The following is a 57,671-nucleotide window of genomic DNA, read 5'->3' on the forward strand; positions in this document are numbered from 1 at the left end:
AGACATTTTCCGGCGTCAGGATAGGCACGTCGCCTTTAGGAATGTCAGTAGCATCAACCGGTTTCAGGGCAATACCGTTACTTTTTGCAGCGTAGCTGGAAAAGGTGCTCACGGAGAGAGCCCCCACCAGAGCGGAGGCGGCGGTCTGTAAAACTTCTCTTCTTTTCATGCATCAATTCCCGTAGTCAATAAGGCCATTGGCCATGGCGGTGTCCCTGAGGCACGTCGCAAGTGAGCTTTTCCAGCTCCGTTTAAACCAATGACAGCCAGCTTTGCTTAATCTGGTTACCGTCGAATTTCAGCGCGGTTTGTTTGGTTTTTCCGCTCATGGCATAGAACAGTGCGTCATCACTGGCGAGCTGCTCCATTCGCGCCAGGAACGTGGCTTTATCGTTCATCGGCACCAGGAAACCATCTTCACCGTGGTTGATGATCTCCTGCGGTCCGGTCGGGCAGTCATAGGCAACCACCGGCAGTGACCAGGATTTGGCTTCCAGCAGCACCAGTGGCAAGCCTTCATAGCGCGAGGTCATCAGCGCCATATCGCTGTCGCGATAGTAGTCGTTGATATTGCTGACCTTGCCAACGAACTTCACACTGTCAGTAATGCCCAGCACGGCCGCCTGGTCGTGCAGCTGCTGACGCAGTTCGCCGTCACCGGCAATCACCAGCGTCCAGTCCGGATGGTTGCGGGCGAAGTCGCGCCAGATATCCAGCAGCAGATCAAAGCCCTTCTGGTTATCCAGACGTCCGACCGCCAGCGCCTGACGATGACGGGTCTGGCGCAGATAGTTTTTGTAAACCACCGGATTTGGGATTGGCTTGCTGGGAATGCGCCAGCGGCTGAACACCTGATGATCTTTTTCGGTCAGAACAATCACGCGGTCGTAGTAGCGCAGCAGCAGAAACTTGAGGAACTTAATCGGTTTGCTGAAGGAGTTAATAGCGATATGTTCGCAGGCGTAGGCTTTGCCCCGCTTCTTCTTCATAGCCAGCAGATTCCAGAAGGCGAACATCACGCTCAGGCGACCCATGCTGATCAGGAAGACGGTATCGAAACCCTCTTCGTTAATCCGGGCTACCGCGCTTTTAATCGGGTTGCTCTGCCCTTCGAAGCTGACGATCTGTTTGACATGCTCAAACGGATAAAAGGTTTTACCGCTGCCTTCCAGCGAGTAGATGGTGACTTCATGTGTTTCGCCAAGACACTCTGACATGAAGTTACAGATGTTCTCGGTGCCTGCATACGAATAAGCATCTTTGATCACCAGGACAATTTTTTTCATGAAACGCTATCCACCTTAAATTTTAAAGACAATCCTGCCGACAGGCTTAACGATGCTTAAGGGTAAATAGCACACCATTCACCATATACCAGGCGTAATAGTAATAGATTTTTAACGGATTGTTTTTATAGATAATTCTTAATAATTCAAGGTGCCACTGGGCAGCTTTGTTCTTATTACGCGAAAGGGAATCGCCTAATTCGTAATAGTTGACCAGAATCGTCTGAATTACGCGTGCCTGCTTATAGCGGGTGAATAATTCATACAAAAACAGGAAATCTTCGTGCCCTTTGCGCTGGAAGAAAAGACCCTGCGGCGGACGGCGGAAACAGACAGAGGAGAAACAGACGCGATACTGTTTCTTCACAAAGTTTTCCTGCTGCAGGTAAGGTTTGCCGTAGGTAATGTCGTGCTCAGCTTTGCGGGTTTTGTAGTGATATTCGGTAATCACAAAATCATCACCGGCCGCAATGGCGGCAACCTGCTGGGTCAGTTTATCCGCATGCCACTCATCGTCGCTGTCGAGAAACGCAATAATCTCTTCAGTCGCTGCACGCAGTCCCACATTGCGGGTCTCCGCTGCACCCATGTTGACCGCGTTATCCAGAATGGTAATGCGCGGATCCTGACAGTGCTCACGCACAAACGCCAGCGAGTCATCAGTGGATTTGTCGTTGACCAGATAGAGGTGCCAGTCGGTATAGTGCTGATTGATAACCGATTGCACAGCGCGTAACACCGTCTGACGGGCATTATACATAGGCATGACAATGCCAACGGTTCCAACAGAAGTATTCATCTTCAACCCTGAATTAATCAAAAAGAGAGGTGCTCCTGACAATCAGGAGCAGAGCGAGGCGCAGTGCGCGTCAGGAGATCGCTTTCTCACCGCCGAAACGTGCTCTGACCTTGTCTTTAACCCGGTTCATGAAATAAGCACGGTTGTCTTTGTTGGTGAGGAAGAAGTAGCGAGCAAAGCTCAGGCTCGCCATCAGCGACTTCCCATCCATCTTGTAGCGCAGCGGCAGCTTAAAGGCTTTGTAAGTGTGGATATCACGCGGGGTAAGATGCGGCTTCATGCTATCGAGCCAGAACATCGAGTAGTTCACCGATTCGCCTTTGTGTTTCGAGCCAAATTTCGTGACCAGATGGTAGTTGGCCAGCGGTGAGGCGATCATCACAAAATCGTAGCCCATGCGATCGGCACGAATGCAGAAATCATAATCCTGATGACGGATGTAGCGGGTATCAAACTGAATCTTCGCCGCATCTTCGCGCTTCAGCACGATGGTGCTGGTCTGGATAAAGCCGTAACAGCCGAACAGATACTCGGCGACGGTTTCATTTTTGCCCGGTGGCTGCATTGGCATCACTTTCAGGAACGTGCCGTCCTGATAAATGTTCACCTGGCTGAAAATGACGAAGTTCTGTTTGCCCTGGGCTTCCAGCTGAGCAATTTTTTCACTCACCTGCTGCAGTTTGTCCGCGGCCCACTCATCGTCGGCGTCAAGGAAGCTGACATAATCACCGGTCGCCAGCTCAATGCCTTTATTACGCGCACCGGCGCCGTTGAGTTTGACCTCCGAGAGCACCAGATTGATGTCGAGATCCTGGTAGCGTTCGCTGCGGACCACATCCGCCAGCGCCGCGGCATCCGCCGATTTGTCATCCACGATGATGACTTCAAAATTGCGATACGTTTGTGCTTTAACGCAATCCAGCGTCGTGACAATCGATTCTGACGCGTTATAAGCCGGAATTACGATGGAGAAACGAATGTCCTTCATTGCCAGCACCTCATTAAAATTGTTCAAAAATAAACAGTTCATTCGACAACGGTCGATGAAAAACCTGTGTTCTTACCGACAAACGGCCCCGCGCGAAGCTTTTCACGAGGGGCCGGACGCGGGTTAATTAGTGGACCAGCAAAAACTCTCTTGCCACTTCATAGCCGGTAACCGCCTGCTTGGTAGAAATGGTGTTGTAGTAGAGGTAATAGAGCAGGAAGAAAACCAGCATGGCGTACAGCGCTGGCTTCCACGATCGCCTGGCCTGATAAATCAGTGAGGTCAGGATGATCGGCTCGACCTGTTGCAAATAGTTGGACAGGCGCGAACCTGACGGGAAGTTGTACAGGAAGATCCTGATCGCACCGCCGATAGCAAAGCTCAGAATCAGCAGATAGTTAAGGCGATACTGGGCGTAATTTTCGCGCTTCAGCTCATCGGTCAGCATGAAGTAGAAGAATACAAACACCAGCATGATGTTCTTCAGGTTCGATACGGCCAGGATGCTGCCACCCATTGCGTAGGATGGGTCATTGTTATAGCCCGATGCCCTCTCGCCCAGCGATCCCAGATGTCCGGCAATCAATGCAATAAAGCTGGAACCGCCCACTACCGATAGCGGCAAGCTGGCAACGATGATAATTACCGGCCACCAGCGCCAGTCACGAATAAACAGGAACGGCACCAGGGTTACTACCATGACACCCGTGTTATGGCTCGTGAACGACAGAATGAAGAAGGCAAAAGCCCACCAGTAGCGCTTGAGATAGATCGACCAGAGGACGCCCAGGAACAGCGCAGAACTCAGGCCAAAGCGAATCTGGTTAATGTCTTTGTTGATAAAGATGTGCGCTGAATAGAGCACCAGCGCCAGCACCGGATAGGGTGACATCTTCCGGAAAAAGTAAGTATTGATAGAAACAGCAATGGCGCAGAAGACAAACAGGAAGATGCTGGCATTGTGCGAAAACAGGCTGGTAATCCAGGCCAGCGCAAAAATCAGCGGTTCGTAACGGAAAAACGCAACGGTATTAAAGAAGCCGTTGATCTCGATACGCCTGATAAAGTCTTCGAAGAAGCTCCGGTACTGAAAGTCATCCATGCCGGTGCCGAGGCCGCGAATTCCCCCGAAAATAATCAGTGTCACGGCAGCAAAACAGAGCAGCCAGGTCAGAATATAGTTTGTGCGTTCGTCTTTTTTCAGCGCTATTTCAAACAGCGAAAGCAACAGTAAAAAGCCTGATACATACCAATATGGAGCCATGGTGTGATTCCCTTAATTCCACAAGTTCTCATGCCAGCAATTATCACGCTTCGCCTCTCCGACTGGCTTTTCAGTAAGTCTGAAAGGACGATGACACATTGCGTGCAGGCAATGCCATGCTGGTGATGAATTCTGTTGAGTGACGCTCGCCATGCGATTTATAGAGGTATCGCTTTTGTGGGTTTGGACAGAATAACCTGTGTAAATTGATGCGTGTCGTCATTCAAAAGGACGATAAAAAGGGGCGGTCAGACCGCCCCCTGGTTATTACTCAATGATCAGCTTTTGTTGGGCTTGCTGTAGTCATAGGCGTAGTAGTCATAACCATGGCCATACGCATTCGCGGCTTTACGCACCACGGCGTTGAGGATCACACCTTTAATCTCAATACCGTTCTGGGCAAAGCGTTTGAAGCTGACGTCCACTTCTTTGGTGGTGTTAGCTTCGAAACGCGCCACCATCAGTGAGGTGCCGGCCAGCTTACCGATGATTGATGCATCGGTGACGGCCAGGATTGGCGGCGTATCGATTAACACCAGGTCGTAGTTCTTGCTCGCCCATTCCAGCAGCTCACCCATGCGACGATGCATCAGCAGCTCAGACGGGTTCGGTGGAACCTGACCACGTGGCAGGAAGTCGAAACCATACACGCCCTGCTGAATCAGCGCCGGGCTGAACTCAGTTTTACCGGACAGCACGTTTGACAGGCCTGATTTGTTATCCGCGCCCAGCAGTTCGTGGGTGTAACCACGACGCATGTCACCATCGATAAACAGAACACGCTGACCCGCTTTCGCGACCAGGGTCGCCAGGTTGGCACAGATAAAGGTTTTACCAATACCCGGGCTGGCACCGGTGATCATCAGGATGTTGTTTTTCGCTTCCATCATGGCGAAGTGCAGGCTGGTACGCAGGCTACGAATCGCTTCGATGGAGAGGTCAGTCGGGTTACCCAGTGCCAGCAGCGTTTCGTGCGGATCGGTTTTCACCTTGCTGCCACGACGCGCCAGAGCTTCGGTATCCTTCTTACGCTGCCAGTCAGACAGTGGAACGCTGGCATAGACATTCATGCCCAGCTCTTCCAGCTGATCCGGGTTCTCGATGCCGTGATGCAGCATGGCTTTCAGCAGAACCAGACCCACTGACACGAACAGACCTAAAATCAGGCTCGCAGCGATAATCAGCAGCTTCTTCGGAGCAACCGGCGAGTTAGCGGTCTGCGCGTTATCGATGATGCGGACATCACCCACGGTGCTGGCTTTGCTGATGCTCAGCTCCTGCTGACGGTTCAGCAGCTGCATGTAGATCTCCTGACCTGACTGAACGTCACGGGTCAGACGCAGGATTTCCTGCTGAGTCTGTGGCATACCAGAAATTTTCTTGTTCAGCTGAGCCTGCTCGCCTTCCAGCGTTTTGCGTTTTTCAAGCAGCGCGCGGTACGTCGGGTGATCTTTGGTAAACAGCTGCGAAACTTCAGCTTCACGGAAGGTCAGTTCGTTCAACTGGCTCTGCACGCTGACAGAAGAGTCCAGGGCGGATTTCGCTTCCAGTGACAGGTCAACTGATTCGTTCTGACGACGGAACGTGTTCAGCTTGTTTTCCGCTTCATCCAGCTTGGCGCGAACGGCAGGCAGCTGAGTGCGTAAGAACTCCAGGCTTTTCTCGGCCTGCTCTGACTTGCGCTCAACGTTCTGTAACAGATAGTTGTTCACAATCTGGTTCAGGACTTTGCTGATCTGCTCGGGATCTTCACCCAGATATTCCAGACCCAGAACGCCGGTATCTTTACCTTTGTCTGCAACGGTCAGGTTAGCCAGTACGGAACGGATCGCCTGCAGGTCATTCAGCTTGGTCACGGTGAAGCTGGTGCCTTCATCAGCGTGAATCTCGCTCACCAGCATGCTGATGTCGCCGTGCGACTCCAGCTGGCCGACTTTACCTTTGAACAGCTCATCGCCATCTTTTGAGACGGTGTAGCTATCCGGACCGGTCACTTCCAGTTCAACGTTACGTTTTTCGACAGTGCGTGGGATTTCCAGGCGCGAAATCGCGATGTTGGCAGGTTTGGTGCCCATCAGGCGCGACAGACCTTTGCCGATAACCGGGAAATAGTTCTGCTCAACCACGGTATCCAGATCCAGATCGTCAACGGTTTTACCGATGACCATACGGGATTCCAGAATCTCGATTTCTGTATCAGAGGCTGGCGTCGGAGGCAGAATGCTGTCAATTTCGTTCAGAACGGTACTGGCATTCTTCTGCTCAACCTGAACTAACGCATCTGCGCTATAAATCGGTGTTGCAAACAGTGTGTAGAGTGTTCCCGCCAGCATGAAAAATGCGGTAACGGCAACAATGATCCAGCGATGATCAATTAGCTGTCCCACAAGATGCGCCAGATCCCATCCATTCGACTCCTCTCCCGGCGCGGTTCTGACCTTATTTTTTATATTCATGGATAATCCCAACTATCGGCTTAATACGTTGACCCACTTCTGGGTAGCGTTTTCCAGTAATCCGTAAATCTCTTCAAAGGCCTCGCGGCTTTTTCTGTACGGATCCGCAATTTCTTTCTGATTGAGCCAGTGTCCCAGCAGCATGGTTTTACCACGCGCGGCCGGATCGATGCGGTTCACCTGTTCAATCTGTCGCTTTTCCATGACCAGAATCAGGTCAACATTGCGGCACATCTCTGCCGTCAGCTGTTGTGCCTGATGTCCTTCCAGCGACAGGCCCTGTGCAGCTGCAACTTCAGACGCCGTCTTATCGGCCGCGTGGCCGACCAGTGCCCCCAGGCCTGCAGAGCGAACGTCTAACTCGGGCAGCGCACGTTTAAACAGGCGCTCTCCGGTAGGAGAGCGACAGATGTTACCTACGCAAACGACTAACACTGACTTAATCATGGTCGGACCTTAATTACCCCAGGTACGGATACGTGACGCGGCCTGTGTTGCATCGTTGATACCTGCGATGGTTGGTATCAATCCTGAAATCACACGGTTCCAGCGCGTCAGCGGCGTAGAGGTGACATACACGATGTCATAAGGCTGGAGCTGGAAATCGGTTCCCATCACCATGGATGCCGCATCTTTGGTGTTCAACTGATAGATGTTGGCAATCTTGCTGCGATCGGTGCCGTGCAGTGGACGGATAACGAAGACACCCGTCGCGTCAGAGGTGGTTTGATCCATGCCTGCCGCATTGCCCAGTGCTTCCGCCAGCGTCATGCCGCTACGGTCCATCTTCAGCGTGGTCTGCTGCTTCACTTCACCCATCACGAAGATTTTCAGATCGTCGTTACGCGGAACGTACAGAATGTCGCCCGGATAGAGGAGGTGGTTCTGGCTCAGGTCGCCATTCTGCATCAGTGCCTGCAGAGAGACGCGCTGCTCACGACCGTTGTGCGTCAGCACGACGTTACGCCAGTCAGCATCAGCGGCCAGGCCGCCAGCGGCGTTGATCGCATCCAGCACCGTCAACGGTACGTTAGTAATCGCCTGCTGACCTGAATTCGTGACAGAACCTGTCACATAGGTTTTCTGCGATTTGAACGAGGCAATGCTGACATCAACCTGAGGGCTTTCAATGTACTGAGCCAGACGACGCGACACTTCGTCACGCACTTCGCCGACGGTACGGCCTGCTACACGGACACGACCGATGTAGGGATAGAAGATGGTGCCATCAGAATGCACCCAGTTACCGGTGTCGCTTGCGCTACGGTACTGACCCGCTGGGGTCGTCAGTTCCGGGTGATCCCAGACCGTTACGGTCAGGACGTCGCCCACACCGATACGGTATTCGTAGTTCTGAATTTCGTTCTGCAGAGAAGGGTTGGTCTGAGCCACCAGTGGCTTAGGACGCATCCGTTCAACCAGTGACGGGGTCAGCGGGAAGACGTTGACATATTTATCGATGTCAAAGTTGCTATCCTGCTGTTCAACAACATCTTTTCCTGATGTAGAAAGGTGAGAACCTGGTTCGATCGTACATCCGCTAAGGAATGTGGCGGATACCAGCAAGGGTATCAATTTCATTTTGATTGTAATCATTAAGATCTTCGCTATCAGTTATTTATTGATAGAGGCGAAACCGCCGCTGTGTAAGCGTCCAACAAAAAGTAAATCCTGGCTGACATCAGCCTTAAGCTCTGAACCTGTCGTTCATTATCCTTGCTCCACTTGTTATAAATCGTGGCCATCTATCAGGGTCTACCTGGAACGCCTGGCATCATAGCGGACTATGGATGCACTGCGATATCCCTGATGATGGCCACTATCAACGACACGCCTGACAACGGCAAAACACCTCTGAGCGCGCGTTAGCACGCTCATTTCGACTCACGATTAATAGGCACCGTCGCGTTTTAACACTACGCCTACTGTTTTAAACAGAATGGCGATGTCATTCCACAGTGACCAGTTTTTCACGTACCACGAGTCGAAATAGACGCGGGTTTCATAGTCAACGTCATTACGACCGCTGACCTGCCACAATCCCGTCATGCCTGGCTTAGCCATCAGGTAATAATCAACATCACCAGCATAACGACAGAGTTCATCTTCAATGACCGGACGAGGTCCAACCAGACTCATATCACCGCGCACCACGTTCCAGAGCTGAGGCAGCTCATCGAGGCTTGTTTTACGGATGAAGTGGCCCACTTTAGTAATACGTGGATCATTTTTGAGTTTGAAATCTTTATCCCATTCCGCACGGGCAATCGGATCGGTGCGCAATACTTCTTCCAGCACTTCTTTGGAATTAATGACCATGGAGCGGAATTTCAGGCATTTGAATTTACGGCCATTCATGCCGACACGCTCGTGACCATAAATCGGCGGTCCACCATCACGGCCAACCAGGAAGCCCAGCACCAGCAGCGCTGGCATCAGCATCAGGATAATCGAGAGCGCACCCACGATATCGAATGCCCGCTTCAGGAAACGCGAAGTGCGTTTCGCCAGGTTGTTCTGAACACGCAGAATCATCACTTCGTGGCTGAAGATATAAGCCATATCGGTACCGTAAAGCGGTACACCACGCAGGGTCGGGATGACTGAAACTGAACGGCAGTTGTGCATAGCCAGCGATTTAAGCCAGACATCACGGTACTGACTCTGCTCATACTCCACGGCCACGATAAACTGGGTTTCGCTGTTGGTCAGGCTCCAGAGCTCCTGCTCGTCGCGCAGCACCGGTACACCGTTCATGATTTCCTGCGGACAGCTTCCATCAACGTCGTAGAAGGCGATAACGTCAAAGCCCATCACCTCTTCGCTTTGCAGCGCCTGCCAGGCTTCGTGCGCATTTTTGCTGCTGCCGATAATAATGGTCTGTTTCTTCCACAGCCCTTTTTTATTCAGCAGACGTTTAGAGAGCGCGCGACAGGTCGGAATTAAAATCAGCGCCAGTACCCAGGTCAGTAACCAGACGAAACGCGACATCTGCCACTGTGACAGTGCGGTAATCGACAGGTCGATGACAGAAAATATAAGAATGGTACGAAAAACTTCTTTTAATTCGAACCAGAAAGGTTTGCGGTAAGTATAGTGACGAAGCCTTACCCAGAACCAGCCAATACAAATTATCGACAGACAGATGTGCGTGGCAATTTGCAGATTCATTTCTTTTTCAGAAATATCTGCCAGTGGCGAACCTGAGTGAAGATTAATTAGCATCATTGCCAGAAATAATGCTGCGTTGAAACAAATTAAGTCTGAACATGCCAGCATTAATTTGGTAATAAGACTTTTAAACGTAAATTCTGTATCGCGCATATTTAACTCTTTTATTTTATTTCCTTAAACCCGCAACGGCTATCGCCTGTTAAATCATTAAGCGACGAAACCTCTCCAGAATGAGCCGTTTCTAAGGGGAGCTCCTGCGGCGTTTACGCCAATGATCTTAACCATGAAACCAGTAATATCGTTATAAATACCAACAGATTACTCTGACTTAATCACCGCCAGCACTGCTCACTTTATCAACAAAAACGCGATTCGGACACGCTACCGCCCTTGGCTGTCGCTGCCAATATCGCTGTCATCATTCATATTGCTCCCCAAAATGCAATGATGTTACCGCATTGCATCATACAGACGTTCATCGACGAATTACGCATTCGTCACATTGCGATTAATGTCGAATAGGTACGCGAATTACGACTCTGGGGCAGAGTTTGCTAACTTGTTGCTATACTAGTTATTACTGGCTTGTTTACAAGCAGGTCCCGCTATCCCTGGACTATTTTAGGAAAAAGACTACCAGCAATTAGTATTGATGCCTGACAGGCAGTGCAATGCTTTCTTCAAAATTAGGATTAATGCCATACTCCCGATGAGATAAATCGCATAAGCCCCACAGGTGAATATCTCAATCAGGGTAGAAAATGACTCAGAATAGTCTCCCCTGCACCCTCTGAAGTTAATCAAAGCGTCACACTGTTATGTTCACATTTTGCACGATATATCGCCCTGTTCGATTCACAGCTCCCCTGCCCTGCCATTTGTACGTGGCTTCGCACTCCACTATCATCAGAGAAAACTCAATTCAGGATATTCAGGTGAACAAGACATGCTGGAGGTAATTGCAGATCCCTCGCTGTGGGCCGGATTAGTAACGCTAATCGTTCTGGAACTGGTTTTAGGCATCGACAATCTCATCTTTATTGCCATTCTGGTTGAGAAGCTTCCAGGGCCACTTCGCGACCGCGCGCGCGTGATCGGACTGCTGCTGGCGTTATTGTGCCGGTTATTGCTGCTGGCCTCGCTTTCCTGGCTGGTTACGCTGAAAGAACCGTGGGTAACACTGGGGGGACACCCCTTCAGTGCGCGCGATTTACTGTTGCTGTCAGGCGGGATTTTCCTGCTATTTAAAGCCACCACAGAGTTGAATGCGCGCCTTGAAGGCCATGATGAGGAGTCCGGTCAACAAAAAGGCGGCGCTAAATTCTGGCCGGTGGTGGCGCAAATTGTGGTTCTGGATGCCATCTTCTCGCTGGATGCGGTGATTACCGCTGTCGGCATGGTGAATGATTTACCGGTCATGATGATTGCGGTCACCATTGCTATTCTGTTGATGCTGCTCGCCAGCAAGCCGTTAACCCGCTTTGTAAACAAACACCCCACCATTGTGATCCTCTGCTTAAGCTTCCTGCTGATGATTGGTTTCAGTCTGGTGGCGGAAGGCTTTGGGTTTGTGATCCCCAAAGGCTATCTCTACGCGGCCATCGGCTTCTCGGTAGTCATAGAGGCACTGAACCAGCTGGCGCACTTTAATCGTCGTCGCGTACTTTCAGCGGGACGACCTCTGCGCCAGCGCACGGCTGAAGCGGTGTTACGGATGCTGCGTGGCACGGCAGAACCGGCGGAGCTGGATGCGAAAACCTCGTCACTGATTGCGGACAGCGATGCCAGCATGCTGTTTAACCGCCAGGAGCGCGTCATGATTGCCCGCGTGCTGGGCATGGGGCAGCGTCACGTTAACAGCATCATGACCTCGCGCCACGACGTCGAGCATATCGACCTCAGTGATGACCCGGCAGAGATCATGTCACGCCTCGACCGCAACCAGCACACACGCATCCTGATAACCGATAACTCCAGCGAACCGCTGGGCGTGGTGCACGTTATCGATCTGCTGCACCAGTCGCTGCACCATAATTCGCTCGATTTACGTGCCCTGATTCGTCAGCCGCTGGTCTTTCCTGAGCGGCTGACGCTGCTGCAGGCACTGGAACAGTTCCGTCAGGCTCACACTCACTTTGCTTTTGTGGTGGATGAGTTTGGTTCAGTGGAAGGCGTGGTGACGCTAAGTGATGTAATGGAAACCATCGCCGGCAATCTGCCGAATGAGGCGGGTGAAATTGATGCCCGTTACGATATTCAGATTCAGGATGAAGGGCACTGGATTGCCAACGGCCATATGCCACTGGAGGATCTGGCGCTCTATGTGAAATTGCCGCTGGATGAACAGCGTGACTACCATACGCTGGCTGGATTACTGATGGATAAGCTGCAACACATCCCGCATGAAGGCGAAGTGTTGCAACTGGGTGATTATCTGCTGCGAACCCTGCAGGTCGAGAACCATCGGGTACAGAAGGTGGAAATCCTGCTGCAGCCCGAAGGTGATTACGAGGTTTAAGCGATTAGCCCCTGAGGAACGCGCCCGCTACGGGCGCATAATTTTCTTCAGGTTCTCTTTGTTCTCGCCCTCTTTCTGGCGATCGATCCACTGATTCAGCCGTGACTTCGCCTCACTCTGCAGACGGTTACGCAGAACGTCATCCACCGGCAGGGAGTATTGCAGGCTATCCCAGTCGCCATACATGCGCAGCGGGACAGGCTGATCGGAGAGCGCCTTAACCAGCGCATCATCACCCTTCCAGCCGCCGATCTTCAGACCCAGCGTCACATCCAGCTGCTGCTGCACCATGTCGACTTTGCCCGCACCCTGCAGGCCCAGATTCTGGCCGTTGCCATTAATATCGCTGAAGCTGAGCACGCCTTTATTCAGCGCGACCTGGCCGCTGATCGACTCAATGCCTTCATCGACGGCTTCCTGGCTGCTGACCTTGTCACTGACCCGCGCCACTGCACGCTGCACCATCTGCTGCAGATTGAGCTGTGCCAGCTTCAGGTTGCTGGCGCTGAGGGTCGCCCTGCCCTGCCAGCTCCGCTTCGCCGCCTCAACCGTCAGCGTATTACCCGACAGTTCGCCGTCGAGACTCAGATTGCCCTGCAGACTTTCCGGCAGTTCAAACGCTTTCAGCAAAGGCTGAATCGCAATTAACCGGAGTTGCGGTTTCAGGCTGACCCGCGTCTCTGGCTGACGAATATCAATGCTGCCGGGAACGGAGAAGCTGCCATTGCCCAGCTTGCCGCTGAGGGTATTCAGCGTCATGAGTCCCTGCTGGTTGCTGGCGTTAACGGCAAGGCCGGTCAGAGAAAGTCCGCGCCACACCGCATTGTCCGCCTGAAGTTTCAGGGCCAGATCCATGTCGTTGAGCGGAGAGTCGGCGTTGGTGCGTTCGCGCGGCGCAGCAATCACCGGCGAACGGGCCACGGTGGCGTGCTGCGCGCCAGGCGCTTCAGAAACAGGCGCACTGGTGAGTAAATTATCGAGGTTCAGATTACTGGCTTTCAGATCCAGCGCCAGCTGCTGTGGCGGCGCAACATGGCCACTGCCCTGTCCGGTCAGCGTGCTGTCATTGGCGGTGAGCTGCAGATTACTGAAGGAGAACTGCTGGCGGTCGCCATTCCATTCGCCCTGCAGGCTCAGCGAGCCTTTAATCCCCTGAGACGGAATATCGGCGCCGGATAACGTGTAATCCAGCTGCTGCAACTGGCCGCTGAGGCGATGCGGATATTGCGCGGCATCGAGCTGACCTTTGAGATTCAGTGTGGCGTTGCGCTGGTTGCGCATCAGAGTGGTGCTCAGCGAAAGTGTCGCCAGCTTGTTCGCGTCCTGTTCCATATTAATGTTGAGGTCGCGGAAATTATATTCGTCGCCGCCTGGCTGTTGCCAGATCAGCAGACTGTCGGCGACGCGCAGTTTTGCGATGTCAAATGACCAGCCGGTAGAGGGCGTGGCTGGCTCCGCATCACGCGGACCCTGAGGGGCATTTCTGGCGCGCTGTGCGCTGCTGTCGGGCGTCACCCGCACTATCGCGTTTTTCAGCAACACCTGGCTGACGCTAAGCTGATGGGACAACAGTGGCCAGAGATCGACATCAAGCCGCATATTTTCCGCTGAAACCAGCGGCTGACTGGCACCCGGTGCAGTGAGACTCATCCGGCCAGCCAGAATGCTGAGCTGCGGCCAGACGTGCCAGCGCAGATCGCTGCTGACCTCAAGGCGATAACCACTGCGTTGTTCGACCTGTTGCACCATATAGGCACGAAAGTCGTTGGGATTGACCAGCAGCACCAGCGCGCTCATTCCCGATACGACCACCACTAAAAGGATGGCCAGCGTGGTTATCACTCTTTTCATTACATCCTCAGATCAGTCTTTATCAATACGGCTGGCATCAGCACCCTGCTGACCGCGATATTTCGCATCTTCACGCCGGTTGTAGGGACGCGCAGCCGGGCCGGAAAGGGGTTCAAAACTCAGCGCACCGATTAACATACCAGGACGCAGCGCCAGCGGCAGTTTACCTGAATTGTAGAACTCCAGCACGATTCGGCCCTGCCAGCCTGGATCAATGCGGTGCGCCGTCACGTGAACCATCAGTCCCAGGCGTGCCAGCGATGAACGTCCATCCAGCCAGCCCACCAGATCGTCAGGCAGCGTCACAGACTCCAGCGTGACCGCCAGCGCCAGTTCACCCGGATGGAGGAAAAAGGCTTCGCCATCAGGCAGCACAATCTCATCGCTCATGACCCGATCCAGTGCCGCGCTCACTTCCTGTTTCGGGCCACTCAGATCGATAAAGGCCGCGGTGTGGCCGCTGAAGGTGCGGAACTGATTACCCAGGCGCACATCAACGGTGGCCCCATTAATGCGCTCGACCGGCGGGCGTGGCTCGATGGCCAGTTTGCCATTGTCCAGCCAGGCTTCAATATCGCGATCGCATAATCTCATTGCGGGAACTCCATGACATAAGTGTAGCGAACCGGCGACAACGTGACTGCCGCCGGTCTGCATCACGTCCGGACGGACGTGCGTTATTCAAAAAACTGGTTGATTTTCGCCTTAAGGATATCGATGGCGATACGGTTTTTTCCGCCGCGCGGCACAATGATATCGGCGTACTGTTTTGATGGCTCGATAAACTGCAGGAACATCGGACGCACGGTCTTCTGATACTGACTCATTACCGAATCCATTGAGCGGCCACGCTCATTGACGTCACGTTTCATACGACGCATCAGACAGATGTCGAGCGGCGTGTCCACGAAGATAGAGAAGTTGAGTTCCTGGCGCAGACGGGCATCGGTTAACAGCAGAATGCCTTCAAGGATGATGACCTTTTTGGCCTTCAGGTGTTGCGTTTGCTGGGTGCGGGTGTGTTCAACATAGCTATAAACCGGCAGCTCAATATCCTGCCCGGCTTTCACCGCCTGCAGATGCTGTAACAGCAAATCATGATCCATCGCACTCGGATGGTCATAATTGGTTTTAACCCTCTCTTCCATGGTGAGGTGACTTTGATCTTTGTAATAAGCATCTTCCGGGATCACCCCGATGTGCTCGTCACCTACCTGATCACGGATTTCACGATAGAGCGTGCTGGCAATTAAACTTTTACCGGATGCGGAAGCGCCGGCAATGCCTACAATCACGCACTGATGAGACTTGTCAGTCATACTATTTTAGGACCTGATAACTGGAGCCTGCCACTGGTCACACATTACGCGGGCAGCGGACGGGCCGAAATGGAGAGGGTGTGTTCGCGCTAAGTATAGGGATTTCGGCCTTTTGATGCCAGAAAAATGGCGCTGCACTCTTTTCAGACTTTCTCCTTTGGACGCCACCCATTTCACCGATAAACTAACGGCACACCATACTATAAAAAAAATGGCCTGCGCGGCGCGCTGTTCAGACAACGCGTGTCGCTATTGTGACGACCGAATGATGCATCAGGAGTGGTATGCACTGGAAGACTTTGACCTATTTTGGCGACAGCATGCTGTTGATTCCGACAGCGGTGATTATTGCGCTGATTTTGCCGTGGAAAAGTGACAATCGCCGTACGGTCTTTTACTGGATTCTGGCCTTTGGCCTGGCTGGCCTGACCGTCAGCCTCTCTAAAATTCTGTTTCTGGGCTTTGGCATCGGCAGTGCCCGCTTTAATTTCACCGGTTTCAGCGGCCATAGCGCCATGTCCGCCACGCTATGGCCGGTTATGTTATGGCTGATTTCCGGCCGCTGGTCTGCGAAGTGGCGCATTGCGGCAATTGGGGTGGGTTACCTTATTCCGCTGATGGTCGGTTTCTCGCGCCTGGTGATCCACGCTCATTCAAAAAGTGAGGTCGCCACCGGTCTGCTGCTGGGCTTCACGCTGAGCACCGCGTTTCTTATCTCCCAGCGCCGCACCTCGCTCAAAGGCTTCAGCTGGCCGCAGGTCGGTGCTGCGCTGTTAGTGCCGTTTGTATTGATGAGTCACGGCCGTGTCGCCACCACGCAGCAGTTCCTGGAGCGTTTCTCTGCCAGCCTCGCCGGGATGGAGAAGCCCTATACCCGCGCCGATCTTTTCCGCCAGTAATCAACACGCTGGCAATCAATCTCACCCTGCCCGTCAATTCACTGAATAACGGGCATTATTGATTTCACCCCTTTTTTCTTTGCCGAATGTGCTAGCATGCAGTCAGAGAATGACTGGTGCCTGATTCGCCATTGCGGAGCGTTGCACCCTGCCGGAAGTCCGCATGACGATTGAGATCCTGTCCCCGCACAATAGCACGCCAAACCGCTGGCTCTCGGCGCTGCTCCTTGGCTGCCTGGTGTTTGTCCTGACGCTGTTCTGTCTTGAACTGATCGTCGTCAGCGGAAAAATCTCCCCGCTCTGGTTCCCGACCACGTTAATGACCGTGGTGGTTTTTCGCTGCCCGTCACGACAGCTGCCGCTGCTGCTGACCGCCTGCGTGCTGGGCACCGCCGGGGCGAACGCCATCATTATCGGGCCTGCCATCTCCAACCTTAAATTCGCCCTGCTCAATCTTATCCAGGCCGGTGTGGGTGGCATGCTGCTGCGTGCTCTGCTGGATCGACGTGCGCCACTGAATTCGCTTAACGACTGGGCCAGGATGGTGCTGTCGGTGGGCATCGTGACGCCGGTGCTCGGCGGTCTGCTGGCGCTCTGGACCCTGGAGGTCAGCGGCCACGCCTCGTTTCCCTTCTTCTATACCTGGGTGATCTCCGAGATCATCGGCATGCTGGTGTTAGGCCCGATGTTACTGCTGATGCCCTGGCCGCTGCGCCGTGTACAGTTCAGTAATCTGCGTCTGGCCGAAGCCATGCTGACGCTGCTGCTCACCCTGGGAGCCAGTTATCTGGCGCTGCGCTTTTTGCCGTGGCCCTTTACCTTTATTGTGGTGATCCTTTTCTGGTGTGCGGTCCGCCTGCCCAAGCTACAGGCCTTTGTGCTGTTCTTCCTCAACGCCAGTTTTATCTCGATGCTGCTTGCCTTCGACCTCGTCAATGTGATGAACAACAATGCCGCGCTGGGCCCGGTTTCGAGCTGGCTGCCGTTTCTGCTGGTGTTGATCCCCAGTCACATTATGTCGCTGGTGATGGACGCATTCCGGCGTGAAAAACTTCACATTACCGACAGCGAAACCCGTTTCCGTCACGCCATGGAGTATTCTGCGATTGGCATGGCGCTGGTCGCGCCGCAGGGCGGCTGGCTGCAGGTCAATCACTCTCTCTGCCAGATACTCGGTTATCCGGCCGATGAGCTGAAGCGGCTGACCTTTCAGCAGATCACTCATCCCGACGATCTCACTCTCGATCTGCATCAGGTGAACCGGTTGCTGGAGGGTGAAATTGATACCTACACCCTGGAAAAGCGCTATTTCCGCAAAGATGGCGAAATCGTCTGGACGCGACTGACCGTCTCGCTGGTGCGCGACAGCAGCTATGTTCCGCTCTATTTTATTGCGCAGATTATCGATATCTCGGAACTGAAGCAGAGCGAGCAGGTGAACCGCCGGTTGATGGAACGTATTACGCTAGCCAACGAAGCGGGCGGCATCGGCGTGTGGGAGTGGAACCTGCTGACCGGCGAGATGTTATGGGACAAGCGCATGTATGCCCTGTTTGGCCTCGCTCCTCATGAATCGCCGAGCTATGACCTCTGGATCCATCTGCTGCATACCGCCGATCGGGAATACGCTGCACTGACAGTGCAGCAGGCGATTGAGCTACGCAGCGCGTTTCACATGGAGTATCGCGTGGTCAATGCCGAGGGGCAGCGCTGGGTGCGTACCCAGGCCAACCGGCTGCTGAGCAAAGAGGGTCGTATTGAGCGCATGCTGGGTATCTGCCAGGACATCACGCCACTCCGCAATCTGAATGAAGCGCTATTTCAGGAGAAGGAGCGCATGGCAATCACTCTGGATTCGATCGGCGAAGCGGTGATCACCACCGATAAAGAGATGCGTGTGGCCTTTATGAATCCGGTAGCGGAGAAGATGAGTGGTCTGTCACAGGAGCAGGCCGCCGGTCAGCCGCTGAGTGAGTTGCTACATATCACTCAGGGACGTAACGGTCCCGAGGTAGAGAATCTGCTGTTATGCCAGCTGCCGCCGGAAAAAATCACCCCTAGCCTGGCGGAAGATCTGGTGCTGCATACCCCGGATGGCGGCCATATCGATATCCACTACAGCATCACCCCGCTGCGTTCGGAAGCCGGTCTGGAACAGGGTGCGGTGATGGTTATTCAGGATGTGAGTGAGTCACGCAAACTGATGAAGCGCCTGAGCTACAGCGCGCTGCATGACACTCTGACCCGTCTGCCTAACCGCGCCAGCTTTGAGCTTCAGCTTAAGCGTCTGCTGTTTGATGCCGCTGAACATCAGCATCAGCATGTGCTGGTGTTTATCGACCTCGACAAGTTTAAAGCGGTCAACGACAGCGCCGGCCATGCCGCTGGCGACGCGTTACTGCGTGAACTCTCCGATCTGATGCAGCATCATCTGCGCAGCAGCGACTTCCTGGCCCGACTGGGCGGCGATGAGTTTGCGCTGCTGATGCCCGATTGCGATGTCGATCAGGCGCATGACGTGGTGCAGCGCATCGTTGCCGCGGTGAACGACTACCGCTTCCAGTGGCTGGGTCGCCTCTATCATGTGGGTGCCAGCGCCGGAGTAACGCAGATTTCGCCAGAAAACTGTCAGAGCAGCGATGTGCTTTCGCAGGCGGATATCGCCTGTTACAACGCCAAACGCAGCGGGCGCGGAAGGTTGATGATTTACGAACAGCATCGCTTACCGCTGCCGGGCAATCATCAGGATATGGATGCCGCGATGATTGATGCGCTGCAGATCGAACTGCCCGCCTGGGCCGTTGCGCCGCCAAAAACGCCGCAGTCAGCGTTTATCTGGCTGCTCGATGTGCAACTGTTAACCGCTGATGGATTGCTGGTGGATGAGACTCTGCTGCGCAATAACCTGCCCGATGAAACGCTGCGACGCCGGCTGGATAACAATATTCTTGAGGCTTTTTTCCGCCACGACGTGGAGAAGCTGAATCACAAAGGCATTCCTGTGATTCTGCCGCTTAACGCCCAGCTGCTGAGTGATGCCGCCTTTGTGCAGCAACTATGTCAGCGCTTTGCCGCAGCCGGTCTCTCCGAAAGCCACTGTGGTTTCGCGTTCCCTGCCGCCAGCGTGCTGAGCAAAGGCGATCAGTTCTATGCCGCGCTGCTGCAATTGCGTCAGTGTGGCTGCCGCATCGTCCTGCAGAATTTTGGCCGTAATCTGGAGGCCTTTAATCTGCTGAGCGACGAGGTGGTCGATTATCTGGTGCTGGCACCGGAGCTGGTCGCCAACGTTCATAATAATCTGATGGATGAGATGCTGCTGACCATCATTCAGGGCCAGGCATCCCAGCGCAATATCTCGGTGCTGGCCGGTCCGGTTTCGGTGCCGGCTCTGCTCAGCAGCCTGGCAACCCTGGATGTCGATGGCGTCTGGGGCAGTGCCGTGGCCGAGCGGCAGCCTTTACGCTCACTGGCCGAAGATCGCATCTTCGCTATCCGTTAATTCCCGCGCTGCCTGCTTGCTACCCTGCTGAAGCTGCGCTAAAGTCGCCCCCTTTTTTCCGGCATGGGGGCGAAAATGTTCATAGGATTCGATTACGGCACGGCTAACTGTTCTATTGCAGTCAGCGAAAATGGCACGCCACGTCTGTTAACGCTGGAAAATGATCAGCGCCTGCTGCCCTCGATGATCTGTGCGCCGACCCGCGAGTCGATCAGCGAATGGCTCTATCGTCATCATCAGGTGGCGACACCGGACAGCGAAACCACCGCGCTGCTGCAGCGCGCGCTGCGTTACAACCGCGAGGAAGATATCGACGTCCAGCCCAACAGCGTGCAGTTTGGCCTCACCGCGCTCCAGCACTATATGGTCGATCCCGAAGATGTCTGGTTCGTTAAATCCCCCAAATCGTTCCTCGGTGCCACTGGCCTGAAGCCACAGCAGATCGCCCTGTTTGAAGATCTGGTCTGCGCCATGATGCTGCACATCCGCAAGCAGGGTGAAAGCCAGCTTGATCACACTATCGATCAGGCCGTGATCGGCCGTCCGGTTAACTTCCAGGGTTTAGGCAGTGATGAGTCTAACCAGCAGGCTGAAGGCATTCTGCTGCGCGCCGCCCATCGCGCCGGTTTCCGTGACGTGGAGTTTCAGTTTGAACCGGTCGCCGCCGGACTCGATTTCGAAGCGACGCTGAAGCAGGAGACGACGGTTCTGGTGGTGGATATCGGCGGGGGGACGACCGACTGCTCGATGCTGCTGATGGGGCCAAAATGGCGTGATAAGGCGGACCGTCGTGAGAGCCTGCTGGGACACAGCGGTTGCCGTGTGGGCGGTAACGATCTTGATATCATGCTGACGTTTAAAACCCTGATGCCGTTACTTGGGCTGGGCGGTAACACCCTCAAAGGCACTGCGTTGCCTGCCCTGCCGTGGTGGAACGCGATCGCCATAAATGATGTTCCGGCACAAAGCGACTTCTACAGCCCGGCCTGTGGCAAGTGGCTACGGGATTTAGTGCGCGATGCTGAGCAGGGTGATGTCGTGGCTCGCCTGCTGAAAGTGTGGCAGCAGAAGCTGAGTTATCGCCTGGTGCGCGCCGCGGAAGAGAGCAAGATTGCGCTGTCAGCCAGCCCGGCGCATACCGCCTCGCTCGACTTTATTGCTGCTGCTTTAGAGACAGAGATTGGGGTGGATCAGTTGCAGGATGCCATCAGTCAGCCGCTGGAGAAAATTCTGGAGCAGGTGCAGCTCGCGCTGGCCACCAGCCAGATCAAGCCTGATGTGATTTACCTGACCGGCGGCAGTGCGCGTTCACCCTTGCTGCGTGCGGCACTGCAGCAGACGTTGCCGGATACGCCAATTGCCGGCGGCGATGATTTCGCCTCCGTCACCGCAGGACTGGCCCGCTGGGCGGAAGTGATGTTCCGCTAAGCGGGTACTGCAATAATAAAAAACGGCACCTGACGGTGCCGTTTTTTATTGAGAATCAGAATGCAATATTGGCGCTGATACCGCCGATAAACGCATCCTTCACTTCGCTCACCGCGCCCGGTGCAACCACATACTGCAGGTTAGGTCGCAGTGACATCCAGTTCGTCACTTTGGCGTTGTAGTAGACCTCATAGTTGTACTCTGAACCTTCCTGAATCGGCAGATAAGTCGGGCTGTCAAAGCGGCTCTCGCCATTGGCCTGATTCTGCTGACGCAGTGAACGGGTGTAGTCACTGTTCACATGAATACGCGATGCGCCCACGCCAATCTCATCCTGCGGACGGGCATCAAACGGTCCTGTCCAGGTAAAGGCGATAGACTGGTAGTTGTCGGTCTTCGAGGTCTTGTGATCGTTCATCACCGCCTGCACCCGCACGCCCAGACCACGATTCACATCGCCATCCTGCGCAGTCAGCTGTTGCTGTAACAGCAGATAGCCGCCATAGGAGTGCGCCTGATCCTGATAGCCGCCGTTGCGCCAGCTGCCGTAAACATCACCATCCACCGACGAGTAGTAATAACCGATGCGGTAATTACCCGGTAATTTCTCCGGCCCGAAGGTGGGTTTCCAGCCCAGTTCGACTGGCACCAGATTGCCTTCTGAATTGCTGGTATCCAGACGGAAACCATCACCGCGATCGTAGTTAGCGCTGTTCTGATTATAGAAACCGACCTGGAAGAAGACGTCTGGCGTGATATTGAACTTAACCCGGCCGCCCCACTGCGACACCGGCCAGTTGAACCAGCGGTCGCCGCGCCAGTTACCTGCCTGCCCGCTACCCAGCGCCAGGTTCTGGAACAGATTGCCGTCGAAGTTATCGAAATCTTCACCGACCGTCACGCGTCCGGCTTTCAGATCGACCACATCGTTGAACAGCCCTTTGCGCAACCAGAACTGCGTCAGACGCCAGGTCTGGCCGCGTCCATAAACTTCCTGCACAGACGAAAGCATCCCGGTGCGCTGATCGGCGACCTGATCAGAAAGGTTCTGTCCGTTACGACCGGTCACGGTCATCTGAAACTCGGCATCCTGCCAGTCCAGCAGCTTTTGCAAATCGAAATTGGTGCCAAACGCCCACTGATCGCTGTAGCGCATGGTGGTGTTGGTATTAGCGCCACCGCCTAAATTTGCGGCGCTTTCCATGGTGTAGTTGACGTCAAACTTAATGCCGTCATCCTGTAACTGCGTTCGGTAACCGCCCCAGTCACCAAACATCCATTCGGAGTCCGGACTCAGGGCGTCAGCGGCCAGAGCTTGCGCGGAAAACATGGCCACGATCAGGGTGCCGGTTGCCACACGGGCAGCGGAAAAAGCGTGTGCTTTTCTGTTTTTCATTTTGCTTATTCTTATGTGAGTGACGGAAAGTGACGCGCAGAGGATAGTGCTGGAGTGTCTCTGTTTTTTATAAAAATGTGCGCACTATTACCCGTAACATCCGTTTATTAAAGCAAGTGTGATCGGGATCTCTGAATGGTTATTCTTTGGTCGGGATGCGCATTTTTTAACAGGCGCAGAGTCAAAAGGGGCGCCAGCGCCCCCTGATATTAAAGGCTTGCCTGATCCAGCAGGTCAATCTGCGTCGGGTTCAGCGTCAACTGCATCGCGCCAGCCAGATCGTCGAGCTGTTTAAGCGACGTGGCACTGACGATTGGTGCGGTAATGCCAGGACGGGCAATCAGCCAGGCCAGCGCTACCTGCGTCGGCGTCACCTGATGCGCTTCACTGATGGCGTCCAGCGCGTCCAGAATCCGCAGGCCGCGTGGGTTAAGGTATTTCTCCACCACGCCCTGACCGCGCGCGCTTTTACCGGCATCCGCTGCATCACGGTATTTGCCACTGAGGAAGCCGCTGGCGAGCGAGTAGTAGTTGATAACCCCTAAGCCGTGCTCCCTGATCACCGGCTCCAGCTCGGACTCATAAGGCTGGCGGTCATACAGGTTATATTGCGGTTGCAGGGTTTCGTAACGCGCCAGCCCATGCGACTCACTCACCTGCAACGCCTCCTGCAGCCGCGCCGCGCTGTAATTTGAGGCGCCAATGGCTCGCACCTTGCCCTCACGGATCAAACTGTCAAAGGTGCTCAGCGTTTCCGCCAGTGGCGTATCCTCATCATCGCGGTGCGCCTGATAGAGGTCGATATAGTCGGTCTGCAAGCGGCGCAGTGAATCCTCGACCGCCTGACGGATATATTGCGGCTTCAGCCCGGTTTTCTCCGGCGACAGCTCCATACCGACTTTGGTTGCCAGCACGATCTGGTCACGTTTACCGCTTTTTTTCAGCCACTCACCAATAATCGTTTCCGATTCACCGCCTTTATTACCCGGTGCCCAGCGGGAATAGACGTCGGCAGTATCAATAAACCACAGCCCTCGATCCACCAGCGCATCCAGCAGAGAAAACGAGGTGGATTGATCCACCGTCCAGCCAAACACGTTGCCGCCAAACGTCAGCAACGGCACCGTAATACCACTGTCACCCAACTGCCGGGTTTGATTCTGACTCATTATCTGCTCCTGATTTACCTTAAAAAACGGTCTCTCTCTCAGCATAGCAAAGTGTTTTCACGCCTTTATGACGATTGTGCTGCGATTAATGTCAGAACAGGCATAATTACCCGGCCCTGACAGATATCCTTATTTCCTTCAAATTCTGCCCGTCAGAGGCGACTACACTAGTCGTTTGCAGGCTAACCCTTTCATGCCTGCGCCTGGGACTACGTCACTGCTGGAGAGCATCAACAATCATGAGCACCCGACATCCTGTTATGAAGAAAACCCTGATCGTGCTGGCCCTGATCGCTGTGGCCGCGGGCGGCTACTATGCGTGGCAGCACAATGCCCAGCCGCAGGGCAGCAGCCAGTCTGATTCGCCCGCGCCACGAGGCGGCAAAGGCGGCGGTGCCGGTGCTCATCGGCCACTCGCGCCGGTTCAGGCGGCGACCGCCGCCAGCCAGAGCGTGCCGCAATATCTCAGCGGACTGGGTACGGTAACGGCCGCGAACACGGCTACGGTGCGCAGTCGGGTTAATGGCGATCTGCTGGCGATTCACTTCACCGAAGGCCAGCAGGTCAACGCGGGCGATCTGCTGGCAGAAGTCGATCCACGCCCTTATCAGGTGGCGTTAACCCAGGCGCAGGGCCAGCTGGCGAAAGATCAGGCGACGCTGGCTAATGCCCGTCGTGACCTGGCACGCTTCGAGAAACTGGCAAAAACCTCGCTGGTGTCGCAGCAGGAGCTGGATACCCAGCGCTCACTGGTCAGTGAAACGCTCGGCACGCTGAAAGCGGATGAGGGCGGTGTCGCCAGCGCACAGCTCAATCTGACCTACAGCCGCATCACCGCGCCGATTGCGGGTCGTGTCGGCCTGAAACAGGTGGATGTCGGCAACTACGTTACCAGCGGTGACACCACCGGTATCGTGGTGATCACCCAGACGCACCCGATTGATGTGGTCTTTACCCTGGCGGAGAACAGCATCAGCGCCATTCTCACGGCGCAGAAAAGCGGCCAGCCGCTGCTGGTGGAAGCCTGGGGTCGCAGCAATCAGAATCTGATCGCCAGCGGCAAACTGCTGAGCCTCGATAACCAGATTGATGTCACCACCGGCACCATCAAAATCAAAGCGCGGTTTGATAATCAGGACGACACGCTGTTCCCCAATCAGTTCGTGAATGTACGACTCAAGGTCAACACCCTGCAGGATGCGGTGGTGATCCCGCCTGCCGCGTTGCAGATGGGCAACGAAGGTAACTTTGTCTGGGTGGTGAACAGTGATAACAAGGTCAGCAAGAAAAGCGTGGTGGCTGGCCTGCAGGATAGTGAGAAAGTGGTGGTCAGCGCCGGCCTGGAGGCAGGCGAACGCGTGGTGACCGATGGTCTGGATCGCCTGACCGAAGGCGCGAAAGTGGAAGTCGTCGCGCCGCAGAGCAACGCACCGCGCGCCACCCGCGCGACCCTGCCGTCAAAAGGAGAGCGTGAGTAATGCAGGTCATGCCTCCCGATCACAGTGGCGGGCCGTCACGCCAGTTTATTCTGCGCCCGGTCGCCACTACGCTGTTGATGATTGCGATTTTGCTGGCCGGGGTGCTGGGCTACCGCTTCCTGCCGGTCTCGGCATTACCGGAAGTCGACTATCCGACCATCCAGGTGGTCACGCTCTATCCGGGTGCCAGCCCGGATGTCGTGACCTCCTCCATCACCGCCCCGCTTGAACGTCAGTTTGGTCAGATGTCCGGCCTGAAACAGATGGCGTCGCAAAGCTCCGGTGGCGCCTCGGTGGTGACGCTGCAGTTTCAACTGACGCTGCCGCTGGATGTGGCTGAGCAGGAGGTGCAGGCGGCCATTAACTCCGCCACTAACCTGCTACCCAACGACCTGCCTAATCCGCCGGTTTACAGCAAAGTGAACCCTGCCGATCCGCCGATCATGACGCTGGCCGTGACTACCCGCAGCATGCCGCTGACGCAGGTTCAGGACATGGTGGAAACGCGGGTCGCGCAGAAAATTTCTCAGGTCAGCGGCGTCGGGCTGGTCACACTGTCAGGCGGTCAGCGTCCGGCGGTGCGGGTAAAAATGAATGCGCAGGCGCTGGCGGCGCTGGGTCTGACCAGCGAAACAGTGCGGACCGCGATCAGCAATGCCAACGTCAACTCGGCCAAAGGCAGCCTGGATGGTCCGACCCGTTCTGTCACCCTGTCAGCCAATGACCAGATGAAATCCGCGGAGGATTATCGCCAGCTGATTATCAGCTACAAAAACGGCGCGCCGGTGCGTCTGGGTGACGTGTCAACCATCGAACAGGGTGCCGAAAACAGCTGGCTCGGTGCCTGGGCTAACCGCGATGCGGCGATTGTGCTCAACGTTCAGCGTCAGCCTGGCGCCAATATCATCGCCACCGCAGATAATATCCGCGCCATGTTGCCTGCTCTGACCGCCGCCCTGCCGAAGTCGGTCGAGGTTAAACTGCTCACCGACCGCACCACCAATATTCGCGCTTCGGTCAACGACACCCAGTTTGAGCTGATACTGGCGATGGCGCTGGTAGTGATGATTATTTATCTGTTCCTGCGCAACGTGCCCGCCACGCTGATCCCGGCGGTGGCGGTGCCTCTGTCGCTGATCGGTACCTTTGCGGCGATGTACTTCCTCGGCTTTTCCATTAATAACCTGACGCTGATGGCGCTGACCATCGCCACCGGCTTCGTGGTCGATGATGCCATTGTGGTGATTGAGAACATCTCGCGCTACATCGAAAAAGGGGAAAAGCCGCTGACCGCCGCGCTGAAAGGGGCAGGTGAGATCGGCTTTACCATCATCTCCCTCACCTTCTCGCTGATAGCGGTGCTGATCCCGCTGCTGTTTATGGGCGACGTGATTGGCCGCCTGTTCCGGGAATTTGCCGTGACGCTGGCGGTGGCGATTCTGATTTCCGCGGTGGTGTCGCTGACTCTGACGCCGATGATGTGCGCCAGAATGCTGAGCGCGGAGTCGCTGCGTAAACAGAATCGCTTTTCACGGGCCAGCGAGGCGATGTTTGATCGTATCGTGGCCGCCTATGGCCGCGGCCTGAAACGGGTGCTGAATCATCCCTGGCTGACGTTATCGGTAGCGCTCGGCACTCTGGTGCTGACGCTGCTGCTGTGGATGGTGATCCCAAAAGGCTTCTTCCCGCAGCAGGACAACAGCATTATTCAGGGTACGCTGCAGGCACCGCAGTCGGTCTCCTACGCCAGCATGGCGCAGCGCACCCGCGACGTCGCCTCCATCATCATGAAAGACCCGGCGGTTGAGAGCATGACCTCGTTTGTCGGCGTGGATGGCACCAATGCCTCGCTGAACAGCGCGCGGCTGCAGATCAACCTCAAGCCACTGGACCAGCGTGACGACCGCATTCCGGCCATTCAGCAGCGCCTGCAACAGCAGGTCAGTCAGCTACCGGGCGTGCAACTGTGGCTGCAGGCGGTGCAGGATCTCACCATCGATACGCAGGCGAGTCGCACGCCCTACCAGTTCACGCTGCAATCGGGTTCACTGTCGTCGCTCAGCACCTGGGTTCCGGCCCTGCTGACCCGGCTCAGCACCCTGCCACAGCTGCGTGATGTCAGTAGTGACTGGCAGGATCAGGGGCTGGAAGCTTATGTCAACGTTGACCGCGACAGCGCCAGCCGCCTCGGCATCAGCATGGCTGACGTCGATAACGCGCTTTACAACGCGTTTGGTCAGCGGCTGATCTCCACCATCTACACTCAGGCGAATCAGTATCGTGTGGTGCTGGAGCAGGACAATAACGCCACACCGGGGCTGGCGAGCCTGGATGCGATTCGCCTGAACAGTAGCGACGGCGGCAGCGTGCCACTGAGCGCCATCGCCCGCATTGAACAGCGTCACACGCCGCTCAGCATTAACCATCTCGACCAGTTCCCGTCGGCGACCTTCTCCTTTAACGTGGCTGACGGCTATTCGCTGGAAGATGCGGTGAAGGCGGTGTCACAGGCGGAAGCGCAGCTTGGCATGCCTGCCGAGCTGATGACCCAGTTCCAGGGCAGCACGCTGGCGTTTGAGGCGGCGCTGAGCAGCACCGTCTGGCTGATTGTGGCGGCCATCGTGGCGATGTACATCGTGCTTGGCGTGCTCTATGAGAGTTTTATCCATCCGATCACCATTCTCTCGACGCTGCCCACGGCGGGTGTCGGCGCGCTGCTGGCGCTGATGCTCAGCGGCAATGAGCTGGATATCGTGGCGATCATCGGCATCATCCTGCTCATCGGCATCGTGAAAAAGAACGCCATCATGATGATCGACTTTGCGCTGGCGGCTGAGCGCGAACAGGGCATGAAGCCGGCAGATGCCATCTATCAGGCCTGTCTGCTGCGTTTCCGGCCGATTCTGATGACCACGCTGGCGGCCCTGCTCGGCGCGCTGCCGCTGATGCTCAGCACGGGCGTTGGCGCTGAACTGCGTCATCCGCTGGGGATTGCGATGGTCGGCGGCCTGATTCTGAGCCAGGTGCTGACGCTGTTCACCACGCCGGTTATCTACCTGCTGTTTGATCGCCTGGCGCACGCCGCCCGCCGCCGCTTTGGCCGCACGGAGGCCGCAGAGTGAAGTTCTTTGCCCTGTTCATCCATCGGCCCGTCGCCACCACCCTGCTGACGCTGGCCATCGCCCTGGCCGGGATACTGGGTTTCCGCCTGCTGCCGGTGGCCCCGCTGCCGCAGGTCGATTTTCCGGTCATCGTCATCTCGGCCTCGCTGCCGGGTGCCTCACCGGAGATCATGGCGTCGTCAGTGGCCACGCCGCTGGAACGCTCGCTGGGACGCATCGCGGGCGTCAGTGAAATGACCTCCACCAGTTCGCTGGGCAGCACCCGCATCATTCTTGTGTTTGATTTTGACCGCGACATTAACGGCGCGGCGCGCGATGTGCAGGCTGCGATTAATGCGGCGCAAAGCCTGCTGCCGACCGGCATGCCGTCGCGCCCGACTTATCGCAAAGTCAACCCTTCCGATGCGCCGATTATGATCATGACGCTGACCTCGGATACCTACAATCCGGGCCAGCTTTATGACTACGCCTCAACCCAGCTGGCGCAGAAACTGTCACAGATTGAGGGCGTGGGCGACGTCACCGTGGGCGGCAGTTCACTGCCTGCGGTACGCGTGGCGCTGAATCCCCAGGCGCTGTTTAATCAGGGCGTCTCGCTGGATGCGGTGCGCACCGCCATCTCGAACGCCAATCAGCGGCGGCCCCAGGGCGCGCTGGATGATCCGCAGCAGCGCTGGCAGTTACGCACCAATGACGCGCTGCAGACCGCCCATGAATATCAGCCGCTGGTGGTGCACTACAACAACGGCGCGGCGGTCAGGCTGTCGGACGTGGCGACCGTCGAGGATTCAGTCCAGGACGTGCGCAACGCCGGGATGTCGCGCGGTAAACCCGCGGTGCTGCTGCTGATCCGTAAAACCCCTGAAGCTAACGTCATCGACACCGTGGACCGCATCCGCGCCGAAATGCCGCTGCTGCATGAGGTGATCCCCGCCGCCATTGACCTGGAGATTGCTCAGGATCGCTCGCCCACCATTCGCGCCTCGCTGCATGAAGTCGAGCAGTCACTGATCATCGCTGTGGCGCTGGTGATCCTGGTGGTGTTTATGTTCCTGCGCTCGGGCCGCGCCACGCTAATCCCCGCCGTCGCCGTGCCGGTTTCGCTGATCGGCACCTTCGCCGCGATGTACCTGTGTGGCTTTAGCCTGAATAACCTGTCACTGATGGCGCTGACCATCGCCACCGGCTTTGTGGTGGATGATGCGATTGTAGTGCTGGAAAATATTGCACGTCACGTGGAAGCGGGTATGAAACCGCTGGATGCCGCACTAAAAGGGGTGCGTGAAGTCGGCTTTACCGTGCTGTCGATGAGCCTGTCGCTGATTGCGGTGTTCCTGCCGCTGCTGATGATTGGCGGGCTGATTGGCCGCTTCTTCTCTGAGTTTTCCATTACGCTGTCGGTGTCGATACTTATCTCGCTGTTTATCTCGGTCACCCTGACGCCGGTGATGTGCGCGTATCTGCTGAAGCCGCACGCGCCGCGCAGCCAGCCACGTCAGCGCGGCGTGGGTCGGCTGCTGATGGCGATCCAGCAGGGCTATGGTCGTTCGCTGAGCGTGGTGCTGAACCATGCACGCTGGGTGCTGCTGCTGTTTTTCGCCACCATCGCCCTGACCGGCTGGCTGTTTGTTCATATCCCGAAAACCTTTATGCCGGAGCAGGATACCGGGCGACTTTCCGGCTTTATCTCTGCCGACCAGAGCATTTCGTTTCAGGCGATGCGCAGCAAGCTGCAGGATTTCATGGAGATCGTCGGGGCCGATCCGGCAGTGGATAGCGTGGTAGGCTTTACCGGCGGATCGCGGACCAACAGTGGCTCGATGTTTATCTCTCTGAAGCCGCTGTCGGAGCGTAAAGAGAGCGCAGTTGAAATTATCGCCCGGCTGCGCACTAAGCTGGCGAAAGAGCCGGGAGCCAGTCTCTATCTGAATGCGGTGCAGGATCTGCGTGCAGGCGGCCGGGAATCGAATGCCGCGTATCAATATTCACTGCTGTCGGACGATCTCGGCGCGCTGCGGACGTGGGAACCGAAAATCCGCGAGGCGTTCTCCGCCCTGCCGCAGCTGGCCGATGTGAACTCCGATCAGCAGGATAAAGGCAGCGAAATGGCGCTGACCTACGATCGGGAAAGCATGGCGCGGCTGGGCATTGATGTCTCGCAGGCCAATGCCCTGCTGAATAACGCCTTTGGTCAGCGTCAGATCTCCACCATCTATCAGCCACTTAACCAGTACAAAGTGGTGATGGAGGTCGTTCCGCGCTACACCCAGGATATCAGCGCCCTGTCGCAGATGTTTGTGATCAACAGCGACGGTAAAGCGATCCCGCTGTCGTGGTTCGCCCACTGGCAACCCGCAAATGCACCGCTGTCGGTGAACCACGAAGGGCTGTCGGCCGCCTCGACTATCTCCTTCAACCTGCCAGAGGGGGTGTCGCTGTCGCAGGCGTCGGAGGCGATTGAGCGCACCATGACCGCGATTGGCGTACCCTCCAGCGTGCGCGGCAGCTTTGCCGGTACGGCGCAGGTGTTTCAGCAGTCACAAAGCAGCCAGCTCTGGCTGATGCTGGCGGCGATTGCGGCGGTCTATATTGTGCTGGGCATCCTCTACGAGAGCTATGTGCATCCGCTGACCATTCTCTCTACCCTGCCCTCGGCGGGTGTCGGGGCGCTACTGGCGCTGGAACTGTTCGATACGCCCTTCAGCCTGATAGCGCTGATCGGTATTCTGCTGCTGATCGGTATCGTGAAAAAGAACGCCATTATGATGGTCGATTTCGCGCTGGAGGCCGAGCGCAACGGCCAGCTCAGCCCGCGGGAGGCGATTTATCAGGCGTGCCTGCTGCGTTTCCGTCCGATTATGATGACCACGCTGGCGGCGCTGTTTGGCGCGCTGCCGCTGGTGCTGAGCAGCGGTGACGGTGCCGAACTGCGTCAGCCGCTGGGGATTACCATCGCGGGCGGCCTGGTGATGAGCCAGCTGCTGACGCTCTACACCACGCCGGTGGTCTATTTAATGATGGATAAGCTGCGGCGCAAAAAACGCCCGCTGGCCGCCGCGCAGCAGCCGTAATGGGTGCGAGCAGGCTCCGGGCGTGCCGCCTTTATCGGGGGAATGATGACGACGCAAAGCACTAACGTCCGCTGGCAACTGTGGATTGTTGCCATCGGCTTCTTTATGCAGACGCTGGATACCACCATCGTGAATACCGCGATCCCGTCGATGGCGCACGACCTGGGTGTCAGCCCGCTGCACATGCACTCGGTGATCGTCTATTACGTGCTGACGGTGGCCGTCATGCTGCCGGTCAGCGGCTGGCTGGCGGATCGCTTTGGCGTGCGTAACATCTTCTTCTGCGCGATTCTGCTGTTCAGCCTCGGCTCGCTGCTGTGCGCCCTTTCCGGCACGCTGGATCAGCTGGTGCTGTCGCGCGTGGTTCAGGGGATTGGCGGGGCTATGATGGTGCCGGTGGGTCGCCTGACGGTGATGAAGATCGTGCCGCGCGAGCAGTATATGTCCGCCATGACTTTTGTGACTCTGCCCGGCCAGATCGGCCCGCTGCTGGGCCCGGCGCTGGGCGGTGTGCTGGTGGAGTACGCCAGCTGGCACTGGATCTTTCTGATCAATATCCCGGTCGGCATCGCAGGCGCTATCGCCACTCTGATGCTGATGCCCAACTACAGTATGCAGACGCGGCGCTTTGATTTCGGCGGGTTTATCCTGCTGGCCGCCGGAATGGCAACCCTGACACTGGCGCTGGATGGTCAGCGCAGCAGCGGCGGCTCCCCGCTGCTGCTGGGAGCGATGATCCTCATCGGCATGTTCTCTCTGCTGTTCTACCTGATGCATGCGCGCGGCAATGACAATGCGCTGTTCAGCCTGAAGCTGTTTGATAATCGCGTCTATTCCATTGGCCTGCTCGGCAGTTTTACCGGCCGCATCGGCAGCGGCATGCTGCCCTTTATGACGCCGATCTTTCTGCAGCTCGGCATGGGCTACAGCCCGTTTCACGCCGGTCTGATGATGATTCCGATGGTGCTGGGCAATATGGGGATGAAGCGGATTGTGGTGCGCATCGTCAATCTCTATGGCTACCGCAACGTGCTGGTGATGTCGACCGTGGCGCTGGCGCTGGTGGTCCTGCTGTTCCCGCTGGTGGCGCTGATGGGCTGGGTCTGGCTGCTGCCGCTGGTGCTGTTTCTGCAGGGGATGGTCAACGCCATTCGCTTCTCTTCGATGAATACCCTGACGCTAAAAGAGCTGCCCGATGAGCTGGCGTCCAGCGGCAACAGCCTGCTGTCGATGATTATGCAGCTGTCGATGAGTATCGGCGTCACCGTCGCCGGGCTGCTGCTGGGCGCCTTTGCTCACGAGAGCGCGGCGAACAGCGCGGCGGAACATCAGATGTTTATTTATACCTACCTGTGCATGTCGCTGATTATCATCCTGCCCGCGCTGGTGTTCTGGCGCGTCCCGCCACAGGTAAATACCAATGTCGATCTGCGACGCCGGAGAAAAAAATGAGAGTTAACCTGCGCCTGGGCATCGGGGCCAAACTGTTTATGGCGATTTTCGCCACCTGCATGCTGGTGCTGATCACCATGCACTGGGGCGTTCGCCTCAGTTTCGAACACGGCTTCGTCGACTACATCAAGCGGGGCAACGAGCAGCGGTTAAATCTGCTCAGCGATGCGCTGGCCGATCAGTATGAGCAGCACGGCAACTGGGATTTTTTGCGCCACAACGATCGGCTGGTCTTCACCATGCTGCGTTCGCTGGAGCAGAATCCCGACAGCAGCAGTCAGCTGCCGCCGCACGGCTGGCGGACGCAGTTCTGGATCCTCGACCAGCAATATAAAGTGCTGGCCGGGCCAAAATCGCCGGTGCCACCCGAAGGCACGCGACGCAACATCACCACCAGTAACAATAAAGTGGTCGGCTGGGTGATCGGCTCACCGCCGGAGCGGCTGACGCGCAGTACCGACATTAATTTCGATCAACAGCAGCGGCGTACCAGCTGGATTATCGTCGGGCTGTCGACGCTGCTGGCGGCACTGGCGACCTGGCTGATGGCGCGCGGCCTGCTGGCTCCGGTCAAACGGCTGGTGGATGGCACCCATCATCTGGCGGCCGGTAATTTTGCTACCCGCGTCGAAGTCAGCAGCCGTGATGAACTGGGCCAGCTGGCCGGTGACTTCAACCTTCTTGCCAGCTCGCTGGAGAAAAACGAAAGCATGCGCCGCGCCTTTATGGCCGACATCTCCCACGAGCTGCGCACGCCGCTGGCGATCCTGCGCGGTGAGCTGGAGGCGATGCAGGATGGGGTGCGCAAACTGACGCCGGAAGCGATCGCCTCGCTGCAGAGCGAAGTGGTGGTGCTGACCAAGCTGGTCGATGATCTGCACCAGCTGTCGCTGTCGGATGAGGGCGCCCTCGCCTACCGTAAACAGGCCACCGATCTGGTGCAGCTGCTGGAAGTCACGGCGGGCAGCTTTGCCGAACGCTATCGCGCGCACGGCCTGACGCTGAAGCTGAATCTGCCCGATAACGCCCCTTTCTTCGGCGATCCCGACCGCCTGATGCAGTTGTTCACTAACCTGCTTGAGAACAGCCTGCGCTACACCGACAGCGGCGGCCAGGTTGAAGTGACGCTGAAGTATGAGGCTCCCAACTGGTGCATCGATTTCGATGACAGCGCACCCGGCGTTGACAGGGAACATCAGGCGCAGATTTTCGAGCGTTTCTTCCGCACCGAAGGCTCACGCAATCGCGCCAGCGGCGGCTCGGGCCTCGGCCTGGCCATCTGTAAAAATATCGCGGACGCCCACGGCGGCGATATTCATGCGACGCACTCTGATTTAGGTGGACTGAAAATCGCGCTACACTTGCGCTATGTTCCCCCTGTATAGACGCTTATGAGCATGGAAAACCACGACCCGCTGATTCTGGTGGTCGAAGATGAGCCGAAACTGGCGCAGCTGATGATCGATTATCTGCACGCCTCGAACTACCGCACCCATCACATCGCCGACGGCAACGCGGTGCTGGAATATGTGCGCCAGACACCGCCCGACCTGATGCTGCTGGATTTGATGCTGCCGGGCACCGATGGCTTAACGCTGTGCCGCGAAATCCGCCGTCATTCCGAGCTGCCGATTATTATGGTCACCGCCCGTACCGAGGAGATCGATCGGCTGCTGGGGCTGGAGCTGGGCGCAGATGACTACATCTGCAAGCCCTTCAGCCCGCGTGAAGTGGTGGCGCGGGTCAAAACGATTCTGCGCCGGGTCAGACGTTCGGCGGAAGAGCCGCAGAGCGCCTCGTTACTCCGGGTCGATGAAAGCCGCTTCTTCGCCAGCTGGCGCGAAAAGCCGCTGGATCTCACTCCGGCGGAGTTCCGGTTGCTGAAAACGCTGTCGCTGGAACCAGGTAAAGTCTTTTCACGCGAACAGCTGCTCAACCATCTCTATGATGACTACCGCGTGGTCACGGATCGCACCATCGACAGCCATATCAAGAACCTGCGGCGCAAGCTGGAGAACCTCGACAGCGAGCAACCTTTTATTCGCGCCGTCTACGGCATGGGCTATCGCTGGGAAGCCGATGCCTGTCATTTGATCTAGTTTGATCCCGATCAATTTACTTCCCTTTTCTCACTGCCTACAATTCCGCACCCTTTGCAGGGCTTAATCGCCCTGCACCTGCCGCTTAAGGCGGCATACTGACCTGACATCAGTGAGAACATCATGAAACCCGAACTGCTTTCCCCTGCTGGCACGCTGAAGAACATGCGTTACGCCTTTGCTTATGGTGCCGATGCCGTTTATGCCGGCCAGCCGCGCTACAGCCTGCGGGTGCGCAACAACGAATTCACCCACGAAAATCTCGCACTGGGCATTAATGAAGCCCACGCGCTGGGCAAAAAATTCTACGTGGTGGTCAACATTGCGCCGCACAACGCGAAGCTGAAAACCTTTATTCGTGACCTGACGCCGGTGGTGGCGATGCAGCCCGACGCGCTGATCATGTCTGATCCAGGCCTGATTATGCTGGTGCGTGACGCATTCCCTGAGATGCCGATTCACCTGTCGGTGCAGGCCAATGCAGTCAACTGGGCCACGGTAAAATTCTGGCAGCAGATGGGGCTGAGCCGGGTGATTCTGTCACGCGAGCTGTCGCTGGAAGAGATCGCCGAGATCCGCCAGCAGGTGCCAGAGATGGAGCTGGAAGTCTTTGTTCATGGCGCGCTCTGCATGGCCTACTCCGGTCGCTGCCTGCTGTCGGGCTACATGAACAAGCGCGACCCGAATCAGGGTACCTGCACCAACGCCTGCCGCTGGGAATATAAAGTGCAGGAAGGCCAGCAGGATGAGGTGGGGAATATCGTCGGGTTCCACGAGCCAGTAGCAGTGCAGGATGCCACGCCCACGCTGGGTATCGGTCAGCCTACTGACAAGGTGTTTCTGCTGGAGGAGAAGATGAAGCCCGGCGAGGTGATGAGCGCGTTCGAAGATGAACATGGCACCTACATCATGAACTCGCGGGATCTGCGCGCGGTCGCGCATGTGGAGCGGCTCAGCGAGATGGGCGTTCATTCGCTGAAAATCGAGGGACGCACCAAGTCCTACTACTACTGCGCCCGCACCGCGCAGGTTTATCGCCGGGCGATTGACGATGCCGCTGCCGGTAAGCCGTTTGACCCGTCACTGCTGTTAACCCTGGAAGGTCTGGCCCATCGCGGTTATACCGAAGGCTTCCTGCGTCGCCACACCCATGACAGCTACCAAAACTATCAGCAGGGCTTTTCCGTGTCCGATCGCCAGCAGTTTGTCGGCGAATTTACCGGCGAGCGCCGGGACGAATGGGCTGAAGTGGCGGTGAAAAACAAGTTTATGCTGCACGACAGCGTGGAGATCATGACGCCCGAAGGGAACCTGAATTGCCAGCTGGATACGCTGCAGAATGCGCGCGGTGAACCTACTGAGGTTGCGCCGGGCGATGGCCATCGCGTCTGGCTGCGGGTGCCGGAAGAGGTCAATCTGCGTTTTGCTCTGCTGCTGCGCAACTTCGATCACGGCGAAGATATCCGGGACCCACATAATCGTTTACTAACGGAAACATTTTGAGGAAATCAGAACAGGATCACAGACCCCTGTGCGGGGCTGCTTTATAGTCCCGCCTGCTGCTAATGAGTAACAACAAACGGCAGATTTACCTGGAACCACCTCATTTACCCGCCCGGCTCCCCCGTGCGGGTTTTCTTTTTTCTCTCTTTCGCCAATTATTTACTGCTGGCAGCTATGTTATAAATTCCCTTCTTACTCTGTAGATCTTCAAGGAACGCAAAATGGATAATAAACCGCTTACGCTGCTCATCCTGAATGGGAAAGGCGCAGGTAATGACGATCTGCGCGAAGCAATTACCACCCTGCGTGAAGAAGGCTTCGATATTGCGGTGCGTGTCACTTTTGAAAAAGGTGATGGCGACAGGTACGTCAAAGAGGCGATGGCGCTGAAGGCTGAGACCGTGGTGGCGGGTGGTGGCGATGGCACGATCAACGAGATCGCAACGGCGCTGGCGGCATCAAGTGCAAATCACCGTCCGGTGCTGGGCATCCTGCCGCTGGGCACTGCCAATGACTTTGCCACCAGCGTCGGCATCCCGGAAGAGATGGAACCGGCACTGCGTCTGGCGATTCAGGGCAAAGCCAGCACCATCGATCTGGCCAGAGTGAACCAGGATCACTACTTCATCAATATGGCGACGGGCGGATTTGGCACCCGCATCACCACCGAAACCCCGGAAAAGCTGAAGTCAGCGCTGGGCGGCGTTTCCTACTTCATTCACGGCCTGATGCGTATGGATACCCTGAAACCCGATACCTGCGAGATCAGCGGTCCCGATTTCGCCTGGCAGGGTGATGCGCTGGTAATTGGCATCGGTAATGGGCGTCAGGCGGGCGGCGGTCAGCGATTATGCCCTTCTGCTCTGATTAATGATGGCCGACTGGACGTCAGCATTGTCACCGCGCAGGAGCTGCTGCCGACGCTGCTGCACTCGCTGACCGGCGACGATGACAATCCGGGTATCGTCACCACGCAGTTGGAGTCACTGACCATTCGTTCTCCTCATGAGATGACGTTTAACCTCGATGGCGAGCCGCTCTCCGGACGTGAATTCGTGATTGAAGTGATGGCGGGCGCGCTGAGCTGTCGCCTGCCGCCGCAGTGTGACCTGCTTTCCTGACTTCCAGAGGGGCGAAAGCCCCTTTTTTACGTCCGCTTATCCCCTCTTTTTATTACAACTCCTCAGATTTTATAAACACCGTTTGCATCTGCTCATCACGCTTTTTTGTCGCTGAAAACAGTCTGTGATTGGGTTCACAAGTCTGCCAGATCAACTTGTATGGTAGTATTAAATCGCGTACTTTTTCATCATTGAACAGCTGACTTAAGGCAAACAGGATGAAAATTGTTAAGGCGGAAGTATTTGTAACCTGCGCAGGCAGAAACTTTGTCACCGTGAAGATCACCACCGATCAGGGACTGACCGGCATTGGCGATGCCACGCTGAATGGCCGTGAATTACCGGTCGCCTCCTACCTGAAAGATCACGTCTGTCCGCAGCTGATTGGCCGCGATGCCCATCAGATCGAAGATATCTGGCAATACTTCTACAAAGGCGCTTACTGGCGTCGTGGTCCGGTGACCATGTCCGCTATCTCTGCGGTCGATATGGCGCTGTGGGATATCAAAGGTAAAGCCGCCAATATGCCGGTTTACCAGCTGCTGGGCGGTGCCTCACGCACCGGCGTTATGGTTTATTGCCACACCACCGGCCACTCCATTGATGAAGTAATGGATGACTACGCGAAGCACAAAGAAATGGGCTTCAAAGCGATTCGCGCGCAGTGCGGCGTGCCGGGCATGAAGACCACCTATGGCATGGCGAAAGGCAAAGGTCTGGCTTACGAGCCTGCAACCAAAGGAAACTGGCCGGAAGAGCAGCTCTGGTCAACCGAGAAATACCTCGATTTCACGCCAAAACTGTTTGCCGCAATCCGTGACAAATTTGGTTTCGATGAACATCTGCTGCATGACATGCACCATCGCCTGACGCCGATTGAAGCGGCGCGTTTCGGCAAGAGCGTGGAAGATTATCGCCTGTACTGGATGGAAGATCCGACGCCTGCTGAGAATCAGGAGTGCTTCCGTCTGATCCGTCAGCACACCGTCACGCCGATTGCGGTGGGTGAAGTGTTCAACAGCATCTGGGATTGTAAGCAGCTGATTGAAGAGCAGCTGATCGACTACATCCGCACCACCATCACACATGCGGGCGGCATCACCGGGATGCGTCGTATCGCTGATTTTGCCTCGCTCTATCAGGTACGTACTGGCTCGCACGGTCCATCCGATCTCTCCCCGATTTGCATGGCGGCTGCGCTGCACTTTGACCTCTGGGTGCCGAACTTCGGCGTGCAGGAGTACATGGGCTTCTCTGAACAGATGATGGAGCTGTTTGAGGCTAACTGGACCTTTGACCAAGGCTATATGCATCCAGGTGACAAGCCGGGCCTCGGCATTGAGTTCAATGAGAAACTGGCAGCGAAATATCCCTATGAACCTGCCTATCTGCCGGTCGCCCGCCTTGAAGATGGCACCCTCTGGAACTGGTAAGGAGAAATCGATGAAAAGTGTTGTTATTGAACAGCCAGGCCAGTTGGTCATTGCTGAACGTCCTGTGCCACAACCGGCAGCGGGCGAAGTCCGGGTAAAAGTGGCTTATGCCAGTATCTGCGGATCTGATGTGCATATCTGGCACGGTCATAACCCGTTCGCGAAATATCCGCGCGTGATTGGTCATGAATTTTTTGGTGTGATCGATGCGACAGGCGACGGTGTCGACTCGGCCCGACTGGGCCAGCGTGTCGCGGTCGACCCGGTAGTGAGCTGCGGCAACTGCTATCCCTGCTCGGTGGGCCGTCCCAATGTCTGTACCACACTGCAGGTGATTGGCGTGCACCGCGATGGCGGCTTCAGCGACTATGCGCTTGCTCCGGCAAAAAATGCCTGGCACCTGCCGGACTCAATTCCCGACAAGCTCGCCAGTCTGGTAGAACCATTCACTATTGCGGCCAACATCACGGCGTTTCTCAAGCCGCAACCAGACGATGTGGCGCTGATTTATGGTGCCGGTCCGATGGGACTCACCGCCATTCAGGTGCTGAAAGGCGTCTATAAGGTGAAAACGGTAATGGTGGTGGATCGCCTGCCGGAACGTCTGGCGCTGGCTGAGCAGAGCGGTGCCGATCGGCTGTTCGATAACAGCGAAACCCCGCTGGGGGCACAACTTGAGGGCGTGCAGCCGACGCTGATTATCGACGCGGCCTGCCATCCCTCCATCCTGGCTGAAGCCGCGGCGCTCGCCTCTCCGGCCGCGCGCATCGGTCTGCTGGGCTTTTCCGGCGAACCCTGCAGCATTACTCAGCAAAGCCTGACCAGCAAAGAGCTGTCGCTGTTTACCTCTCGTCTTAACAGCAACCGCTTCCCACAGGTCATCGAATGGATGGAAAAAGGGTTAATCCAGCCAGAGAAACTGGTCACCCACTACTTCCCGCTCCATGAAATTGAACGGGCGATGACCCTGTTCGAAAAAGATCCGCGCACCTGCTGCAAAGTCATTCTTCAGATGGATTAACTATCCGCTGAACACCAGGTCTCCTGAGCCGGCGTTCGCGCCGGCACAATAATAAAGATAAAACAGATCACGGAGTTTTTATGTTCAAGAATCTGCGCTGGACCCTCGTTTTGCTGCTGTTCCTGGTTTACATGATCAACTACCTCGATCGTGTCGCCCTGTCCCTGACGGTACCGCTGGTAGAGAAAGATCTGGCGATCAATGCTGAGCAGTTCGGCATGATTTTCGGCAGCTTCTTTTTCGGCTATGCCCTGTTTAACTTTGTCGGCGGCCTCGCCACCGACCGCTTTGGCCCCAAAATCGTGCTGGCTGTGGCGGTGGGTGCCTGGTCCATTTTCTGCGGCATGACCGCACTGGCGACGGGCTTCTGGTCGCTGCTGATTCTGCGTGTGCTGTTCGGCATGGCTGAAGGCCCAATCTGCTCCTCGGCCAACAAGGCGATTAATGGCTGGTTCCCGAAAAAACAGGCCGCAACGGCAATGGGCCTGCTGAGTGCCGGTTCCCCACTGGGTGGCGCGGTCGCCGGTCCGATTATTGGTTATCTGGCCCTGGCCTACGGCTGGCGTCCGGCGTTTGTGATCGTCTGCTGTATCGGTCTGGTATGGATGGCGTTCTGGCTGTTCTTCGCTGCTGACAACCCGGCTAAGAGCAAACGAGTGAGCGAAGAGGAGCGTCTGCTGATTGATCGCCTGAAAGCCACCAGCCCGAATGATGAGGTCGATCTGGCCGAGACACCGCATCCGTTTGGCTACTACCTGCGCCAGCCGATTATCCTGGTCACGGCTTTTGCCTTCTTCTGCTACAACTACATCCTGTTCTTCTTCCTGAGCTGGTTCCCGGCTTATCTGGTACAGGCACATGGCCTGGATATCAAATCCATGAGCATCACCACCATGATCCCGTGGATCGTCGGCTTCGTCGGCCTGGCGCTGGGCGGCTGGATCTCCGATAAAATCTTCAATATCACTGGCAAACTGTTGTTGTCCCGTAAAATTGTGCTGGTGGTCTCACTGCTGGCAGCCGCAATTTGTGTGGCGCTGGCAGGTACGATAAAAGAGGTCGTTCCCGCCGTGATGATGATGTCGGTGTCGATTTTCTTTCTCTATATCACCGGTGCGATCTACTGGGCGATTATTCAGGATGTGGTGCACAAAAGTCGTATCGGCAGCATCAGCGGCTTCATCCACCTGGTGGGTAGCCTCTCCGGCATCATCGGGCCAATCGTCACCGGCTTTATTGTTCATCACACCGGTAAATTCGATAGCGCCTTTATTCTGGCGGGCTGTGTCGCCGCGCTGGGTGCCTTCCTGGTGTTGTTTGTGATTCGCAGTCCGAAAACCGGGGACAAAACGGTTTCGGTCTGAGTGTTGTTCCACTAACAGAACGATGATTTTGGGGCGTTATGCGCCCCGTTTTCCATTAAGGACGGATTATGTTACAGCTTGATCGCCTGCCCGCTGAAGTTCAGCGCCCTACTTATGACCGCAGCAAATTAAAAACCCGCATGGTACACATCGGTTTTGGTGCCTTCCACCGCGCCCATCAGGCGATGTGCAGCGACAGGCTGGCCGAAGAACAGGGCAGCGACTGGGGCTATTGCGAAGTTAATCTCATTAATAGCAGTGGGTTGATTACGGCGCTGCGTCAGCAGGATCTGCTTTACACCCTGACCGAGCTGTCGGATGGCTCTCAGCATACCCGGGTGATCGGCGTCGTTACTAACGCGCTGAAAGGCGACAAAGACGGTATTGACGCGGTAATCAACGCCATGAGTCATCCTGATATCGCCATCGTCTCCATGACCGTCACCGAGAAAGGCTACTGCCATCATCCGGCCAGCGGCAATTTAAACCCCGATCACCCTGAAATCGTGCATGACCTGCAGAACCCTCAGGCACCGCGCACCGTGCCGGGCGTTATTCTGGCCGCGATCCGCCGTCGTCGGGATTTGGGATTGCCGCCTTTCACCGTCATGTCCTGCGACAACATGCCTGAAAATGGTCACGTCACACGCAATGTCGTCACGCAGCTGGCACAGCGTCTGGATCCGGCGCTGGCGGACTATATTCAGCAGCACATTACCTTCCCGTCGACCATGGTGGATCGCATCGTTCCGGCGATGACCGGGACTGCGCTGGCGGCTCTGCATGCGCGTCTGGGTTCAGAAGATCCGGTGGCGATTGAAGCAGAACCGTTCTTCCAGTGGGTGATTGAAGATAACTTCGTTAATGGTCGTCCGGCGTGGGAAAAAGCGGGCGCAGAACTGGTCAGCGATGTCCTGCCCTATGAAGAGATGAAACTGCGCATGCTGAATGGCAGCCACTCTTTCCTGGCCTATCTCGGCTTCCTGGCGGGTTATGAGTACATCAGCGACTGCGTGGCCGATCCCCATTTCCGCGCCGCCGCCCGTTCACTGATGATCGACGAGCAGGCACCGACGCTGCGCACTCAGGGCGTGGATCTTAACGCTTATGCCGATTCGCTGATTGCCCGTTATGAAAATCGCGCCATTAAACATCGCACCGGACAGATTGCCACTGACGGCACCCAGAAACTGCCACAACGTATGCTGGATAGCCTGCGCTGGCACCTGCAGCGCGGCAGCGACTGTGACCTGCTGCTGCTGGGCGTCGCGGGTTGGATGCGCTATGTCGGCGGCGTTGATGAAAAGGGTCAGCCGATTGAGATCCGCGACCCGATGCAGAAGCAACTGGCTGAGTGCGTTGCCGCCAGCGAAGATGGCGAAGCTCGCGTGCGGGCGTTACTTTCCCTTCGCGAAGTGTTTGGCGAGGATCTGCTGCAAAATCAAGATGTGGTCGCCCGACTGACTGCCTGGTATCAGCAGCTGACTACTCAGGGAGCCCGTGCCACGGTGCATCATTGTCTCAACCGCGGCTAAAGGCTCTGTAACAAAGCGCTGGCGCAGACGCAGCGCCCTGATTAGACTGACACTTTCCCATCGTGCTGGCCCCGGCCAGCCGTAATATGGATATTGCTGCATGTCGATCGCCTATACCATTACTACCAGCGAACCGGTGAATCAGCAGATTTACCGTTATCTGCGCAAAGATATCGTCACCTGCGCAATTCAGCCGGGTTCGCTGCTCTCTGAAAAAGAGGTGTCCGCGCGCTTCAACGTCTCACGCCAGCCTGTGCGCGAAGCGTTCATCAAGCTGGCCGAAGCCGGACTGGTACAGGTATTACCGCAGCGCGGCACCTTCGTGCGCAAAATTTCCGCTAAGCGGGTGGCGGATGGTCGCTTTATCCGGGAGGCGGTGGAAGTGTCAGTGGTGCGTCGCGCAGCGATGGAGATTGACGATCCAGCCCTGATGGCGCTGGAACATAATCTGCAGCTGCAGCGCATGGCGGCTGAGCGGCATGACAGCCAGGGCTTTCTGACACTGGATGATGAGTTTCATCGCCTGATCGCTGAAAGCATTGACTGCAAGCTGGCCTGGGAGACGGTGGAGAACATTAAAGCCGCCATGGACCGGGTGCGGTTCCTGACGCTGAGTGAAGTCTCTCCGCCGGAAAAAGTGATTGAGCAGCATGAAGAGATTTATGCCGCGCTGAAGGCTCACGATGCGGATGCCGCCGAAGCGGCGATGCGTCGTCACCTGCAGGAGATGATCTTCTCGATCACCCCGATTGCCGAACGTAACAGCGCCTGGTTTGAAGCACCCTGAACCTGAAACCGCCCGCATTGCCTGATTAACAGGCCAATTCGGGCCTTCGCCGTTACCACCACTGATGAAAATGGTGAACCGGCCCGATACCCTTCCCGACCTCCAGTGAGTCCGCCTGTAATAGCGCCTGCTGTAACCAGTTTTTGGCTTCCCTAATCGTCGCTGCCCAGTCAGCATGGCGCGGACGCAACGCGGCTAAAGCAGCCGACAGTGTGCAGCCAGTACCATGCGTATGACGGGTATTCACGCGCGGCGTACTGAATCGTTGCTCTGCGGAGCGCGTAATCAGCCAGTCGGGGCTTTCCGCCGCCGCCAGGTGACCACCTTTCATCAGCACGGCCTGACAGCCCAGGGCCAGCAAGGCCCGTCCCTGCTCGCGCATCTCCGCCTCATCTTTGGCAATAGCGCAATTCAGCAACGCCGCCGCTTCCGGCAGATTAGGCGTAATCAGCGAGACCTGTGGCAATAACAGTTCACGTACGCTGGCCACGGCGTCTGGCGAGAGCAGCGCATCGCCACTTTTCGCAACCATGACCGTATCCAGCACCACAAAGGGGATCTCAGCGCGTTTCAGCCGGGACGCCACCTGCTCCACGATGGCCGTTTCTGAGAGCATGCCAATTTTTGCGCTGTCGATGCGTACGTCATCCAGCACCGAATCGAGCTGTGCGGCCACAAAGTCCGGTTCAATGCGATAAACCGACTGCACGCCCTGCGTGTTTTGTGCCACCAGCGCGGTAATGACGCTGGTGCCATAGGCTCCCAGAGCCGAAAAGGTTTTCAGATCGGCCTGGATACCGGCACCACCGCTGGGATCGGTCCCGGCAATCGTCAGAGCGTTAATCCGCTTCATAATTTCCCCTCCAGCGTCCAGAGTGCATCGATAAACTCGGTGGCAAAGCTGCCTGGCCCGGACGCCTGCGCCGCTGCCTTTTCCCCCGCCATGGCCATGACCTGGCAGGCAGCAGCGACGTTCATCAGCCGATCTCCAGGCAGACTGCTGAAGCCCGCGACCACGGCAGAGAGCGCACAGCCGGTCCCGACCACCCGCGTCATTAACGGACTTCCACCGCTTATGGCGAGGATTCGCTGACCATCGGTGGCGTAGTCCACTTCACCGGTAACGATTACCAGCGTGTTCCAGGTCCCGGCGAGCAGTTGTGCCGCATCAAGTGCCGCATCGGCCTGATGCAGGGTATCGACACCGCGCCCGCCGCTGGCCTGCTGCGCCAGCGCCAGAATCTCTGAGGCATTTCCCCGGATCACCGCCGGTTGCTGACTTAACAACTGCTGGCAGAAGTCACTGCGCAGTGTCAGCGCACCAACGGCAACCGGATCGAGCGTCCAGGGTTTGCCCGCCTCACGGGCGGCAGTGACGGCAACCTGCATCGCCTGCTGGCGCTCGCGGGTTAAGGTGCCCACGTTAATCAACAGCGCATCCGCAAAGCGGCTGAACTCTGCGGCTTCCTCAGCATCAATCACCATCGCCGGTGAGGCATTGAGTGCCAGCAACACATTGGCGGTGAAGTTCTGGACCACGTCATTAGTCATGCAGTGCACCAGCGGTGACTGACGGCGGAAAGTGTGCAGGATGGGCGCGAAATGCGCGGCAGAAAGGTGTTGAGATTGATGTGTCATCGTAGCTCCCAACCGGCGAACAAGAAGGCGAATGCGGTCAGGCATCAGACTTCCCTACGCTGGCATTATCCAGTTCAGGTAATACGGGTATTTCTCAGCCTTCACAAAGAAGGGCACCCCGAGTCGTTTAGATTGAATCACTATATTTTTTGCCAGATTAGGAGATGTTGCTTACTGATGCAAGCCGACCCTTCAAGCTATCGCTTGTTCACCGTGAAAATAGGTATCCCCCCTTTTTGACCTCAACCCCAGAGAATAAAAAAGGAGCAGATATTACTTTGAGGTTTAAACCGCCTTTACAGGCAACGCCCGGTGAATGAAAAGCTACCCAAACAGATCCGCGACTAGCATAAAGCAAAGAACGGGATCTATAACCTCACAGGTGCAGCCCGAAACGTCATTAACAAACTACTTGAGGGTAAGCCTCCCTTAATAAACTTATTAACGTTCACGGGATCCTCGAAGCTCCGAGCTTTCACTATTAGCACCTGATAGTTAGACATTGCCGACGTAAAAACCGGAAGTGCCCAAAATGCGTGTTTGATAGTTCAAGCAATCATACAAAGCATCGCTCTATCCACTAACTTTCAATTACGAAACGCAGTTTCACTAGGTCAAATTCTTGTTGCTCATGTAGCCATTGCTTGTAAAATGACCATCGTGATTATTTCCATAACAAGTAAAGGGACTTATGAAGCAATACACTAACGAGATAACGCATGAACTCAGGGAATCCTCTTTACAACAACTCTACGACGAAGATTTTATAGCAAGCTGTGACAGCAATATACGCAAAGAGTTTGAAGATTTTAACAAACAAGTTAGCCGCCCACTAATCTACATTTTTCGATTCGCTGTAGCAGGAAGCCTTACCCTTAACGGCGGAGTGCTCCGCAATGCTTCGGGAAGCAGTACAGCTGGCGGTTATAAAATGGCACGAGTTGGAGATAAAGCTGTTTACGCTGACGGCAGTGAAGCAACTATTATTTCAGGTGCATGTGAAGCACGTATTATGCAGGGTGCATCTGCGGCACTCGTTGGAAGTATGCTTGATAATGGCGATGAAATAATCTCAACACCACAATCCGGCAGCAGACTAATCTTCCGAGAAGGTGACACATTGCCGAAAGGATTGTTAACCATGCCAGGGAGTAAGCACTAATGGCAGCTAAAGGTTACTTTCTGTTCAGAGGTGATAAGACTGGTTGCGGCGGCAGAATCCTCGAAGGTTGTACCGATCACCAGTTTTTCGATAAAGACATGGCGTGTGAAGGTCATAAAGTTACCTGTGGCAAACATCCAGGCCATTACCGTATTTGCGGCGGGCTTAATGACGATGACATACATGGTAAAAGGATTGCCGGAACTCTGGACAGTTATAGCTCCTGCCCCTGCAAATCGAAGTTCGTTCCTTCAAATTGGGATGATTATTACGAACTGGGTGGAGAACCAACAGTAACGCACACCGATCTATCTCACCTCGTCAAGATGCCTGTACTACCAGGGCCGATTGAGTCAGAGCCGGAACAACACGCCCAGGTAGCGAAAAAGAAAACAGGTATCGACGCAGGTTTTGCCGTTCTCCCCTATGCAGGGACTACAGAAGCGTGGCAACGTCTGCTATTCACCGAAAACCCACCGGCAGGAGCCAAAGAGCTATTCGCTACGCTGAACGGTGCAGACGAAAGATACAAAGCCGGTTCTATTATGCTTCTGGTTGATCCTGATAAGCAGGACGACGAACAGATCGCCCACATGAAAGCCGCGAAAGCGCAAGTCGATGCAGCATTGGCCCCATTGACGCATGAGGAAGCTAACTTACTGCACAAACATTACGCTACCATAGCAAATTTCACCAACTACGCTGATAATGGAATTGGCCTTGCTGCTGATCCTGTTGGAAAATACTTTGAGAGTATCGAAAAAATACTCAAAGAGATTCAAGAAACATATAAGAATACCTACATAACTCGTGGTGCATTAATTGGTGAACAATTTTATATAAGACGTAGCCAGTTGTTTAAAGAGCTTGAATCCATACTCAAAGTCAACTTCCTGAATAAAGCTATGAAGTTCGGAGAGTATACCAAAATAAAAAATGCACTCGGCCTGTCCAGTAGCTCTATTACCCACAAATGGAATGAAACGGGGATTAGTGACATTGACGGTTATGCTACACATATCGCACGGGCAGCTAAATACGTAAAAGCAATGCGTTACACTGGTTATTTAGGCATTGGTTTTAGCGGACTCCATTCTCTTAACGAAATCCATGAGGCATGTTCTGTTGGTCGCGAAGCTGAATGTACCAAGAAAAAGTATACTGAGATTGGTAGTTTTGCTTTGGGTACTGGTGGCGGTGTTCTCGCTGGTGGCGGGGCTATACCATTATGCGTCGCAATCGGCGTTGGTACTGCTGGTGTTGGCGGGCTTGTCTGTACCGTTATTGCAGGTGTTGGTTTAGGGTACGCTGGTAGCACAGTGGGAAGTGCGGTTGGGGAATTAGGCGGAGAACAGTTGTATGACGTTTTTGGCAATTAATTTTCTGATGATACATCGAGTTGAAATAGCTGGGATCTTTTTGATTCTCGGAATAATTAATTATGCTTCTTACGTGATTTATGACAAATTAGCCAAGAGAAAATTCATGACTCTTTGCTCGTTATTTGTCGATAAATTTGGAGCAAGACCAGCAGAAGTTTTGATTTATCAGGATGGGGGGTTCTTTTTCTCGTTTATGCGTGATGCATTCTTTATTAAAGCATTATACTTTAAAGAAAACTCATTCCATACGAGAGGAATGGATAATGAACAAATTCGATTTATTAAAGAACTTCCTAATCAGTACACCGATTGGTTACGTGTAAAAGTGCGACTTTCCATCATCGGTATTATTTTTCTATTCATGATGTTATCAGCTTTCTATTTACCACCATTCATTTAACGGAAATAAAATAAATAGCCAAGTGCAGAACTTGGCTATTTATTCACTCCTAATCCATACCATCGATTACATAAAAAACCGAGGATAAGGGAAACGTATGCAAATAGCGTGACCTGCCCCCAGGATTAGATACAACCTTCAGTTAGTCATGTCGGTTGGTTTTTCTTCACATTTCCCGTTTCGCCAGCCAGCTGCAAATTCAGCTGGAGTCTGTTCATTCAGCGATGAATGAGGACGGCACTCGTTATAATCTTGTCGCCAGTTATTAATGATTTTTTGGCATGAACAATATCGCTGAACCAGTGCTCATTCAGGCATTCATCGCGAAAGCGTCCATTAAAACTCTCAATAAATCCGTTCTGGGTCGGCTTGCCGGCTGGATAAGTCGCAGCTCCATGCCATGCTCAAAGGTCCATTGATCCAATGCGCGGCAGGTAAAATTCCGGCCCCTGATCGGTTCTTATCGTCGCCGGATTGTCGTGAAACAGTGCAATGCTGTCCAGAATACGCGTAACCTGCACGCCTGAAATCCCGAAAGCGGCGTTAATCGTCAGGCACTCTTTCGTGAAATCATCCACGCAGGTCAGACAATTGATCCTGCGATCGGTGGCCAATGCGTCCATGACGAAATCCATCGACCAGTTCAGGTTCGGCACATCTGGGCGCAGAAGGGGAAACCGCTCAGTCGCCAGCCCTTTACGACGTCGTCTGCGTTTTACGCTCAGGCCGTTAAGGTGGTAAATGCGGTATATCCGCTTGTGATTGACGTGAACGTCCTCCCAACGCAGTAACTGCCAGATGCGCCGGTAACCAAAACGCCTGCGTTCAAGCGCCAGTTCAGTGATGCGCCCTGATAAATGCACATCCGACGCCGGACGCTGCGCTTCATAGCTGCAGGTCGACAGTGACAAAGCTGTCAGCCTGCAGGCACGATGTTGCGACAGACCGGTCGCACCACACATCAACACCACGGTTCCCGCTTCTGGTCTGTCGTCAGTACTTTCGCCCAAGAGCCACCTGAAGCGCCTCCTTATCGAGCATGGCTTCGGCGAGCAGCTTCCTGAGTCGGGCGTTCTCTTCTTCAAGCGACTTCAGACGCTTAACCTCAGGCACTTCCATACCGCCATATTTCTTACACAATGTGTAAAACGTGGCATCGCAAATGGCGTGCTTGCGGCAGAGTTCACGGGCAGATACCCCGGCCTCAGCCTCGCGGAGGATACTGATGATCTGTTGGTCGGAAAACCGCTTCTTCATGGGGATGTCCTCACGTTACAGATGAAGACATTACTAACATCGGGGTGTACTAATCAACGGGGAGCAGGTCACAGCCCTTTTCCGTGTGGAAAGCGGCACCCCGAGTCGTGTTACGGCTTGCAGCATAGGAGAGCTGTGCAGCGAAAGCAAGCGACGCCAGCCCGGCAAATAATCAGAGCTGAAACAATTCACATGATCCCGATCAACTCATGACGGTGCAAAAAAAGGCTTAATGCTGCGGGTTAACGAGATACCTCTTTATAGGTAGTTCTGTTTATTACTCCGATAAGTAATATTTTCCGCAGTTATTCTGGTTGCCCCATAATAATTAACCTGCTCGCAGCATCGTCGTAAAAAACACACTATTTCATGGAGTTAACAACTCCTGAAGCGGCACTTCATACTATTCAGGATGTATGATGCGATTTTTAGCGCTTATTCCACACCGTCATCGATGGCAGGACATTATTATTGAACGTCAGGGCGCCGTCGCGCCAAATGGCAGACATTATTTCTCTACGTATATTTCCGCCCATTGTCCGGGCTGCGGCGAAATTATTCACCGCGTCTATTACCGGGATATTAGTGACCAGCAGGCCCGTCGCTGGCTCGGCTAGCGTCCCGGCTGCGGTCACTCCAGACACCATTACAGTTAACAGTTAGTTAGCAATTTGTTAGTCTGATAACTAATCATCGTCTGACCAGACTCTCTCTATGCCACTGCTGTTTGAAAGCTTAAGCCATCAAATTTATCTGTCAGCCCCGCTGTTTATCCTGATCCTGCTGGGATACTGCCTGACGCGCCTCGGAAAATGGCCCGCCAGCATCAGCGAAGGAATGAACCGCTTTGTGTTTAATGTCGCGCTACCCTGCATGCTGTTTCGGGTGATGAGCACCTTCTCGCAAAGTCCGCCGGTGGATGCGCGCCTGTTACTGGCCTTCTTCGGCAGTTGCCTGCTGGTGTTTATCGTGGGGAGGCTGCTGGCAACCAGAGTGTTTAATCTGGATGGCGTGGCGGCTTCGGTCTTTGCGCTGGGCGGCATCTTTTCCAACAACGTGATGCTGGGGATCCCGGTGGCGACGGTGCTGCTCGGGCCAGAAGCCCTGCCCCCGGTGGCGCTGGTGCTGGTATTTAACAGCCTGATCCTCTGGACCTTACTGACCGTTTCGGTCGAGTGGGCAAAACAGGGCAGTTTCTCGCTGGAAGGTCTCTGGCGCACCCTGATCGGCGTACTGAAGAATCCGCTGATCATCGGCATTCTCAGCGGGACGGCCTGGAGTTTTCTGCAACGCCCGTTGCCGGTGCTGGCTGCGGAACCGTTAAAGATGCTGGCTTCGCTGGCAGCGCCGCTGTCGCTGGTCACGCTGGGCATGAGCCTGGCGCACTATCGGGTGCGGGATGGCTTAAAAGAAAGCTATACCATCTGCCTGCTTAAGCTGGTGCTGCAACCGATGACGGTATGGGCTATCGCGTGGCTGACCGATCTGCCGCCGCTGGAGAGTAAAGTCGTGGTACTGCTGGGCTCAATGGCGGTCGGGGTTAACGTCTATCTGATGTCGCAGAAGTTTAATGTCATTACCGGTCCGGCGGCGGCCAGCATGCTGTTTTCAACGGTGTTTGCGGCGGTGACGACGCCGATATGGATGATGCTGATGACGCTGGCGGGCTATTAACAGACTAAAAAAAGCCCCTCAGCACGGATGCTGAAGGGCTGTTGTCTGGCTGACTCGATGTTATTCAGCCGATTTAGTACGAATCAGATAGTCAAAAGCACTCAGAGACGCTTTTGCACCTTCGCCACTGGCGATGATGATCTGCTTATACGGCACGGTGGTGCAGTCGCCCGCAGCGAATACGCCTTTCAGGCTGGTTTCGCATTTACCATCGATGATGATCTCACCCATTTTGTTGCGCTCAACTGCGCCTTCCAGCCATGGGGTGTTTGGCAGCAGACCGATCTGAACGAAGATACCGGAGAGCGGCAGCTCATGAGTGGTCTGCGTGGTACGGTCGAGATAGTGCAGGCCGGTCACTTTGGTGCCGTCGCCTTTCACTTCGGTGGTCTGCGCGTTCAGAATCACATCAACGTTTTTCAGGCTGCGAAGTTTATCCTGCAGCACCTGGTCAGCACGCATCTCACCGGCAAACTCCAGCAGCGTAACGTGTTCAACGATACCCGCCAGGTCAATGGCCGCTTCAACGCCGGAGTTACCGCCGCCGATCACGGCCGTGCGCTTGCCTTTAAACAGCGGGCCATCGCAGTGCGGGCAGTAGGTGACGCCTTTGGTGCGATACGCTTCTTCACCCGGCACACCCATGTTGCGCCAGCGTGCGCCGGTCGCCAGGATGATGCTGCGTGATTTCAGTACTGCGCCGGAAGCGGTTTCGATGGCGTGCAGTCCGCCCTCTTTCGCCGCCGGGATCAGTTTGATGGCGCTCTGGCTTTCAATCACATCCACATTGTAATCATCAACGTGTGCGCGCAGTGAACCCGCCAGTTTTGCCCCTTCGGTTTTCGGTACGGAAATATAGTTTTCGATATCTACGGTGTCCAGCACCTGGCCGCCAAAACGTTCGCCCATCAGGCCGGTACGGATACCCTTACGCGCTGAGTAGATAGCTGCTGCTGCACCCGCGGGGCCGCTGCCGATAATCAGGACTTCATAGGCGTCACGCTTGTTCAGCTCTTCCGCTGCACGTTTATCCGCGTTGGTGTCAACTTTGCTGACGATTTCCGCCAGGCTCATGCGGCCCTGACCAAACTCTTTACCATTCAGGTAAACCGCTGGCACGCCCATCACGTTGCGTTCCTGAATCTCATTCTGGAACAGGCCACCGTCGATAGCGGTATGGCTGATGCGCGGGTTAATCACCGCCATCAGGTTCAGCGCCTGAACGACGTCAGGGCAGTTATGGCATGAGAGTGAATAGTACGTTTCGAAATGGAAGTCACTGTCCAGCGCCGCGATCTGATCCAGCAGGCTCTGTGCTTCTTTCGACGGATGCCCACCGGTCTGTAACAGTGCCAGCACCAGTGAGGTAAATTCGTGACCCAGAGGTGAACCGGCAAAACGCGGGCCGCTGTTCGAACCTGGATTGGTGATCAGAAATGAGGGCTTACGCACCTGACGATCGTTCTCTTCGCGGAAGCTGACTTTGTCAGACAGGCCGGCGATATCAACCAACAGTTCACGGATCTCGGTTGATTTTGCACCCTCATCCAGGGTGGCAATCAACTCAACAGGTTTGGTTAATTTCTCAAGGTAGGCCTTGAGCTGAGTTTTCAAATTTGTGTCGAGCATAGTGATATCCTGGTCAAAAAATCGGGTGCCGCAGCACCCGATTGGAGAATGATCGAAAGGGCGAAGCGGGATTAGATTTTGCCAACCAGGTCCAGAGACGGAGCCAGTGTTGCATCACCTTCTTTCCATTTAGCCGGGCACACTTCACCTGGGTGAGAAGCCACGTACTGAGCCGCTTTCACTTTACGCAGCAGGTCAGAGGCGTCACGGCCAATGCCTTCAGCAGTGATTTCGATTGCCTGGATTACGCCTTCCGGGTCCACGATGAACGTACCACGGTCAGCCAGACCTTCGTCTTCACGCATGATTTCGAAGTTACGGGTCAGCGCGCCAGTCGGGTCACCGATCATGGTGTATTTGATCTTCGCGATGGTGTCTGAAGAACCGTGCCAGGCTTTGTGGGTAAAGTGGGTGTCGGTAGAAACGGAGTAGATATCTACGCCCAGTTTCTGGAACTCTTCGTAATGGTCAGCCACGTCGCCCAGTTCGGTCGGGCAGACGAAGGTGAAGTCAGCTGGATAGAAGAAGAACACACTCCATTTACCTTCAACGTCTTTCTCGGTTACGTCGATGAATTCGCCGTTTTTGAATGCTGCGTTTTTGAACGGCTTGATTTTGGTATTGATAATAGACATCTGGTGGCCTCCGTTAAAATATGTGATGCAGGTTACATAATTTTCGGGCCAACATCTAATATGCGGTCGTTATCAATCTGATAAACGAAAGCTATCAAACGCTGAGAGCCTGATGCTCTCTGGCCCGGCAGGCAGTGTACAGCGATTTACGTGACATTTAACCCGCTTTATCTTTTCGCGCGTCTCCGCAAATCGCTGCTAGTTTTGTAAGACCGGATTAAAAGGGAGCTGACCTGTGGAGATACGTCCGTTTACGGAAGCCGATCGTCCTTTCCTGCGCACGCTGTTTCTGGCGGCGCGACGACACAACTGGCGCTGGCTGGACGGCAGCGAGTGGCAGCTGGAAGATTTTGATGGCGTCATTCTGGGGGAAACCGTACTGGTCGCGGAAGATGATGGCCAGCGCGTCGGATTTGCCGGCCTGCTGGAGAACGATAACTTCCTGCACAGCCTCTATGTCGATCCTGACTGGCAGGGCCGCGGCGTGGGCAGTTCGTTGCTTGAGGCGGTAGAGGCGCGCTTTACCTCGACCGGCGCGCTGAAGTGCCTGCAGAAGAACAAAGCGGCACAGGCGTTTTACCTGAAGCATGGCTGGAAGATGATTTCGCAGGGTGAAGGCGAGCACGGCGGCTATGTGTTGATGCACTACCCGCTGGCCTCCCAATATGCCAGCGGGTCGGGTGGGGCTTAAAGCGCGCGGAACGCGATGTCGCCGGGGATGACTTCGCCCTGCCAGTAAAGCTGAGCCGCGACGCGTCCGGCCAGCTGGCGATAGAGCGCGGTAAACTCGCTATCCGGTCGGCGAATCACCGTCGGCTCGCCCTCATCGAGATCTTCACGCAGGTCGATGTGCAGTGGCAGCTGAGCCAGCAGCTGCGTCTGGTAATCTTCGACCAGTTTCTGCGCGCCGCCGGTGCCAAAAATCGGCTCGTGGAAGCCACACTGACTGCAGATATGCAGGCTCATGTTTTCCACCACGCCCAGCACCGGCACATTGACCTTTTCAAACATCACCAGGCCCTTGCGGGCATCAATCAGGGCGATATCCTGCGGCGTCGTGACCACCAGCGCACCGGTCACCGGCACGTTCTGCGCCAGCGTCAGCTGAATGTCGCCGGTACCCGGTGGCATATCCAGCACCAGATAATCCAGCTCTGGCCACATCGTCTCGTTGAGCAACTGCATCAGCGCTTTGCTGGCCATCGGCCCGCGCCACACCATCGCATTGTCGTCCGTCACCAGATAACCAATAGAGTTTGTTGCCAGGCCGTGCGCCATGATCGGCGCCATGTGGGTACCATCCGGCGAAGTTGGCCGTTGATCCTGGGTGCCAAGCATGTTCGGCACCGACGGGCCATAGATATCCGCGTCAAGAATACCGACCCGCGCGCCCTCGGCTGCCAGCGCCAGTGCCATGTTCACGGCGGTGCTGGATTTGCCCACGCCGCCTTTGCCGGAGCTGACCGCAATAATGTTTTTTACGCCATTAACGCCCGGCTGGTTTTTCACCCGCTTCAGGGTGGCAATGTCGTGGCTGAGTCGCCAGTCGATAGCTTTTGCGCCAGTCTGACGCAGCAGTTCGGCACTGACCTGCTCTTTCAGGTCGTCGAAGCCGCTGGCCCACGCAAACGGCATCAGCAGTTCCACATGCAGCGTACCGTCAAGCTGCGCCACATGATGCAGCGCCTTCAGCGCGGTGAGATTCTGTTTAAGGGTCGGATGCTCAAAGCGTCTCAATACGCCCGCTACTATGGCGCGCAGGCCCTCTGGCGTATGCGGTTCCCGGGATTGTGCTGTCATCCCCTGCTCCTTATTTCTGCTGTGCTTACGCTGTGTTTCAGCGATGTATTGTCAATGATATCAGATGCTCGTGGATCTGCGGCGACTGGCAGCGCTGAATCCCTTGTGTTTACGCAGGAGAAGCCTTCAGTTACCATCTAAGCCCGTTTTTTCAATCAACAGAAAGCTACGCAAACTATGACTCAAGTCGCTAAAAAAATTCTGGTAACGTGCGCACTGCCCTACGCGAACGGATCAATCCATCTCGGCCACATGCTCGAGCATATCCAGGCAGACATTTGGGTGCGTTATCAGCGAATGCGTGGCAATCAGGTTTATTTCATCTGCGCCGATGATGCGCACGGCACGCCTATCATGCTGAAAGCTCAGCAGCTGGGTATTGCGCCGGAGCAGATGATTGCAGAAATGAAAAGCGAGCATGAAGCCGACTTTGCCGGTTTCAACGTCAGCTACGACAACTATCACTCGACTCACGGTGACGAAAACCGTGAGCTGTCTGCACTGATTTACGGTCGTCTGAAAGAGAACGGTTTTATTAAGAACCGCACTATTTCCCAGCTCTACGATCCGGAAAAAGGGATGTTCCTGCCGGACCGTTTTGTGAAAGGCACCTGCCCGAAATGTAAATCAGCCGATCAGTATGGCGACAACTGCGAAGTGTGTGGCGCGACCTACAGCCCGACCGAGCTGATTGAGCCAAAATCTGTGGTTTCTGGCGCGACGCCCGTACTGCGCGACTCCGAGCACTTCTTCTTTGATCTGCCCTCCTTCAGCGCCATGCTGCAGGCCTGGACCCGCTCCGGTGCGTTGCAGGATCAGGTCGCGAACAAAATGCAGGAGTGGTTTGAGTCGGGCCTGCAGCAGTGGGATATCTCCCGCGATGCGCCTTACTTCGGCTTTGAAATCCCGGACGCACCAGGCAAATATTTCTACGTCTGGCTGGATGCGCCTATCGGCTACATGGGCTCGTTCAAAAACCTGTGCGACAAGCGCGGCGACATCGACTTCGACGAATTCTGGCGCAAAGACTCAACCACCGAGCTGTATCACTTCATCGGTAAAGATATCGTCTATTTCCACAGCCTGTTCTGGCCAGCCATGCTGGAAGGCAGCAACTTCCGCAAGCCAAACAACCTGTTTGTACACGGCTATGTCACCGTTAACGGTGCCAAGATGTCGAAGTCGCGCGGCACGTTTATTAAAGCCAGCACCTGGCTGCAGCATCTGGATGCCGATAGCCTGCGTTACTACTACGCGGCAAAACTCTCTTCACGTATCGATGATATCGACCTGAATCTGGAAGATTTCGTCCAGCGCGTGAATGCCGACATCGTCAACAAAGTGGTTAACCTGGCGTCACGTAACGCGGGCTTCATCACCAAACGCTTTGACGGCAAACTGGCGGCAGAGCTGGCCGATCCGGCGCTCTATCAGACCTTCGTGGATGCGTCAGAGAAGATTGGTGACGCATGGGCCGCGCGCGAATACAGCCGTGCTATCCGCGAGATCATGGCATTGGCCGACCTGGCGAACCGTTATGTCGATGAGCAGGCTCCCTGGGTGGTCGCGAAGCAGGAAGGCCGTGATGCGGATCTGCAGGCGATCTGCTCAATGGGCATTAACCTGTTCCGCATTCTCATGACCTGGCTGAAGCCGGTGCTGCCGTCACTGAGCGCCCGTGCAGAAGGCTTCCTGAACTGTGAACTGAGCTGGGATGCCATTGCGCAGCCGCTGCTGGATCATCAGGTTGCGCCGTTCAAAGCGCTCTACAGCCGCATTGAAATGGCGAGGGTTGAGGGACTGATTGAAGCCTCGAAAGAGGATGCTGCCGCAGCGAGTGCACCGGCTGCAACCGGCCCGCTGGCCGATGCGCCGGTCGGTGAGACCATCACCATCGATGATTTCGCCAAAGTCGATATGCGCGTCGCGCTGATTGAGCAGGCGGAGCTGGTTGAAGGTTCAGACAAGCTGCTGCGTCTGCAGCTCGACCTGGGCGGTGAAAAGCGTCAGATCTTCTCGGGCATTCGCGCCGCCTATCCTGATCCCTCTGTGCTGGTCGGTA

The 57,671-nt window shown here is 55.5% G+C and carries 43 protein-coding genes, 1 pseudogene and 1 riboswitch (2 of these 45 only partly in view); of the genes and pseudogenes, 24 read left to right on the forward strand and 20 right to left on the reverse strand.

Annotated elements, in window-relative coordinates; genetic code table 11:
- The 9 genes from ACN1CO_RS08625 to wbaP form a co-directional block, all read right to left on the reverse strand.
- A protein-coding gene (locus ACN1CO_RS08625) for a phage tailspike protein (protein ID WP_419138617.1) crosses the window boundary here: on the reverse strand, positions 1-169 show its start. Its footprint begins 2,048 nt before the window's first position; 169 of the gene's 2,217 nt are visible here — the first part of the coding sequence; the start codon lies at positions 167-169; its stop codon lies beyond the left edge, outside the window.
- A gap of 82 nt (positions 170-251) precedes the next feature.
- A complete protein-coding gene (locus tag ACN1CO_RS08630; RefSeq protein ID WP_419138618.1) occupies positions 252-1,286 on the reverse strand; it encodes a glycosyltransferase in 1,035 nt (344 codons plus the stop codon).
- A 46-nt stretch (positions 1,287-1,332) separates the two neighbouring features.
- Positions 1,333-2,085: a glycosyltransferase family 2 protein gene (locus ACN1CO_RS08635; RefSeq protein WP_008926080.1), complete on the reverse strand. Its 753-nt coding sequence runs from the start codon at positions 2,083-2,085 to the stop codon at positions 1,333-1,335.
- Positions 2,086-2,155: 70 nt separating this feature from the next.
- Positions 2,156-3,073, reverse strand: a complete 918-nt coding sequence (locus ACN1CO_RS08640) for a glycosyltransferase family 2 protein (protein WP_419138619.1) — start codon at positions 3,071-3,073, stop codon at positions 2,156-2,158.
- Positions 3,074-3,200: 127 nt separating this feature from the next.
- A complete protein-coding gene (locus ACN1CO_RS08645; RefSeq protein ID WP_419138620.1) occupies positions 3,201-4,337 on the reverse strand; it encodes an EpsG family protein in 1,137 nt (378 codons plus the stop codon).
- A gap of 278 nt (positions 4,338-4,615) precedes the next feature.
- A complete protein-coding gene (gene wzc, locus ACN1CO_RS08650) occupies positions 4,616-6,793 on the reverse strand; it encodes a tyrosine-protein kinase Wzc (protein WP_419138621.1) in 2,178 nt (725 codons plus the stop codon).
- 12 nt (positions 6,794-6,805) lie between these two features.
- Positions 6,806-7,240 (reverse strand): protein tyrosine phosphatase, encoded by a 435-nt coding sequence (locus ACN1CO_RS08655; RefSeq protein ID WP_419138622.1) that lies wholly within the window; start codon positions 7,238-7,240, stop codon positions 6,806-6,808.
- Between the two features lie 9 nt (positions 7,241-7,249).
- The gene (locus ACN1CO_RS08660) at positions 7,250-8,389 is read right to left on the reverse strand and encodes a polysaccharide export protein (protein WP_283547568.1); all 1,140 of its coding nucleotides are present in this window, start codon (positions 8,387-8,389) and stop codon (positions 7,250-7,252) included.
- A gap of 294 nt (positions 8,390-8,683) precedes the next feature.
- Positions 8,684-10,117 carry an undecaprenyl-phosphate galactose phosphotransferase WbaP gene (wbaP, locus tag ACN1CO_RS08665; RefSeq protein WP_419138623.1) on the reverse strand — a complete coding sequence of 478 codons (1,434 nt, stop codon included), beginning with the start codon at positions 10,115-10,117 and terminating at the stop codon, positions 8,684-8,686.
- A gap of 796 nt (positions 10,118-10,913) precedes the next feature.
- Here wbaP and ACN1CO_RS08670 point away from each other — a divergent pair.
- A complete protein-coding gene (locus tag ACN1CO_RS08670; RefSeq protein WP_419138624.1) occupies positions 10,914-12,485 on the forward strand; it encodes a TerC family protein in 1,572 nt (523 codons plus the stop codon).
- Between the two features lie 27 nt (positions 12,486-12,512).
- On the opposite strand, the gene asmA is transcribed toward ACN1CO_RS08670, so the two are convergent.
- The 3 genes from asmA to udk form a co-directional block, all read right to left on the reverse strand.
- Positions 12,513-14,336: an outer membrane assembly protein AsmA gene (asmA, locus tag ACN1CO_RS08675; RefSeq protein ID WP_419138625.1), complete on the reverse strand. Its 1,824-nt coding sequence runs from the start codon at positions 14,334-14,336 to the stop codon at positions 12,513-12,515.
- Between the two features lie 12 nt (positions 14,337-14,348).
- Positions 14,349-14,930: a dCTP deaminase gene (gene dcd, locus ACN1CO_RS08680; protein ID WP_004571280.1), complete on the reverse strand. Its 582-nt coding sequence runs from the start codon at positions 14,928-14,930 to the stop codon at positions 14,349-14,351.
- Positions 14,931-15,013: 83 nt separating this feature from the next.
- A complete protein-coding gene (gene udk / locus ACN1CO_RS08685; RefSeq protein ID WP_004571279.1) occupies positions 15,014-15,655 on the reverse strand; it encodes a uridine kinase in 642 nt (213 codons plus the stop codon).
- 284 nt (positions 15,656-15,939) lie between these two features.
- Between udk and ACN1CO_RS08690 the strand changes: the two genes are divergently transcribed.
- The 3 genes from ACN1CO_RS08690 to yegD all read left to right on the forward strand — a co-directional run bounded on the left by ACN1CO_RS08690 (position 15,940) and on the right by yegD (position 21,481).
- Positions 15,940-16,554 carry a phosphatase PAP2 family protein gene (locus ACN1CO_RS08690; protein ID WP_419138626.1) on the forward strand — a complete coding sequence of 205 codons (615 nt, stop codon included), beginning with the start codon at positions 15,940-15,942 and terminating at the stop codon, positions 16,552-16,554.
- A 163-nt stretch (positions 16,555-16,717) separates the two neighbouring features.
- Entirely contained in the window at positions 16,718-20,053 is a 3,336-nt protein-coding gene (locus ACN1CO_RS08695; RefSeq protein ID WP_419138627.1) for a diguanylate cyclase, read from the forward strand.
- Between the two features lie 75 nt (positions 20,054-20,128).
- Positions 20,129-21,481 carry a molecular chaperone gene (yegD, locus tag ACN1CO_RS08700; RefSeq protein WP_419138628.1) on the forward strand — a complete coding sequence of 451 codons (1,353 nt, stop codon included), beginning with the start codon at positions 20,129-20,131 and terminating at the stop codon, positions 21,479-21,481.
- A gap of 55 nt (positions 21,482-21,536) precedes the next feature.
- On the opposite strand, the gene ACN1CO_RS08705 is transcribed toward yegD, so the two are convergent.
- Positions 21,537-22,877: a carbohydrate porin gene (locus ACN1CO_RS08705; RefSeq protein WP_419138629.1), complete on the reverse strand. Its 1,341-nt coding sequence runs from the start codon at positions 22,875-22,877 to the stop codon at positions 21,537-21,539.
- 209 nt (positions 22,878-23,086) lie between these two features.
- A complete protein-coding gene (locus tag ACN1CO_RS08710; protein ID WP_419138630.1) occupies positions 23,087-24,046 on the reverse strand; it encodes an aldo/keto reductase in 960 nt (319 codons plus the stop codon).
- A gap of 239 nt (positions 24,047-24,285) precedes the next feature.
- On the opposite strand from ACN1CO_RS08710, the gene ACN1CO_RS08715 reads away from it, so the two are divergent.
- The 13 genes from ACN1CO_RS08715 to ACN1CO_RS08775 all read left to right on the forward strand — a co-directional run bounded on the left by ACN1CO_RS08715 (position 24,286) and on the right by ACN1CO_RS08775 (position 44,032).
- Positions 24,286-25,524: an MdtA/MuxA family multidrug efflux RND transporter periplasmic adaptor subunit gene (locus ACN1CO_RS08715; protein ID WP_419138631.1), complete on the forward strand. Its 1,239-nt coding sequence runs from the start codon at positions 24,286-24,288 to the stop codon at positions 25,522-25,524.
- Positions 25,524-28,646, forward strand: a complete 3,123-nt coding sequence (locus ACN1CO_RS08720; RefSeq protein WP_419138632.1) for an MdtB/MuxB family multidrug efflux RND transporter permease subunit — start codon at positions 25,524-25,526, stop codon at positions 28,644-28,646. The genes ACN1CO_RS08715 and ACN1CO_RS08720 overlap by 1 nt, the downstream gene beginning before the upstream one ends.
- The gene (gene mdtC, locus ACN1CO_RS08725) at positions 28,643-31,717 is read left to right on the forward strand and encodes a multidrug efflux RND transporter permease subunit MdtC (RefSeq protein WP_419138633.1); all 3,075 of its coding nucleotides are present in this window, start codon (positions 28,643-28,645) and stop codon (positions 31,715-31,717) included. Before ACN1CO_RS08720 ends, mdtC begins: the two co-directional genes overlap by 4 nt.
- Positions 31,718-31,762: 45 nt before the next feature.
- Positions 31,763-33,169, forward strand: coding sequence for an MFS transporter (locus ACN1CO_RS08730; RefSeq protein WP_419139002.1), 1,407 nt, complete (start codon positions 31,763-31,765; stop codon positions 33,167-33,169).
- Entirely contained in the window at positions 33,166-34,554 is a 1,389-nt protein-coding gene (gene baeS / locus ACN1CO_RS08735; RefSeq protein WP_419138634.1) for a two-component system sensor histidine kinase BaeS, read from the forward strand. The genes ACN1CO_RS08730 and baeS overlap by 4 nt, the downstream gene beginning before the upstream one ends.
- A gap of 6 nt (positions 34,555-34,560) precedes the next feature.
- Entirely contained in the window at positions 34,561-35,268 is a 708-nt protein-coding gene (gene baeR, locus ACN1CO_RS08740; RefSeq protein ID WP_419138635.1) for a two-component system response regulator BaeR, read from the forward strand.
- Positions 35,269-35,388: 120 nt separating this feature from the next.
- On the forward strand, positions 35,389-36,771 hold the full coding sequence (gene yegQ / locus ACN1CO_RS08745; RefSeq protein ID WP_419139003.1) for a tRNA 5-hydroxyuridine modification protein YegQ: 1,383 nt from the start codon (positions 35,389-35,391) through the stop codon (positions 36,769-36,771).
- A gap of 221 nt (positions 36,772-36,992) precedes the next feature.
- Entirely contained in the window at positions 36,993-37,892 is a 900-nt protein-coding gene (gene yegS / locus ACN1CO_RS08750) for a lipid kinase YegS (RefSeq protein ID WP_419138636.1), read from the forward strand.
- A gap of 218 nt (positions 37,893-38,110) precedes the next feature.
- Entirely contained in the window at positions 38,111-39,325 is a 1,215-nt protein-coding gene (gene manD, locus ACN1CO_RS08755; protein ID WP_419138637.1) for a D-mannonate dehydratase ManD, read from the forward strand.
- Between the two features lie 10 nt (positions 39,326-39,335).
- Positions 39,336-40,346 (forward strand): Zn-dependent oxidoreductase, encoded by a 1,011-nt coding sequence (locus tag ACN1CO_RS08760; RefSeq protein WP_419138638.1) that lies wholly within the window; start codon positions 39,336-39,338, stop codon positions 40,344-40,346.
- 80 nt (positions 40,347-40,426) lie between these two features.
- The gene (locus ACN1CO_RS08765) at positions 40,427-41,710 is read left to right on the forward strand and encodes an MFS transporter (protein ID WP_419138639.1); all 1,284 of its coding nucleotides are present in this window, start codon (positions 40,427-40,429) and stop codon (positions 41,708-41,710) included.
- A 68-nt stretch (positions 41,711-41,778) separates the two neighbouring features.
- Entirely contained in the window at positions 41,779-43,245 is a 1,467-nt protein-coding gene (locus ACN1CO_RS08770) for a mannitol dehydrogenase family protein (RefSeq protein WP_419138640.1), read from the forward strand.
- Positions 43,246-43,345: 100 nt separating this feature from the next.
- A complete protein-coding gene (locus tag ACN1CO_RS08775) occupies positions 43,346-44,032 on the forward strand; it encodes a GntR family transcriptional regulator (RefSeq protein ID WP_419138641.1) in 687 nt (228 codons plus the stop codon).
- Between the two features lie 52 nt (positions 44,033-44,084).
- Here ACN1CO_RS08775 and thiD read toward each other — a convergent pair whose 3' ends face one another.
- Both thiD and thiM read right to left on the reverse strand, forming a co-directional pair.
- The gene (thiD, locus tag ACN1CO_RS08780; protein WP_419138642.1) at positions 44,085-44,885 is read right to left on the reverse strand and encodes a bifunctional hydroxymethylpyrimidine kinase/phosphomethylpyrimidine kinase; all 801 of its coding nucleotides are present in this window, start codon (positions 44,883-44,885) and stop codon (positions 44,085-44,087) included.
- On the reverse strand, positions 44,882-45,670 hold the full coding sequence (thiM, locus tag ACN1CO_RS08785) for a hydroxyethylthiazole kinase (RefSeq protein ID WP_419138643.1): 789 nt from the start codon (positions 45,668-45,670) through the stop codon (positions 44,882-44,884). Before thiM ends, thiD begins: the two co-directional genes overlap by 4 nt.
- 34 nt (positions 45,671-45,704) lie before the next feature.
- Positions 45,705-45,801: riboswitch (TPP riboswitch) on the reverse strand.
- 560 nt (positions 45,802-46,361) lie between these two features.
- On the opposite strand from thiM, the gene ACN1CO_RS08790 reads away from it, so the two are divergent.
- Genes ACN1CO_RS08790 through ACN1CO_RS08800 form a run of 3 tightly spaced genes read left to right on the forward strand, consistent with a single transcriptional unit; the run spans position 46,362 to position 48,614 of the window.
- Positions 46,362-46,832, forward strand: a complete 471-nt coding sequence (locus tag ACN1CO_RS08790; protein ID WP_419138644.1) for a PAAR domain-containing protein — start codon at positions 46,362-46,364, stop codon at positions 46,830-46,832.
- Entirely contained in the window at positions 46,832-48,211 is a 1,380-nt protein-coding gene (locus ACN1CO_RS08795) for a PAAR domain-containing protein (RefSeq protein ID WP_419138645.1), read from the forward strand. Before ACN1CO_RS08790 ends, ACN1CO_RS08795 begins: the two co-directional genes overlap by 1 nt.
- Complete coding sequence (locus ACN1CO_RS08800; protein ID WP_419138646.1) at positions 48,192-48,614, forward strand: hypothetical protein; 423 nt, start codon at positions 48,192-48,194, stop codon at positions 48,612-48,614. Before ACN1CO_RS08795 ends, ACN1CO_RS08800 begins: the two co-directional genes overlap by 20 nt.
- A 138-nt stretch (positions 48,615-48,752) precedes the next feature.
- Here the strand turns inward: ACN1CO_RS08800 and ACN1CO_RS08805 are convergent.
- Positions 48,753-49,871, reverse strand: a pseudogene (locus ACN1CO_RS08805) (IS3 family transposase).
- A gap of 419 nt (positions 49,872-50,290) precedes the next feature.
- Between ACN1CO_RS08805 and ACN1CO_RS08810 the strand changes: the two are divergent.
- The gene (locus ACN1CO_RS08810) at positions 50,291-50,488 is read left to right on the forward strand and encodes a hypothetical protein (protein WP_419139004.1); all 198 of its coding nucleotides are present in this window, start codon (positions 50,291-50,293) and stop codon (positions 50,486-50,488) included.
- 97 nt (positions 50,489-50,585) lie between these two features.
- Positions 50,586-51,545, forward strand: a complete 960-nt coding sequence (locus tag ACN1CO_RS08815) for an AEC family transporter (protein ID WP_419138647.1) — start codon at positions 50,586-50,588, stop codon at positions 51,543-51,545.
- Between the two features lie 60 nt (positions 51,546-51,605).
- On the opposite strand, the gene ahpF is transcribed toward ACN1CO_RS08815, so the two are convergent.
- Entirely contained in the window at positions 51,606-53,174 is a 1,569-nt protein-coding gene (ahpF, locus tag ACN1CO_RS08820; protein WP_419138648.1) for an alkyl hydroperoxide reductase subunit F, read from the reverse strand.
- Between the two features lie 71 nt (positions 53,175-53,245).
- Positions 53,246-53,809, reverse strand: coding sequence for an alkyl hydroperoxide reductase subunit C (gene ahpC / locus ACN1CO_RS08825; RefSeq protein ID WP_090959470.1), 564 nt, complete (start codon positions 53,807-53,809; stop codon positions 53,246-53,248).
- Positions 53,810-54,044: 235 nt separating this feature from the next.
- Here ahpC and ACN1CO_RS08830 point away from each other — a divergent pair, with 235 nt between their 5' ends.
- Complete coding sequence (locus ACN1CO_RS08830) at positions 54,045-54,500, forward strand: N-acetyltransferase family protein (RefSeq protein ID WP_419138649.1); 456 nt, start codon at positions 54,045-54,047, stop codon at positions 54,498-54,500.
- Here ACN1CO_RS08830 and apbC read toward each other — a convergent pair.
- Complete coding sequence (apbC, locus tag ACN1CO_RS08835; protein ID WP_283547542.1) at positions 54,497-55,609, reverse strand: iron-sulfur cluster carrier protein ApbC; 1,113 nt, start codon at positions 55,607-55,609, stop codon at positions 54,497-54,499. The two genes, ACN1CO_RS08830 and apbC, sit on opposite strands and share 4 nt — an antisense overlap.
- Positions 55,610-55,786: 177 nt before the next feature.
- Here apbC and metG point away from each other — a divergent pair, with 177 nt between their 5' ends.
- Positions 55,787-57,671, forward strand: partial view of a methionine--tRNA ligase gene (gene metG, locus ACN1CO_RS08840; RefSeq protein ID WP_419138650.1) — the 5' portion only. The gene runs 149 nt beyond the window's last position; 1,885 of the gene's 2,034 nt are visible here — the first part of the coding sequence; its start codon is at positions 55,787-55,789; its stop codon lies beyond the right edge, outside the window.

The organism is Pantoea sp. R13S299 (assembly GCF_048515925.1).
Lineage (GTDB): Bacteria > Pseudomonadota > Gammaproteobacteria > Enterobacterales > Enterobacteriaceae > Pantoea.

What these genes read in the sequence shown, in the direction of transcription:
- ACN1CO_RS08790 (WP_419138644.1), top strand. Translation starts at nt 46,362, where the DNA reads ATGAAGCAATACACTAACGAGATAACGCATGAACTCAGGGAATCCTCT.
- ACN1CO_RS08815 (WP_419138647.1), top strand. Translation starts at nt 50,586, where the DNA reads ATGCCACTGCTGTTTGAAAGCTTAAGCCATCAAATTTATCTGTCAGCC.
- ACN1CO_RS08635 (WP_008926080.1), bottom strand. Translation starts at nt 2,085, where the DNA reads ATGAATACTTCTGTTGGAACCGTTGGCATTGTCATGCCTATGTATAAT.
- ACN1CO_RS08760 (WP_419138638.1), top strand. Translation starts at nt 39,336, where the DNA reads ATGAAAAGTGTTGTTATTGAACAGCCAGGCCAGTTGGTCATTGCTGAA.
- ACN1CO_RS08800 (WP_419138646.1), top strand. Translation starts at nt 48,192, where the DNA reads ATGACGTTTTTGGCAATTAATTTTCTGATGATACATCGAGTTGAAATA.
- ACN1CO_RS08795 (WP_419138645.1), top strand. Translation starts at nt 46,832, where the DNA reads ATGGCAGCTAAAGGTTACTTTCTGTTCAGAGGTGATAAGACTGGTTGC.
- ACN1CO_RS08770 (WP_419138640.1), top strand. Translation starts at nt 41,779, where the DNA reads ATGTTACAGCTTGATCGCCTGCCCGCTGAAGTTCAGCGCCCTACTTAT.
- yegS (WP_419138636.1), top strand. Translation starts at nt 36,993, where the DNA reads ATGGATAATAAACCGCTTACGCTGCTCATCCTGAATGGGAAAGGCGCA.
- ACN1CO_RS08630 (WP_419138618.1), bottom strand. Translation starts at nt 1,286, where the DNA reads ATGAAAAAAATTGTCCTGGTGATCAAAGATGCTTATTCGTATGCAGGC.
- ahpC (WP_090959470.1), bottom strand. Translation starts at nt 53,809, where the DNA reads ATGTCTATTATCAATACCAAAATCAAGCCGTTCAAAAACGCAGCATTC.
- yegD (WP_419138628.1), top strand. Translation starts at nt 20,129, where the DNA reads ATGTTCATAGGATTCGATTACGGCACGGCTAACTGTTCTATTGCAGTC.
- dcd (WP_004571280.1), bottom strand. Translation starts at nt 14,930, where the DNA reads ATGAGATTATGCGATCGCGATATTGAAGCCTGGCTGGACAATGGCAAA.
- ACN1CO_RS08695 (WP_419138627.1), top strand. Translation starts at nt 16,718, where the DNA reads ATGACGATTGAGATCCTGTCCCCGCACAATAGCACGCCAAACCGCTGG.
- apbC (WP_283547542.1), bottom strand. Translation starts at nt 55,609, where the DNA reads ATGACAGCACAATCCCGGGAACCGCATACGCCAGAGGGCCTGCGCGCC.
- asmA (WP_419138625.1), bottom strand. Translation starts at nt 14,336, where the DNA reads ATGAAAAGAGTGATAACCACGCTGGCCATCCTTTTAGTGGTGGTCGTA.
- ACN1CO_RS08670 (WP_419138624.1), top strand. Translation starts at nt 10,914, where the DNA reads ATGCTGGAGGTAATTGCAGATCCCTCGCTGTGGGCCGGATTAGTAACG.
- ACN1CO_RS08720 (WP_419138632.1), top strand. Translation starts at nt 25,524, where the DNA reads ATGCAGGTCATGCCTCCCGATCACAGTGGCGGGCCGTCACGCCAGTTT.
- ACN1CO_RS08765 (WP_419138639.1), top strand. Translation starts at nt 40,427, where the DNA reads ATGTTCAAGAATCTGCGCTGGACCCTCGTTTTGCTGCTGTTCCTGGTT.
- ACN1CO_RS08640 (WP_419138619.1), bottom strand. Translation starts at nt 3,073, where the DNA reads ATGAAGGACATTCGTTTCTCCATCGTAATTCCGGCTTATAACGCGTCA.
- baeR (WP_419138635.1), top strand. Translation starts at nt 34,561, where the DNA reads ATGAGCATGGAAAACCACGACCCGCTGATTCTGGTGGTCGAAGATGAG.
- ACN1CO_RS08715 (WP_419138631.1), top strand. Translation starts at nt 24,286, where the DNA reads ATGAGCACCCGACATCCTGTTATGAAGAAAACCCTGATCGTGCTGGCC.
- ACN1CO_RS08710 (WP_419138630.1), bottom strand. Translation starts at nt 24,046, where the DNA reads ATGAGTCAGAATCAAACCCGGCAGTTGGGTGACAGTGGTATTACGGTG.
- ACN1CO_RS08660 (WP_283547568.1), bottom strand. Translation starts at nt 8,389, where the DNA reads ATGATTACAATCAAAATGAAATTGATACCCTTGCTGGTATCCGCCACA.
- baeS (WP_419138634.1), top strand. Translation starts at nt 33,166, where the DNA reads ATGAGAGTTAACCTGCGCCTGGGCATCGGGGCCAAACTGTTTATGGCG.
- thiD (WP_419138642.1), bottom strand. Translation starts at nt 44,885, where the DNA reads ATGAAGCGGATTAACGCTCTGACGATTGCCGGGACCGATCCCAGCGGT.
- wbaP (WP_419138623.1), bottom strand. Translation starts at nt 10,117, where the DNA reads ATGCGCGATACAGAATTTACGTTTAAAAGTCTTATTACCAAATTAATG.
- ACN1CO_RS08690 (WP_419138626.1), top strand. Translation starts at nt 15,940, where the DNA reads ATGCACTGGAAGACTTTGACCTATTTTGGCGACAGCATGCTGTTGATT.
- ahpF (WP_419138648.1), bottom strand. Translation starts at nt 53,174, where the DNA reads ATGCTCGACACAAATTTGAAAACTCAGCTCAAGGCCTACCTTGAGAAA.
- wzc (WP_419138621.1), bottom strand. Translation starts at nt 6,793, where the DNA reads ATGAATATAAAAAATAAGGTCAGAACCGCGCCGGGAGAGGAGTCGAAT.
- ACN1CO_RS08775 (WP_419138641.1), top strand. Translation starts at nt 43,346, where the DNA reads ATGTCGATCGCCTATACCATTACTACCAGCGAACCGGTGAATCAGCAG.
- ACN1CO_RS08730 (WP_419139002.1), top strand. Translation starts at nt 31,763, where the DNA reads ATGACGACGCAAAGCACTAACGTCCGCTGGCAACTGTGGATTGTTGCC.
- ACN1CO_RS08705 (WP_419138629.1), bottom strand. Translation starts at nt 22,877, where the DNA reads ATGAAAAACAGAAAAGCACACGCTTTTTCCGCTGCCCGTGTGGCAACC.
- udk (WP_004571279.1), bottom strand. Translation starts at nt 15,655, where the DNA reads ATGACTGACAAGTCTCATCAGTGCGTGATTGTAGGCATTGCCGGCGCT.
- ACN1CO_RS08645 (WP_419138620.1), bottom strand. Translation starts at nt 4,337, where the DNA reads ATGGCTCCATATTGGTATGTATCAGGCTTTTTACTGTTGCTTTCGCTG.
- ACN1CO_RS08810 (WP_419139004.1), top strand. Translation starts at nt 50,291, where the DNA reads ATGCGATTTTTAGCGCTTATTCCACACCGTCATCGATGGCAGGACATT.
- manD (WP_419138637.1), top strand. Translation starts at nt 38,111, where the DNA reads ATGAAAATTGTTAAGGCGGAAGTATTTGTAACCTGCGCAGGCAGAAAC.
- ACN1CO_RS08655 (WP_419138622.1), bottom strand. Translation starts at nt 7,240, where the DNA reads ATGATTAAGTCAGTGTTAGTCGTTTGCGTAGGTAACATCTGTCGCTCT.
- thiM (WP_419138643.1), bottom strand. Translation starts at nt 45,670, where the DNA reads ATGACACATCAATCTCAACACCTTTCTGCCGCGCATTTCGCGCCCATC.